At 45.3% G+C, this 57,671-nt stretch carries 48 protein-coding genes, 1 tRNA gene and 1 riboswitch (1 of these 50 running past the window's edge); of the genes, 9 read left to right on the top strand and 40 right to left on the bottom strand.

Going from position 1 to position 57,671, the window contains the following annotated elements:
* Both ACLROL_RS00245 and feoB read left to right on the top strand, forming a co-directional pair.
* Positions 1–203, top strand: the 3' portion of a protein-coding gene (locus ACLROL_RS00245; protein WP_087198860.1) for a FeoA family protein. 43 nt of this gene lie to the left of the window's left edge; only the last 203 of its 246 coding nucleotides appear in the window; its start codon lies beyond the left edge, outside the window; it ends in the stop codon at positions 201–203.
* Entirely contained in the window at positions 182–2,239 is a 2,058-nt protein-coding gene (gene feoB, locus ACLROL_RS00240; protein ID WP_221919506.1) for a ferrous iron transport protein B, read from the top strand. Before ACLROL_RS00245 ends, feoB begins: the two co-directional genes overlap by 22 nt.
* Positions 2,240–2,334: 95 nt before the next feature.
* Here the strand turns inward: feoB and ACLROL_RS00235 are convergent, their stop codons facing one another.
* The 19 genes from ACLROL_RS00235 to ACLROL_RS00145 all read right to left on the bottom strand — a co-directional run bounded on the left by ACLROL_RS00235 (position 2,335) and on the right by ACLROL_RS00145 (position 23,940).
* On the bottom strand, positions 2,335–3,723 hold the full coding sequence (locus ACLROL_RS00235) for an aldehyde dehydrogenase (protein WP_413067114.1): 1,389 nt from the start codon (positions 3,721–3,723) through the stop codon (positions 2,335–2,337).
* Positions 3,720–4,562, bottom strand: coding sequence for a PHP domain-containing protein (locus tag ACLROL_RS00230; protein ID WP_087198858.1), 843 nt, complete (start codon positions 4,560–4,562; stop codon positions 3,720–3,722). The genes ACLROL_RS00235 and ACLROL_RS00230 overlap by 4 nt, the downstream gene beginning before the upstream one ends.
* 83 nt (positions 4,563–4,645) lie before the next feature.
* Positions 4,646–5,377, bottom strand: coding sequence for a hypothetical protein (locus tag ACLROL_RS00225; RefSeq protein ID WP_087198857.1), 732 nt, complete (start codon positions 5,375–5,377; stop codon positions 4,646–4,648).
* Between the two features lie 140 nt (positions 5,378–5,517).
* On the bottom strand, positions 5,518–5,907 hold the full coding sequence (locus tag ACLROL_RS00220; RefSeq protein ID WP_087210898.1) for a DUF6465 family protein: 390 nt from the start codon (positions 5,905–5,907) through the stop codon (positions 5,518–5,520).
* Between the two features lie 119 nt (positions 5,908–6,026).
* Complete coding sequence (locus ACLROL_RS00215) at positions 6,027–7,067, bottom strand: aldose epimerase family protein (protein ID WP_087199214.1); 1,041 nt, start codon at positions 7,065–7,067, stop codon at positions 6,027–6,029.
* 140 nt (positions 7,068–7,207) lie between these two features.
* Positions 7,208–8,707 (bottom strand): L-arabinose isomerase, encoded by a 1,500-nt coding sequence (gene araA / locus ACLROL_RS00210; protein WP_087198855.1) that lies wholly within the window; start codon positions 8,705–8,707, stop codon positions 7,208–7,210.
* Positions 8,708–8,738: 31 nt separating this feature from the next.
* Positions 8,739–9,428: an L-ribulose-5-phosphate 4-epimerase gene (gene araD / locus ACLROL_RS00205; protein WP_087198854.1), complete on the bottom strand. Its 690-nt coding sequence runs from the start codon at positions 9,426–9,428 to the stop codon at positions 8,739–8,741.
* Between the two features lie 18 nt (positions 9,429–9,446).
* Positions 9,447–10,523, bottom strand: a complete 1,077-nt coding sequence (locus tag ACLROL_RS00200) for a GntR family transcriptional regulator (protein WP_087198853.1) — start codon at positions 10,521–10,523, stop codon at positions 9,447–9,449.
* Positions 10,524–10,768: 245 nt separating this feature from the next.
* Positions 10,769–12,376, bottom strand: coding sequence for a xylulokinase (locus ACLROL_RS00195; protein WP_413067113.1), 1,608 nt, complete (start codon positions 12,374–12,376; stop codon positions 10,769–10,771).
* A 139-nt stretch (positions 12,377–12,515) separates the two neighbouring features.
* Positions 12,516–14,087, bottom strand: coding sequence for a Na+/H+ antiporter NhaC family protein (locus ACLROL_RS00190; protein WP_413067148.1), 1,572 nt, complete (start codon positions 14,085–14,087; stop codon positions 12,516–12,518).
* A gap of 207 nt (positions 14,088–14,294) precedes the next feature.
* Positions 14,295–14,463: riboswitch (Lysine riboswitch) on the bottom strand.
* An 82-nt stretch (positions 14,464–14,545) separates the two neighbouring features.
* On the bottom strand, positions 14,546–15,031 hold the full coding sequence (locus ACLROL_RS00185) for an NUDIX hydrolase (protein ID WP_087198849.1): 486 nt from the start codon (positions 15,029–15,031) through the stop codon (positions 14,546–14,548).
* Between the two features lie 95 nt (positions 15,032–15,126).
* Complete coding sequence (ytvI, locus tag ACLROL_RS00180) at positions 15,127–16,263, bottom strand: sporulation integral membrane protein YtvI (RefSeq protein ID WP_287449791.1); 1,137 nt, start codon at positions 16,261–16,263, stop codon at positions 15,127–15,129.
* A 4-nt stretch (positions 16,264–16,267) separates the two neighbouring features.
* Positions 16,268–16,873: a ribosome biogenesis GTP-binding protein YihA/YsxC gene (gene yihA / locus ACLROL_RS00175; protein WP_087210886.1), complete on the bottom strand. Its 606-nt coding sequence runs from the start codon at positions 16,871–16,873 to the stop codon at positions 16,268–16,270.
* A gap of 14 nt (positions 16,874–16,887) precedes the next feature.
* Positions 16,888–19,209, bottom strand: coding sequence for an endopeptidase La (gene lon, locus ACLROL_RS00170; protein WP_413067112.1), 2,322 nt, complete (start codon positions 19,207–19,209; stop codon positions 16,888–16,890).
* An 82-nt stretch (positions 19,210–19,291) separates the two neighbouring features.
* Positions 19,292–20,542, bottom strand: coding sequence for an ATP-dependent Clp protease ATP-binding subunit ClpX (clpX, locus tag ACLROL_RS00165; RefSeq protein ID WP_087198845.1), 1,251 nt, complete (start codon positions 20,540–20,542; stop codon positions 19,292–19,294).
* 96 nt (positions 20,543–20,638) lie between these two features.
* On the bottom strand, positions 20,639–21,220 hold the full coding sequence (gene clpP, locus ACLROL_RS00160; RefSeq protein ID WP_087198844.1) for an ATP-dependent Clp endopeptidase proteolytic subunit ClpP: 582 nt from the start codon (positions 21,218–21,220) through the stop codon (positions 20,639–20,641).
* A gap of 26 nt (positions 21,221–21,246) precedes the next feature.
* Positions 21,247–22,533, bottom strand: a complete 1,287-nt coding sequence (tig, locus tag ACLROL_RS00155; protein ID WP_087198843.1) for a trigger factor — start codon at positions 22,531–22,533, stop codon at positions 21,247–21,249.
* A gap of 149 nt (positions 22,534–22,682) precedes the next feature.
* Complete coding sequence (locus ACLROL_RS00150; RefSeq protein WP_413067111.1) at positions 22,683–23,348, bottom strand: hypothetical protein; 666 nt, start codon at positions 23,346–23,348, stop codon at positions 22,683–22,685.
* A 34-nt stretch (positions 23,349–23,382) separates the two neighbouring features.
* Positions 23,383–23,940, bottom strand: a complete 558-nt coding sequence (locus ACLROL_RS00145) for a DJ-1 family glyoxalase III (protein WP_087198841.1) — start codon at positions 23,938–23,940, stop codon at positions 23,383–23,385.
* A gap of 148 nt (positions 23,941–24,088) precedes the next feature.
* Between ACLROL_RS00145 and ACLROL_RS00140 the strand changes: the two genes are divergently transcribed.
* Both ACLROL_RS00140 and ACLROL_RS00135 read left to right on the top strand, forming a co-directional pair.
* On the top strand, positions 24,089–24,544 hold the full coding sequence (locus tag ACLROL_RS00140; RefSeq protein ID WP_087198840.1) for a CYTH domain-containing protein: 456 nt from the start codon (positions 24,089–24,091) through the stop codon (positions 24,542–24,544).
* 103 nt (positions 24,545–24,647) lie between these two features.
* On the top strand, positions 24,648–25,025 hold the full coding sequence (locus tag ACLROL_RS00135; RefSeq protein ID WP_087198839.1) for a helix-turn-helix domain-containing protein: 378 nt from the start codon (positions 24,648–24,650) through the stop codon (positions 25,023–25,025).
* Between the two features lie 58 nt (positions 25,026–25,083).
* Here the strand turns inward: ACLROL_RS00135 and ACLROL_RS00130 are convergent, their stop codons facing one another.
* The 11 genes from ACLROL_RS00130 to ACLROL_RS00080 form a co-directional block, all read right to left on the bottom strand.
* Positions 25,084–26,292: an aspartate kinase gene (locus tag ACLROL_RS00130; protein WP_413067110.1), complete on the bottom strand. Its 1,209-nt coding sequence runs from the start codon at positions 26,290–26,292 to the stop codon at positions 25,084–25,086.
* A 9-nt stretch (positions 26,293–26,301) separates the two neighbouring features.
* Positions 26,302–27,528, bottom strand: a complete 1,227-nt coding sequence (locus tag ACLROL_RS00125; RefSeq protein ID WP_413067109.1) for a cofactor-independent phosphoglycerate mutase — start codon at positions 27,526–27,528, stop codon at positions 26,302–26,304.
* A 39-nt stretch (positions 27,529–27,567) separates the two neighbouring features.
* A complete protein-coding gene (locus ACLROL_RS00120; RefSeq protein ID WP_087198836.1) occupies positions 27,568–28,785 on the bottom strand; it encodes a homoserine dehydrogenase in 1,218 nt (405 codons plus the stop codon).
* Positions 28,786–28,789: 4 nt separating this feature from the next.
* On the bottom strand, positions 28,790–29,230 hold the full coding sequence (locus ACLROL_RS00115; protein WP_288722416.1) for an ACT domain-containing protein: 441 nt from the start codon (positions 29,228–29,230) through the stop codon (positions 28,790–28,792).
* Positions 29,223–30,333 (bottom strand): peptide chain release factor 2 gene (gene prfB / locus ACLROL_RS00110; RefSeq protein WP_144018215.1). Its coding sequence is split into 2 segments (ribosomal slippage): positions 29,223–30,257 and positions 30,259–30,333, totalling 1,110 coding nucleotides; the frame shifts between segments, so codons are not numbered across the junction. The genes ACLROL_RS00115 and prfB overlap by 8 nt, the downstream gene beginning before the upstream one ends.
* Positions 30,334–30,384: 51 nt before the next feature.
* The gene (gene secA / locus ACLROL_RS00105) at positions 30,385–32,955 is read right to left on the bottom strand and encodes a preprotein translocase subunit SecA (protein ID WP_087198834.1); all 2,571 of its coding nucleotides are present in this window, start codon (positions 32,953–32,955) and stop codon (positions 30,385–30,387) included.
* A gap of 129 nt (positions 32,956–33,084) precedes the next feature.
* Positions 33,085–33,870, bottom strand: a complete 786-nt coding sequence (hisA, locus tag ACLROL_RS00100; RefSeq protein ID WP_413067108.1) for a phosphoribosylformimino-5-aminoimidazole carboxamide ribotide isomerase — start codon at positions 33,868–33,870, stop codon at positions 33,085–33,087.
* A gap of 126 nt (positions 33,871–33,996) precedes the next feature.
* Positions 33,997–34,293 carry a hypothetical protein gene (locus tag ACLROL_RS00095; RefSeq protein WP_413067107.1) on the bottom strand — a complete coding sequence of 99 codons (297 nt, stop codon included), beginning with the start codon at positions 34,291–34,293 and terminating at the stop codon, positions 33,997–33,999.
* A gap of 70 nt (positions 34,294–34,363) precedes the next feature.
* Positions 34,364–35,122, bottom strand: coding sequence for a 4-hydroxy-tetrahydrodipicolinate reductase (gene dapB / locus ACLROL_RS00090; RefSeq protein WP_413067106.1), 759 nt, complete (start codon positions 35,120–35,122; stop codon positions 34,364–34,366).
* A gap of 93 nt (positions 35,123–35,215) precedes the next feature.
* Entirely contained in the window at positions 35,216–36,103 is an 888-nt protein-coding gene (gene dapA / locus ACLROL_RS00085; RefSeq protein ID WP_087198830.1) for a 4-hydroxy-tetrahydrodipicolinate synthase, read from the bottom strand.
* Positions 36,104–36,237: 134 nt separating this feature from the next.
* Positions 36,238–36,873, bottom strand: a complete 636-nt coding sequence (locus ACLROL_RS00080; RefSeq protein WP_087198829.1) for a single-stranded DNA-binding protein — start codon at positions 36,871–36,873, stop codon at positions 36,238–36,240.
* A gap of 211 nt (positions 36,874–37,084) precedes the next feature.
* On the opposite strand from ACLROL_RS00080, the gene typA reads away from it, so the two are divergent.
* From typA to hpf, 3 genes are all read left to right on the top strand, one after another.
* Positions 37,085–38,914, top strand: coding sequence for a translational GTPase TypA (typA, locus tag ACLROL_RS00075; RefSeq protein ID WP_087198828.1), 1,830 nt, complete (start codon positions 37,085–37,087; stop codon positions 38,912–38,914).
* A 13-nt stretch (positions 38,915–38,927) separates the two neighbouring features.
* Positions 38,928–39,827 (top strand): phosphatase PAP2 family protein, encoded by a 900-nt coding sequence (locus ACLROL_RS00070; protein WP_413067105.1) that lies wholly within the window; start codon positions 38,928–38,930, stop codon positions 39,825–39,827.
* A 151-nt stretch (positions 39,828–39,978) separates the two neighbouring features.
* Complete coding sequence (gene hpf / locus ACLROL_RS00065) at positions 39,979–40,518, top strand: ribosome hibernation-promoting factor, HPF/YfiA family (protein ID WP_087198826.1); 540 nt, start codon at positions 39,979–39,981, stop codon at positions 40,516–40,518.
* A 62-nt stretch (positions 40,519–40,580) separates the two neighbouring features.
* Here hpf and ACLROL_RS00060 read toward each other — a convergent pair whose 3' ends face one another.
* Entirely contained in the window at positions 40,581–41,237 is a 657-nt protein-coding gene (locus ACLROL_RS00060; RefSeq protein WP_087198825.1) for a YigZ family protein, read from the bottom strand.
* Positions 41,238–41,412: 175 nt separating this feature from the next.
* Between ACLROL_RS00060 and ACLROL_RS00055 the strand changes: the two genes are divergently transcribed.
* Positions 41,413–44,067, top strand: a complete 2,655-nt coding sequence (locus ACLROL_RS00055) for a transglycosylase domain-containing protein (protein WP_413067104.1) — start codon at positions 41,413–41,415, stop codon at positions 44,065–44,067.
* A gap of 70 nt (positions 44,068–44,137) precedes the next feature.
* On the opposite strand, the gene ACLROL_RS00050 is transcribed toward ACLROL_RS00055, so the two are convergent.
* The 4 genes from ACLROL_RS00050 to ftsH form a co-directional block, all read right to left on the bottom strand.
* Positions 44,138–45,070, bottom strand: coding sequence for an ROK family glucokinase (locus ACLROL_RS00050; protein ID WP_221919517.1), 933 nt, complete (start codon positions 45,068–45,070; stop codon positions 44,138–44,140).
* Positions 45,071–45,088: 18 nt separating this feature from the next.
* Complete coding sequence (hprK, locus tag ACLROL_RS00045; protein ID WP_087198822.1) at positions 45,089–46,006, bottom strand: HPr(Ser) kinase/phosphatase; 918 nt, start codon at positions 46,004–46,006, stop codon at positions 45,089–45,091.
* Positions 46,007–46,067: 61 nt separating this feature from the next.
* The gene (gene uvrC / locus ACLROL_RS00040; RefSeq protein WP_413067103.1) at positions 46,068–47,912 is read right to left on the bottom strand and encodes an excinuclease ABC subunit UvrC; all 1,845 of its coding nucleotides are present in this window, start codon (positions 47,910–47,912) and stop codon (positions 46,068–46,070) included.
* Positions 47,913–47,984: 72 nt separating this feature from the next.
* A complete protein-coding gene (gene ftsH, locus ACLROL_RS00035; RefSeq protein WP_288722427.1) occupies positions 47,985–50,021 on the bottom strand; it encodes an ATP-dependent zinc metalloprotease FtsH in 2,037 nt (678 codons plus the stop codon).
* Positions 50,022–50,255: 234 nt separating this feature from the next.
* On the opposite strand from ftsH, the gene ACLROL_RS00030 reads away from it, so the two are divergent.
* Complete coding sequence (locus ACLROL_RS00030; RefSeq protein ID WP_087198819.1) at positions 50,256–51,734, top strand: DUF1846 domain-containing protein; 1,479 nt, start codon at positions 50,256–50,258, stop codon at positions 51,732–51,734.
* A gap of 83 nt (positions 51,735–51,817) precedes the next feature.
* Here ACLROL_RS00030 and ACLROL_RS00025 read toward each other — a convergent pair whose 3' ends face one another.
* The 5 genes from ACLROL_RS00025 to ACLROL_RS00005 form a co-directional block, all read right to left on the bottom strand.
* The gene (locus tag ACLROL_RS00025) at positions 51,818–53,641 is read right to left on the bottom strand and encodes an ABC transporter ATP-binding protein (protein WP_413067102.1); all 1,824 of its coding nucleotides are present in this window, start codon (positions 53,639–53,641) and stop codon (positions 51,818–51,820) included.
* A complete protein-coding gene (locus ACLROL_RS00020) occupies positions 53,634–55,889 on the bottom strand; it encodes an ABC transporter ATP-binding protein (protein WP_087210850.1) in 2,256 nt (751 codons plus the stop codon). The genes ACLROL_RS00025 and ACLROL_RS00020 overlap by 8 nt, the downstream gene beginning before the upstream one ends.
* A 28-nt stretch (positions 55,890–55,917) precedes the next feature.
* The gene (locus tag ACLROL_RS00015; protein ID WP_087198816.1) at positions 55,918–56,412 is read right to left on the bottom strand and encodes a MarR family winged helix-turn-helix transcriptional regulator; all 495 of its coding nucleotides are present in this window, start codon (positions 56,410–56,412) and stop codon (positions 55,918–55,920) included.
* 214 nt (positions 56,413–56,626) lie between these two features.
* Positions 56,627–57,175 (bottom strand): hypothetical protein, encoded by a 549-nt coding sequence (locus tag ACLROL_RS00010; RefSeq protein ID WP_087198815.1) that lies wholly within the window; start codon positions 57,173–57,175, stop codon positions 56,627–56,629.
* Positions 57,176–57,334: 159 nt separating this feature from the next.
* Positions 57,335–57,405: transfer RNA gene (locus tag ACLROL_RS00005), tRNA-Trp, on the bottom strand.
* Positions 57,406–57,671 lie beyond the last annotated feature (266 nt).

The raw sequence follows: 57,671 nt of genomic DNA, 5'->3' as shown, positions 1-57,671 counted from the left end.
AATCCATTCGTCTCGAGCTTGCCCTTGAGCGCCGCCTGGAAGCACTTGGACTTACAGAAGGCGCGCCGGTTACGATATTGAACAATGACAAGAAGGGAGCTATGACGGTGCGTTTCCGCGGCACACGTTTTGCTCTCGGCAGAAGGATCGCCGAACATATCGATGTGGAGGAAAATGTATCATGCCAAACTCCAAAACAGTAAACGTTGGTTTTATCGGAAATCCAAACTGCGGAAAGACAACCCTCTTCAACGCCTACACCGGGGCAAATCTCAAAGTTGCAAACTGGCCTGGCGTGACAGTGGAAAAAAAAGAGGGAATGACAGAATACGAAGGACAGAAAATCAAGCTTACAGACCTTCCTGGAATTTACAGCTTAACTTCCTACACGATGGAAGAGACAGTTTCCCGGGAATGCATCATGAGCAGCGATATCGATGTCATCATCGATGTGGCGGACGCTTCCTCCCTGGAGCGCAACCTGTATCTGACTTTGCAGCTCATCGAGCTTGGAAAGCCGGTCATCCTTGCACTCAACATGATGGATATCGTGGAAGAACGCGGCATGGAGATCGATCTGCACCGCCTCCCGGAAATGCTTGGCATACCATGTATCCCGGTTTCCGCGAGAAAAAAGACCGGTCTTTCTATCCTGCTTCATGCCGTCCTGCACCACGAAGGGCTGACCGGTCAGGATCCGCTGATCCATCATCACGCGGAGAAAGAACAGCAGTCCTCACACAGGCACAATCATCACAATGAATACGCCATGGTTTACGATGACATGATAGAGGACAAGATTGATATCCTCATCGACCGGCTCACTGCCGAAAATCCGGATCTGCCAAACAAAAGATGGCACGCCATCAAGCTTCTCGAACACGACGAGACCGTCATGAAACAACATCCTGTAGACTTGAGCGGGATCGCAGACCGAAGCTATGAGAAAGATATCATCAATCAGAAGTATGACTTTATAGAAGAAATCATCCAGGAAGTGCTTGTGAACAAAGACGCAAAGGCAGCTTCCACAGACAGGATTGACCGTTACATGACGGATAAATATCTTGGACTTCCGATCTTTCTTGCAATCATGGCCTTTGTTTTCTTTGTTACCTTCACAGTAGGAGACTGGATGAAAGGATATTTTGAACTTGGGCTTGTATGGTTCTCAGACCTTGTCTCCGGAGCGCTTTCTTCCGCCGGTACAAACCCGCTCCTGCAGTCTCTTGTGGTGGATGGGATCATTTCCGGAGTAGGCGGGATCCTGACCTTCCTCCCCAACATCTTCATCCTGTTCCTGGCGCTGGCTTTTCTGGAAGACAGTGGATATATGTCACGTGTCGCATATGTCATGGACGATCTGATGGGACACCTGGGTCTTTCCGGACGCGCTTTCATTCCGCTGCTTCTGGGATTCGGCTGCTCTGTCCCTGCAGTCATGGCTTCCCGCGCACTGGAACATCCAAAAGACCGTCTTAAGACGATCCTTGTAACACCGTTTATGTCATGCAGCGCAAGACTTCCTATTTATGTATTGTTTTCATCCATGTTTTTTGGAAAATATAAGATGCTCGTCTGCTACTCACTGTATCTTCTGGGCATCGTTGTGGCTATCGCAGTCTCTTTTATCGTATCGAAACTTGATGGAAGCAAAGCAGAACAGACGCTCCTCATCGAGCTCCCGGAATATAAATCGCCGAACGCGCACACCATTTTCATCTATGTGTGGGAAAAGGTCAAAGATTATCTTTCCAAAGCCGGCACCGTCATCTTCATCGCATCCATTGTCATGTGGGGCATCATGAATCTCGGTCCTCACGGTGTGGTGTCCGATATTTCTGAAAGTTTCGGCTCCATCATCGGCAAGGCGATCGAGCCGGTTTTTGCCCCTGTGGGTCTCGGATACTGGCAGATTATTGTAGCTTTAATCTCAGGTATCGCCGCAAAAGAAGTGGTTGTCTCAAGCTGCAGCGTACTGTTTGGAATCGCCAATATTACTACTGCTGCCGGAATGAGTTCCATGGTAGAGGTGCTCGGATCCATGGGCTTTACAGCCATCAATGCCTATGCACTTATGGTATTTTGTCTTCTGTATGTGCCATGTATGGCGACAATGGCCACCATCCACCGGGAAGTGGGGAAGATGCGTATTACCATCGCTTTTGCAGCTTTCCAGCTTGTGACTGCCTGGGTATTTGCCTTCCTTGTCTACCATATCGGACTTTTGCTCTTCTGACACATATTTTCAAAAAAACAAATTCCACACATTAGCGGGGAGCCCCAACTTTGTAAGGGACTCCCCGCTTTTTCTTACTTTTTTCGGTTATTTCTTCACAGAAATTTTTTTATGATCTTCAGATGCTTTTTAAATGGCGGATACCGGAATGGAAGATCTACCCGAAGAGACTTCTTTAAAATACTCTTCTCATGCGTAAAGGTATCAAAACTTGCCTTTCCATGATATTTCCCCATGCCGGACTGTCCGACACCTCCAAATGGAAGATAAGGGGTCGCCAGATGTACGACCGTATCATTGATGCAGCCTCCTCCGTAAGAAAGCCGTCTCACAATGTACGACTCTTTCTTTTTGTCCTTGGTAAACAGATAAAGCGCCAGCGGTTTCGGCTGTGCATCGATAACCGCAGCTGCTTCTTTCAGATCATAGTATGTCATTACCGGCAGCACGGGACCGAATATCTCTTCTTTCATGACTGCATCATCCCATGTGACACCGTCCATGATAGTAGGTTCAATCTTGAGAGCGGATCTGTCGGATTTTCCTCCGTATACGACTTTATCCGGATTGATGAGGCCGCATACTCTTCGAAAATGTCTCTGATTGATGATTGTTGGATATTCCGGGTTGGAAATCGGATCCATCCCGTACATTTTCTGTATCTGCCTTTTCATATAATGCAAAAGTTTTCTTTTCACACTGTGCTGCACGAGCAGATAATCCGGTGCCACGCATGTCTGTCCGGAATTCAGAAATTTTCCCCAGACGATCCTCTTGGCAGCCATCTTCAGGTCTGCCGTCTCATCCACAATACACGGGCTCTTTCCCCCAAGCTCCAGACTTACCGGAGTTAAATACCTCGCTGCTTTCTCCATCACGGATTTCCCCACTCTGGGACTTCCGGTAAAGAATATATAGTCAAACTTCTCATTCAGGAGCGCTTCATTTTCCTTCCGCCCTCCTGTGATCACAGTCACATAGCAGGACGGGAACACTTCTTTTATCATCCTCTTTATGATCTCCGATGTGTGCGCCGAATATGCCGACGGCTTTAATACCGCGCAGTTCCCGGCGGCAATCGCCCCGATCAGAGGCGCCACGGTAAGCTGAAACGGATAGTTCCACGGCGCCATAATCAAGACAACACCGTATGGTTCCCTGTAGATAAAAGAGGCGGAAGGGAACTGACTGACAGGAGTCTTTACATACTTTGGTTTCGCCCAGGATGCAAGATGCCGCATTGTGTGCCGGATCTCTTCCTTGACCATGCCTATCTCGGTCATATAACCCTCTGTCTCAGATTTTCCAAGATCCTGATTCAGAGCACAAATAATATCGGATTCATTTTCATCCATCCATCTCAAAAGCTTTCTCAGATAAAAGAGACGGAACGCTGTCTTTTTTGTCTTTCCTGTCTTAAAAAACTCTTTCTGTTTTTTGATTAATCCCTGGTATCCCATTTCTGCTCCTTTCAGTCTGATCATCTTTGCATTTTTTCTTTTTTCGCTTCTCTGAGATACGGAATCTCTATCGGATCGATCGGGTCGATCGGACTTTCCACTTTCATCTTTTTGTGACGGCTTCTTCTTTTCAGAAGCTCGCCGCCCTTATTATAAAACCAGAAACTGTATACGAGCAGCTTATTTACTTTTCCGATCTTGTCTTTTACCGTCTTTTCGTAAAATCTGCCTCCGGCTTCCATGATCTTTCCTTTCCTGATCAGATCGATCAGTTCCGTCTCACAAGTGGCATATCCATCGATCAGCGTGTACGCCGTACTCACGCACTCTATCTTATGGGCATCACTTCCTCCGGTCCCCGGTTTTCCGTATTTTTTTGCGAACTTTACCGCCCCGGTATTGGATTCCATCGACTCGCACGCATTGAACACTTCCACAAAATCAAACCTCTTGATCAACTCCGGAGATTTGTAAAACCGTTTTGTGTTCGTAAAACTTAAATACTTCTCCCCGCATGGATGAGCAGGTCCAAGAATTCCTCCGTTTTTGTGTACGAGATCGATAAGCATCGCCAGAGGCATTCCCCGCATTTCCAAAAGCCTCATTTTCCTTCCCTCCGGCATAATGACAAGAAAATGTCCCGCGTCGCGCGTATCATACTCTATGCCTTTAAACACAGCAAATTTTTCGTATTTCTTTCCTTTGATCTCTTGTTTCCAGTAACGGTAGCCATTGTACGTATCGTGGTCTGTGATTACCATCCCGTCAAAACCGTTGTCCATCAGTTTCTCGATATATTCTTCCAGCCCCACCTTGCTGTCGATCGAACCTTCTTTTACATGACAATGCATATCAATCTTCATATACAAGCCCCCTTTACTATAGGCTTATTATACCCTTTTGCCAGAAAACTAGCAATGCGATTCTCTTTTTTCTCAATTTTCATCTACTCTTGCGTTTCTGTCTCTTCATCAATATCCAAAACGCTTCTTGCACTCTCGATCTCAGACTCCACAGATTTTTTCTTCCGGATCTCTCCTGCCCTTTTTCTTTCAATTCTGGCAATCTTTCTGTATTCCACGATGTACTGAACTGTAATCCCAACTATCGCCAAAACAAGACAGGACAAATATAAAACTATCCTGTTTGATGGATCGATGAAAGCCGTGAGGGCCGCTCCCCCCATCACACTGCCAGCGATTCCTGTAACCGGTATAATAAGTGGATTTAAAAACACCGCAGTCAGGATCCCAAAGACGATGCCGACTGCTCCCCCGATGGCCCATACGATCCAGGATGGATCAGGGACGAGCAGAACGACGCTTCCTGCTGCCGTACACACTGCAAAGAAAAATGCTCCAAATCTCAGGAATACTGCCTCGAGAACGCACAGCACGATTCCCACAGCAGCGCTCACTCCCAGAAGGCTCATACCATCAAGCCCAAGGAACCAGCCAGCTGTAAATCCTCCTGCTATCCCTACAACCAGTCCCTGGATTCCAAACAAAACTCTCCTGCACTTTGCCCCTGCAAACAACATTAGGAGCGCCACTGCACCCAGTACAGCTCCAACCGGTATGCCCCTTTCTGATATCCAGCCAATAAGAGAAAAATCTTGTATCTCTGTCTCAAAAATCCGTTGTCCGATATTCTCCACAGTCTGTGTTATATAATCCATGCGCATCTCTCCTTTGTGCTTTTCTGCTTTAATCCTGTAAAATCATTGTAATACAAATCTCTGATATCCGCAATGCCAAAAAAAGCACTGTATCCCCGCACATGGGCCATACAGCGCTTTTTCCATATTTTTTTCCGATATTAAAATGCAACCTTTCCGGAATCGGTTCCGTTTACCACATAGTAAACTGCCGCTTCTTCCGGTTTTACATAAAGATTGATCTCTTTGATATCTCCGACCTTTTTCCCGGATGCCTTTGTCCAGTCTTTCTTCACTGCTGCGATCATTTCCTTTTGTTCTACTTCTTTTCCGAAATACTGAACATATGTTTTTACTTTAATTTCTTTTTTGGCCGGTTTTCTGCCCGGTTTCTTTGCCGTCTTTTCTTCTTTTTTTTCTTCTGCAGCAGCTTCTACTTCTTCTTTCTTTTCTTCCACTGCTGCCTTTACTTCTTGTGCAGCTTCGTGCATTTCTGCTTTTGCTGCTTCTGCTTTTGCAGTTACCTTAGCCAATGCTCTTTTCCTTGCCATGATAGATAATCCTCCTGATACTGAATGTTTGTCTCTAAAATTTACACATTCCCATGTCTTACCAAACTAGCTGCACAATATTATATCACATTTTTCTTAAAATGCAAGAAAACGCATCATCATCTTTCCGACGTGAATCTGTATGAAGTTGTCGTCTCGTAGACTTCTCCGGTCTTGCAGATCGGCGCCTCAAAATTTTCATGATGGATGGCATCCGGATAGTACTGTGTTTCAAAGCAGACTGCCGCATGCTTTCCGTACGGCTTTTTCCCTTTTCCGCAAGATTCCTCCAAAGCATTGCTTGTATACATCTGCATTCCCGGAAGATCCGTAAAAACTTCCATCGTGATTCCTGTTACCGGAGATGTCGCTTCCGCCACTTTTTTATATTTTCCCCGGTTGTTCAGACACCAGTTGTGGTCATAACCTCCTCCAAAGCTAAGCTGCTCATCCTGCTCATCAATACCGCAGCCAATCGCTTTCTTTTCCCTGAAATCCATCGGTGTTCCATCCACAGAAATTTTTTCCCCTGTCGGAATCAGGGACGCACTGATTTTCGTGACAAAATCAGCATCAATCCACACTTCATGGTTCGTTACATCTTCCATTCCTTCGCCATTCAAGTTGAAATAGCTGTGATTTGTCATGTTGATGATCGTATCTTCAGACGTCACGCCACGGTAGGAGATTTTCACTTCGTTGTCCTCCGTGAGCGTATATGTAACTTCCATCCGAAGATCTCCAGGAAATCCCTGGTCTTTGTCAGGACTAAAAAGCGCAAACGTAACCGAATGAGAATTTTCTTTTTTCACTTCCCACAGTCTCTTATTATAAAAATCCGGTCCGCTGTGCAGATTGTTTCCATTCTCATTTTCTGCAAGCTCATATCTCTTTCCGTTCAGTTCAAAAGCCGCATCTGCGATCCGGTTGGCATTTCTTCCTACAATAGCCCCTAAAAATGACGTCCCCGCCTCATATCCCTGGGCGTCATCGTATCCGAGAACGACATCTTTTTCTTCTCCGTTCTTGTCTTTTACGATAACATTCACAAGGGCAGCCCCAAGATCTGTCACGGAAATCCTCATTCCATTTTCATTTTCCAGCGTGTAAAGTACAGCTTTTTTTCCGGAAGCTGTGTTTCCAAATTCTGTTTTTTTCATGTCTGCAACCTTCTGCCTTGCCGGCAGTCCTTTCTTCCACTGTTCTCTTTTCATTTTACATCAAAATCCTTTTTATGAAAAGGAGAAAGTCCTGCACCGCAGCGATGCTGCATTGCAGGACTTTCTGTTGATTTTCCGATCTATTTGCGATATGCAACGCTGTTCCAGCGAAGTTCGTTCTTCAGATTGCGGATCGTTGTATCTTTGTCGATATATACCGCTTCGATTCCCATCATAGCAGCCCAGTCTCCCATCTGTTCTGATGTCAGGTCATATGAAAATGCCGTGTGATGAGCACCTCCGCTTAAGATCCATGCTTCTGCCCCTGTCTCAAGATTCGGTTCCGGTGTCCAGAATGCAGTTGCTACAGGAAGTTTCGGCATCGGTTTTTCAGTCTTCTTGCAGTTCACATCGTTGATGATGAGGCGGAATCTGTCTCCCAGGTCGATCAGGGATGTCGCGATGGCCGGTCCTTCTTTTGATGTAAATACAAGTCTTGCCGGGTCTTCTCTGTCTCCCATAGACAGCGGATTTACTTTGATGCCGATCGGTCCTTCCGAAATGGACGGACAAACTTCCAGCATATGTGCCTGCAGGATTCCTTCTTTTCCAGGGACAAGATTATATGTATAATCTTCCATGAAAGATGTTCCTTTGGCGTCCTTCATTCCTTCTGTCATGATCTTCATGATACGGACCATAGCTGCTGTCTTCCAGTCTCCTTCTCCTCCGAATCCGTATCCTTTTTCCATCAGTCTCTGGATTGCCAGTCCCGGGAGCTGCTTCAGACTGCCAAGATCTCCGAAATGTGTGACGATAGCCTGATAGTTCTTTTCTTCCAGGAAACGTTCAAATCCGATTTCAATCTGTGCCTGCACTGCCACGTGCTTTTTAAATTCTTCCGGATCTCTTCCTTCCAGGAGGATATCATATTTGTCATAATATTCTTCCACAAGGGCATTTACGTCCCCCTCATTTACATCCTGAACTGCTTCTGCGATCTCATTGACCGGATATGCATCCACTTCCCATCCGAATTTGATCTGTGCTTCCACTTTATCGCCATCTGTTACAGCCACATTTCGCATATTGTCTGCGACTCTCATGACACGAACATGGCTGCTTTCAATGACACCGATAGCTGTCCGCATCCAGGATGCAATCTTCTCCTGTACTTTCACATCAGACCAGTGTCCAACAATGACTTTTCTCTCGATATCCATACGTGTAAAGATATGTCCAAATTCACGTCCGCCATGTGCAGACTGATTTTCATTCATGAAATCCATATCGATCGTATCATACGGGATCTCCTTGTTGAACTGTGTATGCAGATGAAGCAGCGGTTTTCTGTATTCCTGAAGTCCTAAGATCCAGGATTTTGCAGGGGAAAATGTGTGCATCCATGTGATAACGCCCGCACATGTTTCATCTGTGTTTGCTTCGTTGAAAGTCTTTCTGATGAGTTCATTTGTAATCAGCGTCGGTTTCCAGATGATCTCAAACGGAAGTACTCCGGATGCATTTAGTGCTTCCACAATCTTCTGAGAATGTTCTGCCACATGTGCAAGGCATTCATCTCCATACAGATCCTGTGATCCTGTACAGAACCAAAACTTGTAATCTTTTCTCTTTAACATATCGTTTCTCCTCCTTTATGATATATCATTTTTATTTTTGTCCGTAATATGCGCCTGCTCCGTGCTTTCTGTAATAATGTTTGTCCTGAAGCTCCTGCGGTGCCGGCTGAACTTCCGGATTGATCATCTCACATCTTGCCGCCATCTTCGCCACCTCTTCCAGGACAACTGCGTTGTGCACCGCCTCATGTGCATCTTTTCCCCATGTGAATGGGCCATGATTTTTGCACAGCACTGCCGGCATTGCCATGTACTCTTTGTCTTTAAAATGTTCTGCGATCAACACTCCTGTATTTTTTTCATACGCCTCTTCGATCTCTTCTTTCGTGAGATTTCTCACACACGGAATTTCACCGTACATATAGTCCGCATGGGTCGTTCCATAACACGGGATCCCTCTGCCAGCCTGAGCCCAGCTTGTCGCCCACGGCGAATGTGTATGTACGATCCCACCCATGTCCGGAAAATTTCTGTAAAGTTCCAGATGGGTCGGTGTATCGGATGATGGGCGCATTGTACCTTCCACCTGATTTCCGTCCAGATCCAGCACTACCATGTCTTCCCATGTCAGTTTGTCGTAATCCACACCGCTTGGCTTGATCACGAACAGTCCGCTCTCTCTGTCGATCCCGCTTACATTCCCCCACGTAAATGTCACAAGACCATACTTTGGCAAAAGCATATTTGCTTCATATACTTCCCTTTTTAACTGTTCCAGCATTCTTTCGTCTCCTCCTTTTCAGATATTTGTGATGACCTTTACCGAATTTCTCATGATCAGTTTCGGCTTTAGTTCCACTGATTCCACGCCTTCATTGCCGCGGATCCTTTCAAGTATCTTTTCTCCTGCCACTTTTCCAAGCTCACGGATCGGATTTTCCGCTGAGGTAAACGGAATCTCACAGAATCGTGCGAGATCGGAGTTATCAATCCCGGCAATAGACAAGTCTTCAGGTATCCGGATTCCCTGTTCCATACAGATTCCCACGAGTTTATTCGCCACCTCGTCGTTATAGCAGACACAGGCAGTACAGTTTCGGATCCTTCGCAAAATCCTTCCACAGTCTTCTCGCATACCTTCCAACTCATCGGAATCGATCCATATAATCTGTTTCCCTTTGACTTTGATATCTGCCTCCATAAGAGCTTCGACATATCCGGCATACCGCGCATGTCCCTGACCATCGTCCGCCTTGAAAATGCCCGCAATTTTCATATGTCCGCAATCCAGGAGGTGCTGTGTGACCATCTTTCCGGCCATCTTGTCATTGAGGCTCACATGAGGGATCCGAAGTTCCTTGTAGAAGCTATTGATAAAGATAACCGGAATTCCCATCTGTTCCAGCTCCTGGTACAATGCAAGATTCGGATTCGGAATTCCGCTCTTTGTCGTCTCTGCTATCAGCCCGTCGATGGATTTATCCTTGATGAAGCTTTTGAGGATCATCCTTTCTTTTTCAATCGCATTGTTCGTGGCGGCAATCTGAAGCGTATAGCCTGCATCGGAAATGACTTTTTCCATCTCTTTTACGATCAATGGAAAGATATAGATGTCCAGATAAGTACACATGACCGCGATGCGCATCGTCTCCTGCTTCTGTTTTCTCCGGATCTCGATATACGTTCCGCTTCCCCTTATACTTCTCGTGATCTTCTCTTCTTCCAGAACAGCAAGCGCTCTCCTTACTGTCTGCCGGCTAACGGAAAATTGTTTCTGCAGCACACTCTCTGATGGGAGTTTGTCCCCTTGTTTCAGCCGTCCCGCGTGCATCTCTCCTTTGATCCATGCCACGACCTCTTCATATTTCTTCTGCATCCACTTCTCAGCCTCTCTTTCCTTATATTTAAACTATATCCCATAACACCTGTTAATACAAGTTGGAGTCTTATCCAAATTTGTCTTTGACCTTTTGTCTGTATTTCTGAAGTTGTATTGTTTTTTATCGTCTCACTTCATACATATTTTCTGCATTCATTTTTACCAAAAGAAAAAAAGTGCATTTTCATATAACGAAAACACACTTTTTTCTTTCATTTCATTTTTATCTCTGTTTTTTCCAGCTATTTCAGATGATCCACCGCTGCCCGCTCAATAGCGAACCCTTCTTTGTAACGTTCGATAAATGCATCGAATCCGTCCACGTCTTCTTTGTCCGGCTGCATTTCTTCTCCTGTCTCGCCTGCAAAAACTTTCTCGTTCAGATAATGATCCAGGCTTTCTCCTTCTGCTTTCTGTATCATATAAGAGGCAAGAAGGGCGATACCCCATGCTCCTCCTTCACCCGCTGTCTCCATGACAGAAACAGGGACATCGATGGCACCCGCCATAATCTTCTGACCTACGCCTTTCGTCTTGAAAAGTCCCCCATGTCCATAGATCTTATCAAGCTTTACACCTTCTTTTTTCAGAAGGATGTCCATACCTACTTTCAAGGCTCCAAGGGCAGTATACAAGTGTACTCTCATAAAATTTGCCAGGTTAAAATGGCTGTCCGGTGTTCTCACAAAAAGAGGTCTTCCTTCTTCAAACCCTGTGATATGTTCGCCCGAGAAGTAGTTATACGCAAGAAGTCCTCCGCAATCCTTCTCTCCCTCAAGGGCTTTTCTGTAAAGAGTTCCATAAAGTTCGTTCATATCGGCCTTGATTCCGAATGCATCCATAAACTCACGGAACACATTTACCCATGCATTCAGATCGGATGTGCAGTTGTTGCAGTGTACCATGGCCACAAGATCTCCTGACGGAGTTGTCACAAGATCAATCTCAGGATACACGGAAGACAGTTCTTTTTCCAGCACCACCATAGCAAAAACGCTTGTCCCGGCAGACACATTTCCTGTCCTTCGGGCTACACTGTTTGTTGCAGCCATACCTGTACCGGCGTCACCTTCCGGCGGGCACATCGGAATCCCGGCCTCAAGAGTTCCTGTCGGATCAAGCAGTCTTGCTCCTTCTTCCGTGAGGATACCTGCCTCTTCCCCTGCCGTCTTCACATCCGGAAGCAGCTCTGCAAGATGCATGTCGTATCCTTTTTGTTTTGCAGCTTCATCAAACTGTTCGATCATCGTTTTATTGAACCGGCCGGTTTCGATATCAATCGGAAACATTCCGGATGCTTCCCCTACTCCGAGCACTTTCTGCCCTGTCAGTTTCCAGTGAATGTATCCTGCCAGTGTGGTAAAGAACGTCACATTTTTTACGTGTTCTTCGCCATTTAGCATTGCCTGGTACAGGTGCGCGATGCTCCATCTCTGCGGGATATGATAACTGAAAAGCGCTGTCAGCTTTTCTGATGCCTCTTCCGTTATCGTATTTCTCCATGTACGGAACGGCACAAGGAGATTATCGTCCTTATCAAATGCCATATAACCGTGCATCATGCCGCTGAATCCGATTGCCCCAAGTCTGTGCACATCCACATCGTACTTTTCTTTGACATCCTGAACCATATCCCGATAGCTTGCCTGCACACCATTCCAGATATCGTCCAAAGAATATGTCCAGACACCGTTCTCATATCTGTTTTCCCACTCATGGCTTCCGGATGCGATCGGAGCATTGCAGTCATCGATCAAAACGGCCTTGATTCTTGTAGAACCAAGCTCGATCCCAAGAACTGCCTTTCCCGATTCAATGATGTTTTTTATCCTGCTGATATCCACGCTCATTTTCCTTCCTCCTTCTAGTCTGCACTTTTGTGTTATTATACCATTTCCTGTTCTCTCTCAGCAAGAATTCCTGTGCAATATGACCGTTTTCGTACAAATGCTGGAAAATGAGGACAGATATCACTCCAAGTTGTATTTTCTATTCTTCTACTTTCCCATATTTTTTCCGTATTACCAACAATACGAGCATCATCAGGATGATCCCTGCCGGCAGTGCGATCCATGCTGTCTGCACAAATCCGGCAATGATATAAGTCACAAAGCTGACAGATGCGACCGTTACAGCATATGGGATCTGGGTGGAAACATGATTTACATGGTTGCACTGTGCCCCTGCCGAAGACATGATTGTTGTGTCCGAAATCGGAGAACAGTGATCTCCGCACACAGCTCCTGCCATACATGCTGATATAGAAATGATCATCAACGTTGGATTGGAATTTTCAAACACCGCTACAACAATCGGGATCAGGATGCCAAATGTCCCCCAGCTTGTCCCTGTTGCAAATGCCAGGAAGCACCCGATCAGGAAAATAATGGCCGGCAGAAAATTCATGAATCCTCCCGCCGACGACTTGACAAGTTCAGACACAAATACATCCGCCCCCAGAGTATCTGTCATAGCCTTTAGAGACCATGCAAATGTGAGTATCAAAATGGCTGGAACCATGGCTCTGAATCCGTCCGGGATACAGTCCATACATTCCCGGAAACGAAGCACCCGGCGGACTGAATAAAGGGCAATCGTAATGATCAGTCCAAAGAAGCTTCCAATAGCAAGTCCTTCCGAAGCAACGCACTGTGAAAATGCCGTCACAAAATCTGTCCCGCTGAAAAATCCGCCTGTGTATATCATTCCGATGACACAGCAAACTACAAGGGCCAGAACCGGGAACACAAGATCTATCACTTTCCCTTTTACATTTTCCTTCTTCTCGGATTCAGCATCCGCATAAGGACGATCCGGAGTCGTGTAGATATCACCTTTAACCGCATTCAGCTCATGCATACGCATCGGTCCGTACTCTATTTTCATGACTGTGATCGCTACCATCATTACAATTGTAAGGAGGGCATAAAAATTGTACGGGATCGCCTGAATAAAGATAGCAAAGCCATCTTTTCCTTCGACGTAGCTGGATACTGCAGCTGCCCAGGAAGAGATCGGGGCGATAATGCAGACCGGAGCCGCTGTAGAATCGATCAGATAGGCAAGCTTAGCTCTGGAAATATTATGTCGGTCTGTGACCGGACGCATCACGCTCCCAACTGTCAGACAGTTAAAATAGTCGTCGATAAAGATCAGGACTCCCAAAATAATTGTGACGAGCTGCGCGCCCACTCTCCCTTTGATCTTTCCTCCTGCCCATTCGCCAAATGCGGCGGATCCTCCGGCTTTGTTCATCATGCTGACGATGACGCCGAGGATCACAAGGAATACCAGAATTCCCACGTTGGCCGAATCCGTTAATACTTTGACGATCCCCCCATCCAGCACATGTTTGACTGTTCCTTCAAAACTGAAGTCCGCAGCAAAAATACCGCCCACTAGGATCCCAATAAAAAGGGAACTGTACACCTCTTTCGTGATCAGGGCTAGTCCGATCGCTACCACCGGCGGAATAAGTGACCAAAACGTCGCATACATATCCGGCTTTACAGTTTCTCCATCGCCTGCAAAAACTGTCACGGAAAAAGCCGCTGTCATCATAAAAAGCAAAAACAGGCTGCCTAAAACTCTTCTTTTAGTTTTTCTCATCTTCTTTTCTCCTCCCATTCTCTTTTGAAGTCTGTTTTTGAAAACAAAGTGGATTTTCCCACTTTAACTCCCCACCTCCCTGCTGCACTTTCTGTATGACATCATTCAAAAAGCCGTGAGCATGCAGAAAGACACACTCACGGCTTCATTACGATCCAAGCCTATGATAGCACTCCACATCCGTGACAGTCCGCCGCATATTCTGCGAGCGGCCCAGACAGCTTTCTCACGGCCTCGAAATCTGTCTTCGGCAGTTTCCCCTTTCTGTTTTGCAGATGGTCCGTCTGAAGCAAAACATACTGATGAAAACCGCGCCTCTATCATTTCTCATTTTTCTTTTCTTAATTACAGAATCATTATTGTCCTCTCCTGATAAGACAGGTGGAAGTTTTTTTAGCATATCACACTTTTCAGCGGGCTACAAGCACTTTTTTCCCGTCAAGCACAGCTTCTTTCAAACTGTCATTCTCATACGCGAGCTTCAGGGAAAAGAAAGGTGCGTCTTTCGCGATAAGATTGAAAAAGATCTTATCTCCTTCCCAGAGATTCAGATTCAAAACCTCTTCTTTCCGAATCCACTCCAGAGTGCCTTCTCCACATTCTTTCAATTCCCCTTCAAATTTATCTGCCGTGTACAGGCAGATATACTCCGGATCCTGCTTGTCACAGATGAATGTCAAAATTCCACGGAATTTCCATGAAGTTATCAAAAGTCCGGTCTCTTCTTTGGCTTCCCGGATAAGACATTCCTCCGGGCTTTCACCGTACTCAAATTTTCCGCCGATACCAATCCATTTATCTTGATTGACGTCATTTTTTTTCTTTACCCGGTGCAGCATCAGATAAGAATCGTCCTTTTCAATATATCCAAGCGTGGTCATCTGTACTTTAGGCATATTTACTCTCCTAACTATTTGATATCAAAGCTTTCTTAAGATATATTATTATTTTTATAGAAATATATTTTTATAAATAGAAACTTTTTTATTTCTTATTCCTGCAGCTTTGCAATCCCCTTTGCCAAAACCTTTACATCATCAAGAATGTAGTCGAAAGCTCCTGCTTTGTAAAGATTGATAAGGATCATACCGATCGGAACAGCCAGTATCATTCCAAGCAGCCCTCCCAGCTTATATCCAAAGTACAGGAGAAAGAGCGTGACAAGCGGGTTGAGTCCAACACTGTCCCCAACCAGTTTCGGCTGTATGATCTGCCTGACAAGCTGTGTCACGCCATAAAGGATAAAAAGTCCGATGGCTTCCCTGTAGTCACTTGTAAATATCTGATAAAGCGCCCACGGGATCAGAGCTGTCCCTGTACCAAAAAAAGGAAGAAAGTCCAGAAAGGCGATCAGCACTGCCAAGAGAAGAGCATACTCCACTTTCAGGATAAAAAATCCGGCCAGCAATATCAGTCCTACAACTGCCATGATCTTAAACTGGGCCTTAAAATATCCTCCCACAGCGTACTTTAAATTGTAAATTACCATAGACATTCTTTCCTGTACAGCCTTTGGAGCGATTTTTTTGCTCCACTGGATAACCTCCTCACGCTGGGCGATAAAGAAATAGGCAGCTACAAGCGTCACGATAACTGCAACCAGAATACTGGGAATCCTCTTTACCACATTCCCTGTCACTTGCATAGCCGGATTTCCTATACTTCCGATCAGCTTGCCGATCTCCTCGTCCATGTTTGACACAAGGGAGTTCCAGCCCGTCTGCACACCTTCCGGCAGCATACGGTAGATTCCCTGGAATTTATCTCCAATCTCCCTAAGTCCAATTTCCAAATCCTGGTAAAGATCCGGTGCATTGCTGATTACCATCTGAATTTCCCGGACAAGCTTGCTCACGCCCCAATATCCAAGTCCTGCCACTGCTCCGATTGCAAAGATCATGATAAGAGCCGATCCAAGCTTTTTCTTGATCTTCAGCCTTCTCTCGAGCCATCCGGCAAGCGGATATGCCAGAAAGGCAATAAACCATCCAATCACAAATGGCATAAAATATGTCAGTGCCTTGATGCCGATCACAAGGAATAAAACTGTTCCAAGCAAACTGAAAAACAAGCTGGCAGCAACTTTCCAATAAGGTCTTTCTCCATCTTTCTTTTTCTCCGGTTCCATACGGTTATTCCTCCCCGTCCTCTTTTCCAAACACTTCTCTGTCAACAAACTGCCAGATTTCATCTCTTCCCTGTTTTGTCTGTGCAGAGAACGGTATAATGGTAGTGCCGTTTACAAGCCCCAGGCCTTGTCTGAGAACCTTAAGCTGCTTTTGTATCTGGCTTTTCTTTATTTTGTCCAGTTTTGTGGCAATGATAACCGGCTGATATCCCTGATTCAAAATCCACTCATACATCATCTTGTCATTGGCTGACGGATCATGCCGGATGTCGATCAGGAGGAAGACTGCTCTCAATTGTTTCGATTCATGCAAGTAACGTTCAATCATCTTGCCCCACGCGATCTTCTCCTTTTCGGATACTTTGGCATATCCATATCCTGGCAGGTCTACAAGGTAAAGCTCCTGATTGATGTTGTAAAAGTTGATCGTCTGGGTTTTTCCTGGTGTTGCTGAAATCCTGGCCAGAGATTTTCTGTTCATGAGCGCATTGATGAGAGAAGACTTCCCTACGTTTGATTTCCCTGCAAATGCAATCTCCGGTTTTTCGTTTTCTGGGAGTCTGCTTGTGATTCCGCATACCGTCTCAAGCTCAACATTCTTTATGACCATTTTTTTCCTCCTTACTATTTCTGAACAAGACTGTACCGCAGCACTTCTTCCATCCGGAAGACATACTTAATGTCCAGTCCTTTCGTAATTTCCTGGGAAATCTCTTCCACATCCTTCTCGTTTTCTGCTGGGACAATCACTCGTTTCATTCCTGCATTTTTTGCCGCCAGGAGCTTTTCTTTCAGCCCGCCGATCGGAAGTACTCTGCCACGAAGCGTGATCTCGCCTGTCATCGCCACATCTGCCCTTACTTTGATATCTGCAACTGCGGAAAGAATCGCGGTCGCCATCGTGATCCCTGCCGATGGTCCGTCTTTTGGAACAGCTCCTTCCGGAATATGCACATGAATATCATGTTCCTCAAAAAAGTCTTCCGGGATACCATATTCTCCACTGACTGAACGAATATAACTGATCCCTGTCTGGGCTGATTCTTTCATCACATCCCCCATCTGTCCTGTCAGCATCAGTTTTCCTTTTCCTGGGAGAACATTGACTTCTATCTGAAGGGTATCGCCGCCAACACTTGTCCATGCAAGTCCCCGCACAATTCCCACTTCATCTTTCTCATTGGCCATCTGGTACCTGTATTTTTCTTTTCCGAGATATTTAGAAAGATTCCGCTCTGTAACTCGAATGCTCTTTTTCTTTGTCTCCAATATTTCCCTTGCCGCTTTCCTGCACACATCACTCAATGTTCTCTCCAGATTTCGGACACCTGCCTCTTTCGTATAATATCGTATCATTCTGCGAAGCGCGCCATCTGAGACAGACAGAAGCCCTCCGGAAAGTCCATGGCCTTCAATCTGTTTTTCAAGCAGATGTTCTTTTGCAATATGAAATTTTTCATTTTCCGTATAGCTGGATACCTGGATCACTTCCATTCTGTCAAGAAGCGGTCTCGGAATCGTCTGGAGTGTGTTGGCCGTTGTCACGAATACGACTTCCGAAAGATCTAAAGGTACTTCGAGGTAGTGATCACGGAATTTTTTATTCTGTTCTCCATCCAACACTTCCAAAAGTGCGGAAAAAGTATCTCCTCTGTAATCTGTGCTGACTTTGTCTATCTCATCCAGGAGAAGCACTGGATTTTTCACTCCTGCTTTTCGGATTCCATCGGCAATTCTGCCCGGCATCGCCCCAACATACGTTTTGCGGTGTCCTCGTATTTCTGCTTCATCACGGATTCCCCCAAGCGAAATGCGTACATACGGCCTTTTCAGCGCCTCGGCAAGAGATTGGGCGATAGACGTCTTTCCTGTACCAGGAGGACCTGCCAGACAAAGAATCGGCGTTCCACTCTGCTTTGTAAGACTGTGAACAGCCAAGTAATCCAGCACCCGCTCCTTTACCTCCCACAATCCATAATGTTCTGCCTCCATAACTTCTTTCGCGTGGTCGATATCTGTGTATTCCGGGGCCTTTTTGTCCCACGGCATCTCCAGCATCGTCTCAATATATGTACGGATAACCCCCGATTCGGACGGATTATTTCCGATATTACGGAAACGCCTGATCTCTTTTTCTATCTTCTCTTTTATTTCTTTCGGGGCTTCCAGGCTTTCTGCCTGTCTCTCAAATTCTTCCGCATCAGAAAGAGGCCCGTCCTCTCCCAGCTCTTCCCGGATATACTTCATCTGTTCCCGCAAGATATATTCTCTCTGGTTCTTATCGATGCGCTCCTTTACATTGCGGTCAATCTCATCCCGAATATCAACTTCCTTCGCTTTCTCTTCAAGCTTGGACGCCACGAGGTAATACCTCTCCAATGGCTCTTTACCATCGAGAATCTCCTGCAGTTCATCAGGAGAAAAATGTACGTTTGCCGCAATCTCATCCACCATCTGATAGACATCCTCTGTCTTTTCGATCTCCATCATAATGCCAAGAGGAATCTGTCTTGTCTTTTCTCTGTACTCTTCCAGGCAATGGATAAGGACCTCTTTCATCCCTTCTTCTGTGATATCATCCGGCAATTCCGGCTTTTCCTCTTCCGGAAAAGAGATTTCCGCTTCCCAAAATTCCCCCAAATCATGCATCGCGCTCAAAATTCCTCTTTTTTTGCCGTACACCATGACGCGCAGTGAGCTGCCTGATTTGTGTTCGATCTGTTTTACTTCGGCGAGAACCCCTGCCCTGTACATATCCTTGATAACCGGCTCCTCCATCTCTTCATCCTTTTGACGGACGAGAAAGATCTGCTGGTCATTCAGCATCGCATTTTTTATTCCCTGAGCGGATTTTTCTCTGCCGATATCAAACTGTGCTACCATACCAGGAACGACCGTCAGCCCTCTCAATGGTATCATTGGTATTTGTCTCTTGTATTCTGTCATATTTTCCTCCATATAAAGCGAGCAAGTGCAGGTAAACACTTACCTGCACTCCTTCGCGTAGTCTGCTGTCTGTACAGACTTGTTATGCACTTTCAGATTCTGTCTCTATATGCTCCGTCTTTGGAAGCCCCGTTCCATCCACAACTTCTTTTGTGATGATGCAGGTTTTCAGGCTCTCATCTGACGGTGCCCTATACATGATGTCCATCATAATATTTTCCATGATAGCACGCAGCCCTCTTGCCCCTGTCTTCCGTGCAATTGAGCGGTCTGCGATCGCCTCGAGGGCAGCCGTATCAAATTTCAGATCTACGCCATCAAGCTCGAGAAGTTTCTGATACTGCTTCACAATGGCACTCTTTGGCTCTGTCAATATCTTGATCAGGGCGTCACGATCCAGGGATTCGAGAGCCACAACGACAGGTACACGGCCCACGAACTCCGGAATCAACCCGTATTTTACAAGATCTTGAGGAAGAACCTGATTCAAAAGCCGATCAAGATTGTCTTCGTGTTTGGAAGCAATGTCTGCGTTGAATCCAATAGATTTCTGATCGATCCGCTTTTCGATGATCTTATCAATCCCTTCGAAAGCACCTCCGCATATGAACAGGATATTGGACGTATCGATCTGATACAGTTCCTGATGCGGATGTTTTCTGCCTCCCTGAGGAGGAACAGAAGCAATCGTCCCCTCCACAATCTTCAGGAGAGCCTGCTGCACACCTTCTCCAGATACATCCCTTGTTATGGATGGGTTTTCAGACTTTCTCGTGATCTTGTCAATCTCATCTATATAAATAATACCATACTCTGCCTTTTCAATATCTCCTTCCGCCGCCTGAATGATCTTGAGAAGAATGTTTTCTACATCTTCCCCGACATACCCGGCCTCTGTAAGTGTTGTGGCGTCCGCGATGGCAAACGGTACATTCAGTACTTTTGCAAGCGTCTGCGCAAGCAATGTCTTTCCGCTTCCGGTTGGTCCGAGCATCAGAATATTGCTTTTCTGCAGTTCCACGCCAAGGTCTTTCTCCGCTTTTATCCGTTTGTAATGGTTATAAACAGCTACGGAAAGTACTTTCTTGGCTTCTTCCTGTCCGATCACATAATCATCCAGGAAACTTTTTATTTCCTCCGGCTTTAGCAGATTGATATCTGCAAGCCCGCTGTTTTCATTTTCATACTCGAATTCTTCTTCTATAATCTCAGCGCAGATCTCGATACACTCATCACAAATATAAGCTCCATTCGGGCCTGCGATCAATTTTCTGACCTGGGACTGCGTCTTGTTACAGAAGGAACATCTCACTACATCTTCTTTTAAAGCCATTCTCGCACCTCATCTATTATACTTCCCGGTTTTCTGAACTTCTTAATCAGAAACACGGAAAGGGGATGCCCCATCCGGGGACAGCCCCTGTTTCTTTTACCGGCTCGTGATGACCTCATCAATTAAACCGTATTCCTTTGCTGCCTCTGCAGACATAAAGTTATCTCTGTCTGTATCTTTTTCGATGGTCTCCAATGTCTGCCCTGTATTTGCTGCCAGAATCTCATTGAGTTTCCGGCGGGTTTTCAGAATATGTTCCGCTGCAATCTGGATCTCTGTCGCCTGTCCCTGTGCACCGCCGAGCGGCTGATGGATCATGATCTCCGCATTCGGAAGCGCCAGTCTTTTTCCTTTTGTCCCGCCGGACAGCAGGAAAGAGCCCATACTTGCAGCCATGCCAATACAGATCGTGGACACATCACATTTAATGTACTGCATCGTATCATATATAGCAAGGCCTGCTGTCACAGAACCTCCTGGACTGTTGATGTACAGATTGATGTCTTTGCCTGGATCTTCCGCCTCCAGAAACAGAAGCTGAGCTACGATCACACTCGCAGAAGCATCGTTCACTTCTCCGTCCAGGAAAATGATCCTGTCTTTCAAAAGTCTTGAATAAATATCATAGGACCGTTCTCCGCGGCTTGTCTGTTCAATGACATAAGGTACTAAACTCATGTAATATGCCTCCTTATATTTGCCTCTTATTCTTCTACCGCATTATCTGTAAGGAATGTAACAGCTTCCTGAACAGCCATGTCCAGCTTCATCTGTTCTTTTTCCTTTTCTCCCATAAATTCTTTCAGCTTGTCAGCTTCCATCTTGTAAGCATCTGCCATCTTCTGGATTTCTTCGTCAAGCTTTTCATCGCTGATCACGATGTTTTCCGCCTTCACGATTGCTTCCAGAACAAGTCTTGTCTGGATTCTCTTTAATGCCTGCGGCTTTAATTCTTCCTGCATCTTTTCTGCTGTCATTCCTGTGAACTGGAAGTACTGTTCTACAGAAAGTCCCTGCTGGCTCAGTCTCTGCGCGAAGTCATTTGCCATCTGTCTTACTTCTGTATCGATCATTGCATCCGGAATGTCCATCTGTGCATTTGCAACAGCTTCTTCTACCGCTTTGTCTTCCTGCTTTCTCTTTCCTTCAGCGATCTTCTGTTCTTTGATCTTTGCTTTTATGTCTGCCTTGAGTGCATCCAGTGTATCGAACTCAGAAATCTCTGATGCGAACTCGTCATCCAGTTCCGGAAGCTCTTTTGTCTTGATCTCGTGTACTGTACATTTGAACACAGCTTCTTTTCCTGCAAGCTCTGCTGCATGGTATTCTTCCGGGAATTTAACCTGTACTTCTTTTTCTTCCTCCAGGTTTGCTCCGATGAGCTGTTCTTCGAATCCAGGGATAAATGCTCCGGATCCGATCGTCAGCGGGTAGTTTTCTCCTTTTCCGCCTTCGAACGCCTCTCCGTCAACAAATCCTTCGAAATCAAAAACGATTTCGTCTTTGTCCTGAACCGGACGGTCTGTCACAGATACTGTTCTTGCATTCTTTTCCTGTTCTTCAGCAAGTTTTGCATCGATCTCTTTCTGTGTCACACGGTTAGAGATCTTTTCCACTTTTAATCCTTTGTATTCGCCTAATGTTACTTCCGGTTTCAGAGCAACTTCAGCTGTGAAAATGAACGGTTTGCCCTTTTCGATCTGCACGATATCGATCTTCGGCTGAGACACGATATCCAGCCCTTCCTCATCGTACACTTTTCCGTATGCATCCGGGATCAGCTTATTTGCTGCATCATCATAGAATACTTCCGGTCCATACATCTTTTCGATCATCTGGCGCGGCACTTTCCCTTTTCGGAATCCCGGGATACTGATGTTCTTTTTCTGTTTCAGATATGCTCCCTGGAGTGCTTTTTCCAGTTCTTCAGCGGAAACTTCAATGGTAAGTTTCGCCATATTGTGTTCCAGTTTCTCTACTTGTAAACTCATTTACATTTCCTCCTAATTCTTGTCGTATATGCGAAAAGTCGGCAGACTTATCTACATTACACTCATTTTATGAGTATATCATATAACTCTCAAGATTTCCAGCCCTTACATCACGTTTTTCCTATTTTCCGGCACAGAATTCCCTCTTTCTACTGGTTTAATTCATCAATGCCAAGAAGCCGCTCTGTCAGTTTCGTGAAATCCTTTTCATCCACAGAGTAAACATTGCTGCTGTCTCCGGTCACTCTGAGAATAACTGTCTCTTTTCCCAAATATTTCATGTTCAGATAACACTCCTCCAGAAGAGAATAAGCCTGATAGAGATAGTCGTTCTGCATCTGTGACTGGATTTCTTCCTCTGTCCCCTCGTATCCGCCGTTTTGCGCACTTTTCTCGATGTCCTCGGACAGTTCCTTCAATTTTTCCACATAGGTTGGGAAGATATCAACCGGTTGGATTTCCACGGACACATCGTATTCTTTGTCTCCCGTTTTCTCCGATTTCTTCACATCATATTTCATAACGGAAAAAATCTCCTTTACCAACACCACATATTCATACACCGTGTAATCGCTTACCTCTTCATATCCCTCTGTCAGATAAGACAAGACAAAGTTTTCCACATTGCTTTCGTAATCCTGTTTGATCTCATACTCCGATACTCCCATGATTCTTGCCGCGTCAGCGAATTCTCCCTGGAACCGCTCGTCCAGAACTGCTCGGACATATCCCGCAGCGTCGAAATCTCTGCCACATGCTGACAAAAACAGAAAAAACGCGAGGATAACTGAGAAAATTCTTGTTTTTTTTGTCATGGACACCTCCTGATGTCTTTTCTTTTTCATCCTTCTATGTCGTATACAGGATGGCTTGTCTGATCTCATCCGCCTTTTCTTTTCCGCTTAGAATTTCTACAAGTCTTAATGAAAAATCGAGTGCTCCACCGACTCCGCTCCCTGTGATAATCTTTCCGTCACAGACAACAGGTGCATTTTGACAGATAGCTCCTTTCTCCTTGAGAAGCTCTCTCCTGCACGTGTGGCATGTAGCCTTTTTCCCGTCCAGAAACCCAAGTTCTGCCAAGATACCCGGCGCCGCACAAATCGCTGCCACATATTTTTTCTCTTCATTGAATCTTCTCAGTATTTTACAAAGTCCACTATGCCTGCGGAGATGATCCGTTCCCGGCAGTCCGCCAGGCAAGACGAGAAGATCCTGATCTTCAAAGTCCATATCCTCAAACACCTGATCCGTCTTCATTTCTATCCCGTGAGAAGAAAGAATCCACGGTCTTCCCATCACGGAAACGGTCGTCACATCCACTCCGCCTCTTCTTAACATATCAACAGCCATAAGGCCTTCTACTTCTTCCGTTCCGTCTGCAAAAAATACACATGCTTTTTTCAATCTGTGATCCTCCTTTCCTGAACTGACTTGATTCTAGCAGACTCCTTACAAAATTGCAATATTTGCAGGATTTTTGCTTGTCGTGCCCTACTCCTTACCTTATAATCTACACTGTAGGAGCCAATTTGCTATTATAAGGAGGATATTTATGGAAATCGAACGCAAATATACTATCCAGGACCTTTCTTTACTTCCATTCGATCTGGAAAAATGTCCGTACCACGAAATGGAACAAGGGTATCTCTCCACCAGCCCGGTTGTCAGGATTCGCCGCTCGGATAACGACTTTATCCTGACTTATAAATCAAGCGGTATGATGGTGCGGGAGGAGTACAATCTTCCCCTTACGCAGTCATCCTATGAACATCTCAAAACCAAGATTGACGGCCGTCTCATCTCGAAACGCAGGTATCTGATTCCTTTGGAGGATGGGCTTACCGCAGAGCTTGATGTCTTTCAGGGTGATCTTGCACCTCTCATCATTGTAGAAGTAGAGTTTCCAACAAAAGAGATGGCGGATGTTTTTACCCCACCGTCCTGGTTTGGGGAAGACGTTACCTTTTCTCCTTTATATCACAACAGTACATTGAGCCAGCTTCCGTAGAGGCAACATTCTGTTTCTTTTGTTTATTTTGCTATGATTCGTCACATATCCGACAATTTTTCACAGAAATTGTTATACTATTTCTAAAAATTGGAGGTATGCTATGGCGAATTTACAGCTTGCAAAGAATCTTAAGACACTTCGTGAAAAACACAATTTAACACAGGTCGATGTAAGCCGTATGCTGAATATCTCCAGGCAGGCATACTCTAATTACGAGCGCGCTGTACGCGAGCCAGACTTGACAACACTCATCTATTTTTCTGAATTTTATAAAATCACATTGGATGAGCTTATCCTTGGAAATCCTGGCAGCAGTCAGATCCGCGAGACTTTTCTCCCTTACGCGGAAGTGAAAGATCCTGTAACCAATCATTCTGTTTTTGTAAGCCAGGAGGAGCTTGAACTGATCATGGGCTACCGAAAGCGCAGTGTCGACGACCAAAGAATCATAAAACGGTTTCTTGATCTGGAACCGTAAATAAAAAAGAATCCTGGTTTTCCAGGATTCTTTTTATTGCGGTAAATTCCCCCGTCTTTTAATCGTTCAGTCCAAATCCGTCATGGATTGCAACCATCGCTTTATCTGTATCTTTTTCATCGATCAGAACTGTGATACGGATTTCAGATGTAGAAATCATGTTGATATTTATATTCGAGTTAAACAAAGACTCAAACATCTTTGCCGCAACCCCTGGATTACTCAGCATTCCAGCCGCTACGATAGAGACTTTTGACACGTTTGTGTTGTATGTGACCTCTTTGATCGTGAGGGCTTCTTTTTTCTCTTCCAGAATCTGCAGCGTCTCTTTCAGATCATCTTCCGATACGGTAAAGGAAATATCTTTTGTCCCGTCACGCCCTACCGACTGAAGGATAATGTCCACGTTGATGTTTCTTTTGGCCAGGGTATTAAAGATCTTAAATGCGATCCCCGGTTTATCTGCCACTCCCATGGCAGAGATTCTAGCTGTATTTCTGTCGGCTGCCACACCGGTAATTAACATTTTTTCCATTTTTACTACCTCCTTGACTACGGTACCTTCCTCTGATGTAAGGCTGGAACGTACTACCAGCTCCACCCCATATTTTTTCGCCATTTCCACTGATCGGTTATGAAGCACCTTCGCCCCGGAAGTGGCAAGCTCCAGCATTTCATCATACATAATCTCATCGATTTTTCGGGCATTTTTTACAATCCGGGGATCTGCTGTGTAGACCCCGTCCACATCCGTATAAATCTCACACTTATCAGCATGAAGCGCAGCCGCAAGGGCAACTGCTGTCGTATCAGACCCTCCCCTTCCGAGCGTCGCATAGTCATCGTATTTATTGACTGCCTGGAATCCCGTCACAATGACAATCTTTCTCTCTTCCAGTTCATGGAATATTCTGTCTGTATCAATCCGTTTAAACCTCGCATTGCCGTAACGAGCTGTCGAATGCATTCTGACCTGGAATGCATTGAGAGAGATGGCCGGGATGTCCATCTCATGCATCGCCATTGCCATCAATGATACTGATACCTGTTCCCCCGTCGTAAGGAGCATATCCAGTTCCCTTTTCGGTGCGTTTGGGTTGATGGATCTTGCCAGCTCCAAAAGTTCATCTGTTGTATCTCCCATAGCTGAAAGTACGACTACGATATCATTTCCCTTTTTGTAATCTTCAATGCAGCGCCTTGCCACATTGAAGATCCGTTCTCTGTTTGCCACAGAGCTTCCTCCGAATTTCTTTACTATCAGCATAATTTCCTCCTAGTCTTCAAATAAATGTCCGATCAGGCGATAGCCTTCTCTCAGCCAAGTGCCGGAACACCGCCCAGTCCTCTCACAGTATCTTTCCGCACCTTTCTGATTTTTCTTTGTACTGTCGTACAAAAGGTAAGGCACCGGATCGGACGTATGGGTCCGAACTGCGATCGGAGTCGGATGATCCGGAAGAATCAGCATCCGGTACGGTTCCCCTGATACATCCATTCTTTCCTTGACGACCTTCACAACTTTCCTGTCCAAATTCTCAATCGCCAGGATCTTGTCTCCGGCATTTCCCTGATGTCCCATCTCATCCGGTGCTTCCACATGGATATATGCAAAATCATATCCGTCTTTCAACAAGGCTTCGACCGCTTTCTCCGCCTTTCCTTCATAGTTTGTATGAAGCCCTCCATTTGCTCCTTCCACGTGAACATTTTTCATCTTCGTACCTACCGCAATCCCCTTCAGCAGATCCACGGCAGAAATCATCACGCCTTTTTTCCCTGTTTTCGTTTCAAATTCCGGAAGTTCAGGGCGTGTGCCTGCTCCCCAGAACCAAATGGAATTGGCAGGGCGAAGGCCCTGACTTCTTCTCTTTTTGTTGAGCGGATGTTGTTCCAGGATATCATAGCTTTTCCTCATCATCTCAGTTAAGATCTCTTCCTTAGGAAGAAATTCTCCAATCTTCTTTGTAAGGATGTCATGGGGAGGAATCAGTTCCAAAATTTTCCCATTCTTCCATATAAAAAGATGCCGGTAACTCGTTCCTCTGTAAAATTCAAACGCATTTCCCACATCTATCGCCTCGCCCAGAAGCTCTTTTTTCAGATCTTCCAGGAGGATTCCTGCGTCTTCAGTGCTGATCTCATCTGAACTGTGGTCCAGAATCCTTCGCTCCTCATACGGAATTCCTTCTTCTTCCGAAAGAGTTACCAGATTGCAGCGGAACGAAACGTCCTCCGCTCCCATATCTACCCCGATACTGAACGCTTCCAGCGGAGATCTGCCTGTATAGTATTTTTTCGGGTCATACCCAAGAACAGACAAATTGGCAGTATCGCTTCCCGGCGCCATCCCTTCCGGCACCATGGACACGAGACCGATTTCCGCCTGTTTCGCCAGTTCATCCATAACCGGAGTGTGTGAAGCCTCCAGCGTCGTTTTTCCATCGAGTTGAGCAAGAGGATTTCCTGCCATGCCGTCCCCCAAGATAACGATATATTTCATCCGCATCATTCCTTTCAATCAACTTACATCTGCTCTATTTTATTCATCCATACGGAGCATATGAATAATGTTGTCAAATTTCGACGATGCTGTCTTCATCTTTCCTTCTGTGAGAACGTCTGTTGTAAAGCCAAACTCTCCATCCAAACCTTCCACAGTCACATAATCTACATGTCCAAAACTCTCTTCCACGGACGCCTGCATGTCTTCTCTGCATCCGGACATGCGCACAAAATATCGCCTTTTTACCTCCATCCGATCTGCCAGCGTAAGCTTCTGTCCGGTCCAATACCTCGAAAGATTTTTATGTCTGTTTTTTGCTGCATCCACGATATCAGCGACAACCGCACTGGCTGTCGGCATCTTCCCGGCACCGCTTCCATAGAACATCGCGTCTCCAAGAGCATTTCCATGTACAAAGATGGCATTGAATACTCCGTTGACACTTGCAAGAGGGTGCTCCAGCGGAAGAAGGAACGGCGCCACAATGGCTTCAACCTTTTCCCCGTCTCTTTTCATCATAGCCAGAAGTTTAATGACCATTCCCATTTCTCGTGCATACTTCATATCTTCTTTCGTGATATTCGTGATGCCTTCTGTATAGATGTCCTCAAAGTCAACCTGCTGCCCTGATACAATGGAAGTCAAAATTGCAATCTTTCTGCAGGCATCGTACCCTTCCACATCCGCCTCCGGATTGCGCTCTGCAAAACCGTTGGCCTGCGCTTCCTTCAGCACAGCATCGTAATCCGCACCTTCATAAAACATCTTTGTCATCATATAGTTCGTCGTACCGTTCAATATGCCGGTAATTTCCTCGATCTCATCCCCAGTGAGCGACGTGTTGAGCGGCCGGATAATCGGTATTCCTCCGCCAACGCTGGCCTCAAAGAGATAATTTACATTCTTTTTCTGAGCAAGCTCAAGGAGTTCAGAGCCATGTGCCGCCACAAGCGCTTTGTTGGATGTAACTACGTTCTTACCGGCTTCCAGGCATCTTTTTACGAACGTGTAGGCTGGTTCGATCCCTCCCATGACTTCTACCACGACGTCCACTTCTTCGTCTCCCACGATCTTTTCAAAATCATGGATAATAATATCCTGCACAGGATCCCCCGGAAAATCCCGAAGATCCAGCACATATTTGAGCCGCACTTCCGTGCCTGCACACTTATCGATCCGGCTCTGATTCAGCCGAAAGACTTCCACAACTCCCGACCCAACTGTTCCGTAGCCAAGTACTGCAACATTTACCATCTGTTTATTCCCTCCCTACAATCTTCAGATAATGTACTCCCTCATGTTCCTCTATCTTTGCAACCATCTCCGACAGATTTCCTGTCGCCTGGAGTACTTCCACGCTCATTGTGAGCGTAGCCACTCCGTTCAGCGGAATACTCTGATGAATCGTCAGGATATTGGTCTTATATTCTGCCGCCTCGTGCAGTATCTCTGATAAAAGCCCCGGCACATCATCCATTTGCAAGACAAGCGTGATCGTCTGCCCTTTTTCATTTTCATGAAACGGGAAAATGTCGTCTTTATATTTATAAAAAGAACTTCTGCTGATTCCAACTTTTTCTGCCGCTTCCCCGATAGTCATCCCCCTCTGTGTCGCCAAAAGATGTTTTACTTCCACAACTTTTAAAAGCACGTCCGGAACCGCTTTTCTATTCAGCACATAATATTTTGTCTTATCCATTTAGTCTCTCCTGTTTCAGATAGGCATTGATGAAGCCGTCGATTTCGCCGTCCATCACTGCCCCTACATTGCTGACCTCCTCGTTCGTCCTGTGATCCTTTACAAGACTGTACGGATGCATAACATAGGATCTGATCTGATTTCCAAATCCGATATCCTTTACCTCTCCCCGTATTCCCGACATCTTTTCTTCCTGTTCCTGCTGTTTTAACAAGTAAAGCTTTGACTTCAGCATCTGCATCGCTTTGTCTTTATTGTGATGCTGAGACCGCTCATTCTGACACTGCACGACGATTCCTGTTGGAAGATGCGTGATCCGGACAGCGGAAGACGTCTTATTAATATGCTGTCCTCCCGCACCGCTTGACCGGTATGTGTCGATCTTCAGCTCGTCCTCACTGATCTCGATATCGATGTCCGTATCGATGTCCGGAATCACGTCGCAGGATGCGAAAGAAGTCTGTCGTTTTCCGGCGGAATTAAATGGGGAAACCCGCACAAGGCGGTGTACCCCTTTTTCTGACTTCAGATATCCATACGCGTTTTCTCCGTGGACTTCAAAAGTCACATTCTTGATGCCGGCAATATCTCCGTCGAGATAATCCAGTACTTCCAGCGTAAATCCATGACGTTCAATAAATCTGGAATACATCCGGTAGAGCATCTGATTCCAGTCGCACGCCTCTGTTCCGCCAGCCCCCGCATGGAGGGTCACAATAGCATCGCAGCGGTCGTATTCCCCTGAAAGCAATGTTCCTATCCTGACATCCTCAATCTTATTTTCCAGTTTCTTTAGATTCCTTCTTATCTCCGGAATCAGACTTTCGTCATTTTCCTCGGAAGCCATATCCAGAAGGATCTCTGTCTCCTCATAGCGATCTTCGAGTTCCTTCGCAGTCTCAAGCGTATTCTTCAGACCTTTCAGTTCCTGCATTACTTTTTTGGAATATTCCGGATCTTCCCAGAAATCCGGTTCTTCCATCTTTCTTTCCAGCTCTTCTACCCGTTGTTCTTTGGCTGGCAGGTCAAAGTGAATCCCTTACTTCCCTGAGAGGTTCACTGAATGCCTGCAGATCTAATCTGAGCTGTTCCAGTTCTACCATTCTTTCACCTCTTTCAATATTTTGCTGCCGCTGCTGTCTTACCAGCTTCTTCTATTTCTTTCTTCCGCAGCACTGTTTGTATTTCAGTCCGCTTCCGCACGGACATGGATCGTTCGGATATACCTTTTTCTCGGTACGAGTCTTCGGCGCCCGTACAGAAGTGTCGTCTTTGTTTGTCCCAGTTACCTGTACAACCTGTTCTCTTTCCACTTTCTGTTCAATCTTGATGTGGAACAAGATACGAATCGTATCTGTCTCAATCGCTTTTGTCATCTCGCCGAACATATTATATCCGAGCATTTTATATTCTACCAACGGATCTCTTTGACCATATGCCTGAAGACCGATTCCCTGACGAAGCTGATCCATATCGTCGATGTGATCCATCCACTTGGCATCGATAGCGCGGAGAAGTACCACTCGTTCTACTTCCCGAAGATGTTCCGCTTCCGGGAATTCCGCTTCTTTTTCCTCATATGCTTTTACGGCCCGCTCTTTCAGCATATGTTTCAGTTCTTTCTGCTCCATGTTTTTGACTGTCTCTTCCGTGACAGCCGGAAGTGCCGGGATCGTCTCGTGAAGTTCCACGTCAAGTCCTGCAAGATCCCATTCATCATATGCCTGTTCAGAGGATGCGTGTCTGTCCACTGCGTCTTCCACATATTCTGTGATCATATGATATACAGAATCCCTCATACTCTCTCCATCCAGCACTTTTCTTCTCTCTTCGTAGATGATTTCTCTCTGTTCATTCATAACCTGATCGTATTCGAGAAGATTTTTACGGATTCCGTAGTTGTTAAACTCAATCTTTTTCTGCGCTTTCTCAATGGCATTGGAGAGCATCTTGTGTTCGATCTGTTCCCCGTCTGCCACACCGAGCGTATTGAATACGGACATCAGTTTTTCAGATCCGAACAGCCGCATAAGATCGTCTTCCAGAGAAATATAGAAACGGGATTCTCCCGGATCTCCCTGACGTCCGGAACGCCCGCGGAGCTGATTATCGATACGTCTTGACTCATGCCGCTCTGTTCCGATGATCTTTAACCCGCCTGCATTTTTTGCATCTTCATCAAGTTTGATATCTGTACCACGTCCAGCCATGTTAGTAGCGATCGTTACCGCCCCGTGCTGTCCCGCCTGTGCAACGATTTCCGCCTCCAGCTCATGGAACTTGGCGTTGAGAACATTATGCTTGATTCCCCTCCTTGTGAGCATCTTGCTCAAAAGTTCGGATGTCTCAATGGTAATCGTGCCGACAAGAACCGGCTGTCCTTTTGCGTGGGCCTCTTCAATGGCATCGCAAACGGCATTGAATTTCTCTTTTTTCGTTTTATAAACCGCATCATCCATATCCTCACGGATGACTGGTTTGTTGGTAGGGATTTCCACAACGTCCATTCCGTAAATGTCACGGAATTCTTTTTCTTCTGTGAGAGCTGTACCTGTCATCCCACATTTTTTCTCAAATTTATTAAAGAAGTTCTGGAATGTGATGGTCGCAAGTGTCTTGCTCTCTCTGTTTACTTTCACATGTTCCTTTGCTTCGATAGCCTGATGCAGTCCGTCGGAATAACGGCGTCCCGGCATGATACGTCCTGTAAACTCGTCCACGATCAAAACTTCGTTATCTTTTACTACATAATCCTTATCTCGGAACATCAGGTTGTGAGCTCTGAGGGCAAGGATGATATTATGCTGGATCTCTAGATTTTCCGGATCTGCAAGATTGTCGATATGGAAGAAGTTCTCTACTTTCTTCACACCGTCTTCTGTGAGGTTGATGGCTTTCTCTTTTTCATTGACAATAAAATCTCCGGTCTCTGTGATTTCCTCTCCCAAAATGGCATTCATCTTGGAAAATTCTCCGCTGGCTTCGCCTTTTTCCAGCTGTTTTGCAAGAATGTCGCAGGCCTCATAAAGGCGTGTGGACTTGCTGCTCTGGCCTGAAATAATTAGAGGTGTTCTGGCTTCATCGATCAGAACAGAGTCCACCTCATCGATGATGGCATATTTCAGCCCTCTCTGTACAAGCTGTTCTTTGTAGATGACCATATTGTCTCTCAGATAGTCAAATCCAAGTTCATTGTTTGTGACATAAGTGATATCACAGTTGTACGCTGCTCTTCTCTCGTCATTGTCCATGCTGTTTAATACAACCCCTACTTTAAGTCCGAGAAATTCATGTACTTTTCCCATCCACTCGGCATCACGTTTTGCCAGATAGTCATTGACCGTGACGATATTCACACCTTCGCCTGTCAGGGCATTGAGGTAAGCCGGAAGTGTGGAGACAAGCGTCTTACCTTCACCTGTTTTCATTTCTGCAATACGTCCCTGATGAAGGATGATCCCTCCGATCAGCTGTACGCGGTAATGTTTCATTCCGATAGAACGGAACGCAGCTTCTCTTACCGTCGCAAACGCTTCCGGGAGAAGGCTGTCAAGCGACTCTCCATTTGCATACCGCTCCTTATATTCCTTTGTCTTTCCTCTGAGTTCTTCGTCGGAAAGCTTCTGCATCTCTGGCTCCAAAGCTTCGATATGATCTACGATTGGATAAATTCTTTTCAGCTCATGCTGGCTGTGAGTACCAAACATTTTTTGTAAAAATCCCATATTTTTACTGCTCCTTATTGATTCTTAAAATTAACCTATTCTCCATTCTATCACTATATCCTGGCTTGTTCAACAAATTTATAAAGTGTTCACAAACTCTTTCCAACATGTTCATACCTTTGGCCTTAGTCATCTCCCATATTTTTCAACAAGATTTTTGTAGGAAAGTGAACCTCCAAAAAGATCCAGTGCACTCCCGACCGTAAAATCAATCTTATTTCTGCCTGCCCCCATAAGAATCTGAAGATCCTCCTCGGAGGAAATGCCCCCTGCATATGTGACCGGCATTTTTCCTTTTTCCGCCCACATTCCAAGAATACGGACAAGCTCTTCGTCTACCCCTGATGCCTTCCCTTCCACATCCACTCCATGAACTAGGAACTCATCGCAGTATCCTGACAAACTTTGCAGGAGCTCGCCGTTTACTTCCGTCTCGGTAAATTTCTGCCATCGATCTGTTACCACAAGATATTTCCCATCCTTTTTCCGACAGCTTACATCCAGCACAATCCGCCCTTTCCCAACGACAGCTTTCAGCTCTTCCAGGCGGCCCCAGAGTATCTTTCCCTCTCTGAAGACCCAGGATGTCACGATCACATGGCTGGCTCCCGCATCCAGATATTCCTCAGCGTTTTCTGCTGTGATCCCGCCTCCAACCTGAAGTCCGCCAGGAAATTCCCTCAATGCTTCCACCGCCTGTCTTTTCGTCTCCGCATAGGAGATGGAGGAAGGCGGATTCAGAAGGATCACATGCCCTCCGTACATCCCGTCTTTTCTGTATTTACCGGCATACCATGCCGCATCTTTTTCTGAGATATAGTTTGTGCTGGCCTCGCCTCTCTGGTCGGAAAGAGTTCCTCCTACAATCTGTTTCACTGCACCATTATGGATATCGATACACGGACGAAACTTCATCCGTTCCACCTCGCTTTCCTACACTACCACGTCAATTTATTGTACTACCATACCACAGAAACACAATCCCGTCAACTGCAGAAACCCGTTTGCCCACCTCAAAAAAATAAGAGAGCTTTCGCCCTCTTACTTTCTGTTTGCATCCTGATCACGCACAGCATTATTGTTGTCTGTATCGTCTCCGTCCAGCATGTCTTCCACACCGTCCTTGACATCACGCGCTCCGTCTTCCACGTCGTCTTTGAGATTTTCTGCCCCATCTTCCAGGGTGTCTGCTCCATCCTTCAGGTCTTTGTCCAGGGTATCCCCTGTATTTGTTCCTCCTGTTGCATCATTGACTCTGTTTTTTCCTGCACATGCTGTCATACTTCCAAGCATACCGACACATAATACAACAAGGACTGCTTTTTTCCATTGTTTCATAATCTGTCATCCTTTCTGTAAATATTCTGGACAATCTTTACTATTTACAGAAAGCTGAAATTTATACGTTCTAAAACTGTATCACATCGCTCATATCGTATTTGCCCGCTTCTTTTCCCGCCAGAAACTTTGCCGCTTCCAGAGCTCCTTTTCCGAACACTGCTTTTGAATATGCAGTATGGCAAAATTCGATCACTTCGTCTTCCCCTGCAAAAAGTACTTCGTGCTCTCCAACGATCGTACCGCCGCGCACTGCTGATATGCCGATTTCTTTTTTATCTCTTGCCACGCGTTCGCTGCTTCTGTCGTATTTATATTCATAGACGCCGCCTGCTGCTTCATTCAAAGAATCTGCAAGAGCAAGTGCAGTCCCGCTTGGCGCGTCGACTTTTTTGTTGTGGTGTTTTTCCACTATTTCCATATCATATCCTGCCGGGGCAAGTACTTTTGCCGCCTCTTTCAAAAGCTTCATCAACAAATTGATGCCAAGTGACATATTGGCCGACTTGAGCACCGCTGTCTTCTTTGCCGTCTCTTCCACAAGGGCAATCTGCTCTTCCGAAAGCCCTGTCGTACAGAGTACTACCGGAAGCTTCCGATCAGCACACATGTTCAGAAGGCCATCCACTGCCTTCGCATTAGAAAAATCAATGACTACGTCCGCCTCTTCTTCACATTCTTCCAGGCTTTTGTATACCGGATACGGATTTTCAATCCCTGTATATGTGTCAATTCCGGCGACGATTACAGCCCCTTCATCTTCCGACACAAGTCTTGTGATGACCTGTCCCATCTTTCCGTTACATCCATGCATAATGATTTTTACCATCTTTTGTTCTCTCCTTTACCCGTTTTGATTGATACTGCAAAGAGGGCGCCGTAAAGACAGCTCCCTCTTTTTCAACACCGGCCCTGGCTTTTTCTATGCCAGCTTCAGGCCGAACTTTTTCATTTCTTCTGCCAGCGCTTTTTTGTGATCTTCTTCCATAGGAGTAAGAGGCATTTTCAGTTCTCCCACTTCTTTCCCCATCAAATTCATCGCCGTCTTGATCGGAATCGGATTGACTTCGCAGAAAAGCTTGTCGATCAGCGGGATGGCATCCAACTGCATCTGACAGCTGCCTTTAATATCCCCCTCAAAGAACTTTGCACACATATTATGGGTGTACTCCGGTGCAATATTAGCAAGCACAGAGATGACACCTTTCCCGCCAAGTGATAAAAGCGGAACAATCTGATCGTCGTTTCCGGAATAGAGATCCAGTTTTCCATCCGTCAGATTCATGATTTTGGCAATCTGTGAGATATTGCCGGAAGCTTCCTTGATCCCTACGATATTTTCCACTTTGGCCAGTTCTGCTGCCGTCTCCGGTGTGATATTGAGTCCTGTACGGCTTGCCACACTATACAGAATGATCGGCGCTTTTGCCTCCGCAGCTACCGCTTTGTAGTGTGCAATCAGCCCTTTCTGTGTTGCTTTATTATAGTAAGGTGTCACAAGCAAAAGGCCGTCTGCCCCGTACTCTGCTGCCTCTCTTGACATTTCGATCGTCGTAAATGTGGCATTGGATCCTGTTCCGGCAATGATCGGAATCCGCTTCTTTGCCTGCTGGATCGTAAACCGGATACACTCCATGTGTTCTTCCTCCGTGAGTGTGGAAGACTCTCCGGTCGTTCCGCAGATGATGATAGCATCTGTCTTATTGGCAATATGATATTCAATCAACTCATCCAGTTTATCATAATGAATCGACCCGTCCGGTAAAAATGGGGTCACAATAGCTACTCCTGAACCTGTAAAAATAGACATGCTGGCTACCTCCAAATATTTCTTTGCTTTTTCACACTGTATAACATTAAATCGTTATTATAAAAGTGTAACACTATTCGGTATCTGTGTCAATCACAGTTCTGATGTCTATTTTCTCTTTTTCGATCCTGCTGCTAGTCATTTTGACATTCCAGCTTACTTACAGACACTTCATAAGCCGTACGCCTCTCTGTCTCTGTCTCTGAGAGTTTCTTTATATACTCTCTGCTCTGCACTCTCCCCAGAATGTGTACATGTTCGCCTACCGCAAACGAAGATGCAAATCTCGCGTTTCTTCCCCAGCAGATACATGGGATGTAATCGGATTTTCCGTATGGACGATTGACCGCCAGCAAAAGGTCCGCGATTTCTCTCCCAAGAGGTGTCTTCCGGTAGACCGGCTCCTTACAGATATACCCATCAAGGAAAATGCTGTTTGTCTTAACACCGTCCATCTCCTCGTCATCCTCAACAAATGAGACTTCCCTCGCAAATACGGAAAGTACAAGGCGATTTTTCTGTTCTTCGTGACGATTATAGGAGCGGAATTGTCCCTGAACGATAATGTACTCTCCCACATAATCCTGTGTCACATCGATGAGCCTTTCCGAAATCATGACCGGGATGCGGTCCTGCGAATTGCTCAGCCGCTTTACGAGCACCTCCATTGTGTAAAAGCCTTCTCCAAACACTTCGTGGCTGAATTCAAATGTCGTTGCCACCTCTCCCATGATCGTTACCTGGTTGTTTTCAATGATCTTATCTGACATGAAATGTAATTCTCCCTTCCTCTGATACGTAGTTTTTTATCTTTAATACTTTATGCCCCTCTATGAAAGGATATTCCTGCTTCCACATATTTTCCAGCTTTTTCGCTCGACAGAATACGATATTCTTTCGAGAAGTGCTTGTAAATTCCGCAAAATATGGTAGACTATACTAGTTGCTTCATTATATAAGTAGAAAGAAGGAATTTACTATATGAAAATAAAACGCGAAGATATCCGCAATATTGCCATCATTGCCCATGTCGATCACGGAAAGACTACCCTCGTGGATGAACTCCTGAAACAAAGCGGAGTGTTCCGCGAAAATCAGGAAGTAGAAGAGCGTGTGATGGACTCTAACGACATCGAACGGGAACGTGGAATCACGATCCTTTCCAAAAACACAGCTGTTTACTACAAAAACACAAAAATCAACATCATCGATACCCCAGGACATGCAGATTTTGGAGGCGAAGTGGAGCGTGTCCTGAAAATGGTAAACGGGGTCATCCTCGTCGTAGATGCTTTCGAAGGCCCGATGCCGCAGACAAAGTTTGTCCTTAAGAAAGCGCTTGAGCTCAAACTCCCTGTTATCGTCTGCATCAATAAGATCGACCGTCCGGAAGCCCGCCCGGATGATGTGATAGACGAAACCCTGGAGCTTTTTATGGACCTGGATGCAAGCGACGAACAGCTTGACTGTCCGTTCGTATACGCTTCCGCCAAAGCAGGATATGCGATCCTTGAGCTTGATGACAGTCCGCAGAATATGACGCCTCTTTTTGAGACGATCCTGGAATACATTCCTGCTCCGGAAGGTGATCCGGATGCCCCTACCCAGGTGCTGATCAGTACGATCGATTACAACGAATATGTAGGTCGGATCGGCGTAGGAAAGGTAGACAATGGAACGCTCTGCGTCAACCAGGAAGCCATTGTTGTAAACCATCACGAACCTGACAAACAGCGGAAAGTCAAGATCAGCAAACTGTATGAGTTTGACGGTCTGAACAAAGTGGAGGTAAAAGAAGCTGGCGTTGGCTCTATCGTCGCCATCTCCGGAATTTCAGATATCGCCATCGGGGATACGATCTGCTCCTCCGATGCTCCGAATCCAATCCCGTTCCAGAAGATTTCCGAGCCGACCATCTCCATGCAGTTCAAGGTAAACGACAGCCCGTTTGCCGGACAGGAAGGAAAATTCGTGACGTCCCGCCATCTCCGAGACCGTCTTTTCCGAGAACTCAACACGGACGTCAGCCTCCGGGTGGAAGACACGGATGACATGGACAGCTTCAAAGTGTCCGGACGAGGAGAACTCCATTTGTCCGTCCTCGTTGAAAATATGCGCCGGGAAGGCTATGAATTTGCAGTCAGCAAGGCTGAAGTCCTTTACAAGCATGATGAAAACGGAAAACTCCTTGAACCAATGGAGCTTGTCTATATCGATGTGCCGGATGAATTTACCGGTGTTGTCATCGATAAACTGAGCCAGCGAAAAGGTGAGCTCCAAAATATGGGAATGTCGAACGGGGCGTACACAAGACTGGAATTTTCTATCCCATCCAGAGGACTCATCGGATACCGCGGTGATTTCCTAACCGACACAAAAGGGAACGGGATCATGAACACTTCCTTTGACGGATATGCCCCATATAAGGGCGATATCCAGTATCGCAAAAATGGATCTCTCATCGCTTTTGAGACTGGCGAAGCCTTGACATACGGTTTGTTCAGCGCCCAGGAACGCGGTACACTTTTCATCGGGCCTGGCGAACGCGTGTATTCCGGAATGGTCGTTGGACAAAATGCGAAAACTGACGATATCGAACTGAACGTCTGCAAGGCCAAACATCTGACAAATACCCGTGCTTCCGGCTCAGACGAAGCTCTGCGTCTCTCGCCTCCAAGAATCTTAAGTCTGGAGGAGGCTCTGGACTTCATCGACACAGATGAGCTTCTGGAAGTAACGCCGAAAAGCCTTCGTATCCGTAAGAAAATCCTGGATGCACGTCTCCGCAAACGGGAAAATAATAAAAAATAAAGAGGTGTCCTAAATGGAATTTTTATATTTTCTGGAAGGCATCCGCACTCCAATAGGTAACGAATTTTTCCAGTTCGTTACCTATTTTGGACAAGAGATGCTGCTTGTTGCTGTGATCTGCATTTTTTACTGGTGTCTGGACAAATCGTTTGCCTACCAGCTGGCACTCACATATTTCTCTGCGGGACTTTGCGTCCAGGCATTGAAAATTACCTTTCGTATCCCGCGCCCGTGGATCCTTGATCCGGAGTTTGCCCCGGTCAAAAGTGCAGTCCCTGCTGCCACAGGCTACTCTTTTCCAAGCGGCCATACCCAGGGCGGTACTTGCCTTTTTGCTCCGCTCGCCCTTCGCGCAAAAAAACCAGTGCTCAAGCTTTTATTTACCGCCACATTTTTGCTCATCGGTTTTTCCAGAATGTATCTGGGGGTACACACACCAAAAGACGTCCTTGTATCCATGGGAGTTTCCCTGTTTTTTTCCGTCCTGATCTGGAAATATAAAGACCAGATCCTGGAGCACCCGCGAAAAGTTCGCACTCTTTCGCTTATTCTTGGTGTCATCTCCATTTTAGTCATCCTCTATACAATAATCCAGCTTTTTGTTTTTTCCCTGCCGGAAAAATATGCTTCGGACTGTCTCAAAGCGGGCGGCGCCGGACTTGGATTTGCTGTTGGCTTCTTTCTGGAAAAAACGTATATCCGTTTCTCCCCTGAAACTCCGCGGTGGACTCTTCAGATTCCAAAGCTCCTCCTGGGGCTGTTCAGTGCACTCCTCCTAAAAAACGGGCTGTCGCTCCTTGCAGGATTAGGTATGATATTTAAATCTGCAGAGTATTTTCTGCTTGTACTCTGGATTATTGCGGGCTATCCTTTCCTTTTTCAAACGTTTTTAAAAAGAAAAGAGCGTCTGTAAGTTTGACATATTTTTTATTTATTTTTGTTTGACTTCTCCTTTTATCAGTTAACTTATTTGTGTTCACACTTTTTTTCGATATTTATCATTGCATGTCCACGTCTGTCGTAGTATAATAAGGACAGGAATAACTGGTAAAGGAGTTGGGCTTATGAAATTTAATATCAGAGGAAAAAACATTGATGTTACACCTGCATTGAAGGATACCATCGAGCATAAACTAGGAAAACTGGAAAGATATTTTACTCCTGATACTGAGGTCAATGTTACCTTGAGCGTAGAAAAGGAGGAACAGAAGATCGAAGTTACTATCCCGGTAAAAGGAAATATCATCCGCTCAGAGGAATCCAGCAGCGATATGTATGTATCCATTGATCTTGTAGAAGAAATTATCGAGCGCCAGCTGAGAAAATACAAAAACAAACTGGTTGCCAAACACCAGGCAGGTGTAGATTTCAGTAAATCTTTCTTTGAAGATACAGAACATGGCAGCGTAGAGGACGATTCTATCCATATCATCCGCACAAAACGTTTCGGTATCAAACCAATGTTCCCTGAAGATGCATGCATCCAGATGGAGCTTCTCGGACACAACTTCTTTGTATTTACGAATGCAGAAACTGATCAGGTAAATGTCGTATACAAGAGAAAAAATAATACCTACGGTTTGATCGAACCGGAATATCAATAAATTTCAAATCCCCCAGCCTTTGTAGACTGGGGGATATTTTTGTGTCTGAAAATCTCTTCTTTTTACGATTCGAATAGCAAGAGCCTGTCTTCTGCCTCTGCAAAATAGCAGGACTCTCCCCACTCCATTACCACTTTTCCATTTGTCTGTTCTGTCAGTTCTGCCTCGAGATGTCCTTTTTCATCCTCTGGGACAAGACAAATCATAGATACAGCATCCGTGTACGTTGTGTCCAATATCTGAATCCCTGCCTGTGCCAGGAGATACTGAATCTTCCCAAGTCCAGTATAATCTGTCCTGATTTCCAGTTTAGAAGCATATTTTCTGGTAATAATACTACTGTTGGCAAGTCCTTCTCTGGCTGCCTGCGTATAGGCCCTTACCAACCCTCCTGTTCCCAGAAGGGTTCCTCCAAAATATCTGGTAACCACTATAACGGTATTGAAAAGTCCAGCTCCGCACAGAACATCAAGAATCGGTTTCCCTGCCGTCCCTTGTGGTTCTCCATCATCGCTGAATCGTTTCAGCACCGGTTCCTCTTTCAGTACATAGGCAAAACAGTGATGCCTTGCATTGTAGTGCTTCTTCCGTACTGATTCTATAAATGCCAGCGCCTCATCCTCTGTCTCAATATGCTGTACGGCTCCAATAAATCTTGATTTTTTTTCAACAATTTCTCCCTCTTTTCCGTCCAGTACAGTTTTATATTCCATCAACATACTTATTCTTCCTTGCCTCCTGAAAAATATTCCCTTCTCTACTATAACAGTAATTTAAATATTTTCAAAACATTTTCTTAAGTTTTTACGACAGGAAGCTGAAGATTGGATTTTTTTCTTTATTTCAATATTGAAGTTTGTTATAATATACTGGTATAAAAGGAGGCATATGCTCATGAACTATGGTAGAAAAAAAGCTGCTCAAAAACGAAAGGACATTACCTCAAAATCTACAAAGAAAAAAAAGCGAGTTGGCGTTCGCATCTTTAAAAGCGTACTCCTTCTGCTCCTTGTGCTTTTTATAGCAGGATGTGTCGGCGGAGGCATCTTCGTCAAAAAAGTGATTGACGATGCACCGGACATCACTCCGGAAGATGTAAAGCCGACGGGATATACCTCTTTCATTTATGCATCAGACGGAAAGACAGAAACAGAGCGGCTCACGTCCGCCGGATCAAATCGTGTCTATAAGACCATCGACCAGATTCCGAAGGATCTTCAGCACGCATTTGTCGCCATTGAGGACGAGCGTTTTTATGAACATAACGGAATCGACCCAAAAGGGATTATCCGAGCTGGCTTTATCGGCATTACAACAGGAGATTTTTCCCAAGGTGCATCTACTCTTACGCAGCAGCTTATAAAAAACAATATTTTCGACTTCATGTCCGAGGACTCCTTTATGGACAAAGTGGAGAGAAAAATTCAGGAACAGTATCTGGCTCTGAAACTTGAAAAACAGATGTCCAAAAATGAAATCATGGAAAACTATCTCAACACAATCAACCTCGGTCAAAACACACTTGGTGTTCAAGCTGCATCCAGACGCTACTTCAACAAAGACGTGTCACAGCTTACTCTTTCTGAATGTTCTGTTATCGCGGCAGTCACACAGCGTCCAAGTTATTATAACCCTATTACCAATCCAGACCACAATTCTGAAAGACGTAAACTGGTTCTGAAAAACATGTTGGAACAAGGTTATATTTCTCAGTCTGAATATGACGAGGCGCTGAAAGATGACGTGTACTCCAGAATTCAGAATGTCAATACGACAATCACTGACTCAAACCCTCAGAGCTATTTCGTCGATGCTGTGATCCAGCAAATTCTGGATGATCTGGAAAATCCGGAAGTCGGACCTGGATACAGCGAAACGCAGGCTTACAACACCCTGTACAAAGGCGGTCTGAGTATTTATTCCACACAGGATCTGGAAATCCAGGGGATCTGCGACCAGGTTATCAACGATGATTCCAATTATCCATGGAAAATCGAATACGGCCTTTCCTATCTCCTTACTGTAACACACACAGACGGTACTCAGGATAACTACAGTTCCGGCCATATCAAAAAATTCCGCCAGGAACATGATAATGTAAAATACGGCCTTACTTTCTCTTCTGAAGAAGCTGCAAGGCAGACAATCAAAGAATTCAAGGCATCCATCGCCAAAGAAGGAGACACCTTCGATGAGAAGATCACACTCTCCCCTCAGCCGCAGGCATCTGTTACTGTCATTGATCAAAAAACAGGAGAGATCAAGGCAATGGTCGGCGGGCGTGGAGCGAAGTCTTCCAGTATGAGTCTGAATCGGGCTTACACAGGTTCCAAGCGCCAGCCTGGATCCTGTTTCAAGATTCTGTCTACCTATGCACCTGCTCTCGATGCCTCAGGCAAGACACTGGCAACTGTCATCCGGGACGAGCCTTATAACTATGCTGACGGAACTCCTGTATCCAACTGGTGGGGCGATTACTACCGCGGCGACATGACCATGCGTGTGGCAATCGAAGATTCTGCCAATATCTGTGCAGTTAAAATGCTTACAGAGATTACTCCTCAGCTTGGCTTTGACTATTTGCAGAAATTTGGCCTTTCCACTATAGTGGAGAGCCGCACAGAAGACAACGGAAAAGTATACACGGATATCCAGCAGTCTACTGCTCTGGGCGGAATTACCGACGGTGTCTACAATTATGAAATGTGTGCTGCCTATGCTGCTATCGCAAACGGCGGCGTATACAGAGAGCCGATCATGTACACAAAAATTCTTGATCATGATGGCAATGTCCTGATCGACCGTACAGAAAAACAGAAGACATCTACAGTCATCAAAGAATCCACTGCTTATCTTCTCACAAGCGCGATGGAAGATGTCATTAAAAAAGGAACAGGTACGCCTGCAGAACTTTCCAACATGGCTGCTGCCGGAAAGACAGGTACAACCACCAACAATGTGGATCTCTGGATGGCGGGCTACACTCCATACTACACATGTACGATCTGGACGGGTTACGATGACAATAAACCGCTGGGAGACAGTGAGTGGGACTATCATCTGAAGATGTGGAAACAGATCATGGATCAAATCAATGATACAAAGGGACTCTCCTACACAGAATTCGAAATTCCGGATTCCATCGTCCAGAAAACGATCTGTTCACAGACAGGAAAACTTGCCGTTTCCGGTTCCTGTCCGGCTATTACTGAATACTTTGATAAAGGAACTGCACCTACGGAAAGTTGTTCCGGACATGTCACTGAAAACGAAGTGGAAAACGAGGATGAGGAAAACACCGACGGCGAAACAGGAGAAAACACGGATTCCGAAAACAGCGGCAATTCCGGTTCTTCCACGGATACCCCTTCTACAGGGGATTCTGAAAATTCCGGAGGCTCTGATTCCAACGGTGGGAACACCGGAAGCACTACACCGCCGTCCGGAGATGGAAACAGCGGCAGTTCCGGAGGAAATAACGGTGGTGGTTCCGGCAACACCGGAGGCACTACACCGCCATCCGGAGGTGGAACTACACCGACACCTTAAAAATCAAAAGAAGCACTTCCCTTTTCGAGAAGTGCTTCTTTTGATTTCTATTTCTTAATTATCCTGTTATCTAGCCAAGCACCAGTTTGGCGGCTCCACAAATACCTGCATCGTTCCCAAGCTCTGCCAGGGCAAACTCTGTGTTTGCATTGGCAAAGAATGCTCTCTCCTTATACGGCTTCTCAACAAACGGAAGCAGTACTTTTCCGGCTTTGGATACTCCTCCGCCGATCACAAAGACTGCAGGATCTGTCGCTACAGCCAGATTTGCGAGGGCATATCCGAGATATCTTCCGAACTCTGCAGCAATATCTTTTGCAACCGCGTCGCCCTCTTTTACTGCGTCAAATACTGTCTTTGCATTGACCGGACCATTTCTGAGAATAGTTTTTTCCGATGTCTCTGCCAGTTTTTTCTTCGCCAGACGTGTGATTCCTGTCGCAGAGGCGTACTGTTCAAGACATCCGAAGCTTCCGCATCCGCACTGTTCCTTCTCATCATAATTCACACAGAGATGGCCAATCTCGCCTCCTGCCCCGTGTTCCCCTGTGAGGATCTTTCCGTTGATGATGATACCGCCCCCGACGCCGGTTCCAAGTGTGACCATGATCATGTTTTTATGGCCACGCCCTCCGCCAAGCCACATCTCGCCAAGTGCTGCTACATTGGCATCATTTCCTGTCGCTGTATAGATACCGGTAAGCTGTTCCATCTCTTCTTTGACATTTTTATAACCCCATCCGAGGTTGGCTGTTCCATTTACGATGCCTTCTTCCGTGATCGGAGCCGGAACTCCCATCCCGATACCTACGATTTCTTCCTTTTGCATCTTCTTCTCTTCCATTTTTTTCTTGAGTGAAGCTGCAATGTCTGGAAGAATATTCACGCCTTCTTTTTCGGTTCTCGTCTTGATCTCCCATTTATCTATGACTCTTCCATCCTCACAGAACAGACCGATCTTTACACTTGTTCCTCCAATATCTACACCAAAACAATATTTCATTTTTCTTCTTCCTTCCTTTTATTTTGACAGGCTTTCCTGTACTCTTCTGTATAATTCTTCTGCTGCATTGTAACCCATCTGTTTCTGTCTGTGGTTTACGGAAGCAGATTCCACGATAATGGCCAGATTTCTTCCCGGCCGGATCGGTATGGAATGACAAACAACTTTATTTCCAAGGAACTCCGTATACTCTTCTTTCAGTCCAAGGCGGTCATATTCTTTATTCTTGTCCCATTCTTCCATATTGATCACAAGGTCAATAGACTGTGTTTCTTTGACGCTCTGCACACCAAACAGTGTCTTCACATCCACAATACCGATGCCTCTCAGCTCAATAAAGTGTCTTGTGATATCCGGAGCTGTCCCCACAAGAGTGTCATCGCTTACTTTCCGGATCTCAACCACATCGTCCGTTACAAGACGGTGTCCTCTTTTGATCAGCTCCAGTGCGGCTTCACTTTTCCCTATACCGCTTTCTCCCATGATCAACACTCCAACACCGTATACGTCCACGAGCACCCCGTGGATGGAAATGCATGGCGCAAGCTGCACATTGAGCCAGCGGATGATCTCTGCGGAAAAGTCCGATGTTTCTTTCTCTGTCTGAAAGATCGGAACATTCAGCTCATTCGCCTTCTTCAAGAATATTTCATCCGGTTCCAGATTCCTGCAGAAAATAATGCAAGGTATTCCATAAGAGAGAAGCTGTGCATACACTTCCTCTTTTCTTTCTTCCGAAAGAGTCTCCAAATATGTGTACTCTACGTATCCGACAATCTGAACACGCTCCGAATCAAAATGGTCGAAGAACCCTGCAAGCTGCAAAGCCGGCCTGTTGATATCCGGCACCTGAATTTCCGCTGATGCCAGATCCAGCTCCGGTGTCAGATTCTTTAACTCCATTTTCTCGATTACTTTTTCCAGTTTTACCCCCATATTTGTTTCTCCTTTTCAAAGTTTACTGCTGATCCAACAATCATAAAAACAGTATACCATATCAGTGAAAAAAATTGTACACGTCTCTGGCAGATTTTTCATTCATCGATGGAAGTTTCTTCAGCTCTTCCAAATCTGCATTTTTGATTGCCTCCAGATTCTGAAAATGTTTCATAAGATCTTTTCTTCGTTTTGGCCCCACACCCGGAATGTCATCCAAAATAGAATGTACCTGTCCCTGCGTCCTAAGCTTTCTGTGAAATTCGATAGCAAATCGGTGCGCTTCATCCTGGACCCTTGTGATCAGCTTAAATGCCTCGGATGCTGTATCGATAGGGAGTTCCTGGTCATGATAAAAAAGCCCTCTCGTCCTGTGTCTGTCATCCTTTACCATCCCACAGACCGGGATATTGATCCGAAGTTCGTTTAACACTTCCTCCGCAATGTGAACTTGTCCTTTTCCTCCATCCATGAGGATCAGGTCCGGAAAAAGTGTAAAACTGTCAAAGTCTTTGCCCTGCTCTTTCTCTTTCAGCCCATGGCTGAATCTTCTCGTCAGCACTTCCCGCATGCTGGCGTAATCGTCCGCTCCCTGCACGCCTTTGATCTTAAATTTTCGGTAATCGCTTCTTTTTGGCTTTCCGTCTTCGTAGACGACCATAGATCCCACAGAGTTGAATCCATTTGTGTTTGAAATGTCAAATGCTTCCATCCTGCGCACACCGCTGATACCGATGATCTTTTCCAGTTCTCGCACAGCTCCGGTTGTTCTTGCCGCTTCACGTATCAATCGTTCCTTGTCCTTTGCCAGAACCATCCCGGCATTTCTTTCGGCCAGCTCCACGAGTTTTTCCTTATCCCCTTTTTTCGGAACAGTAAACGTCACTTTATGCCCCCTTCGTCCGGTCAGCCATTCTTCCAGAAGAGACTGTTCTTCCAGTTCATACTGAATCATCAGCTCCCTTGGAATATACGGTGTACCAGCATAAAACTGTTTGATAAAACTTCCCATGATAGAAGCTTTCGACTCATCCGGATCCACCCGGAGATAAAAGTGGTCTCTTCCGATCAGCCTTCCTCCACGGATAAAGAATACCTGGACGATCGCGTCCTCTCCTTCCCGCGCCACAGCAAGCACATCTCTGTCTTCTCCGATTTTTCCGGCATCTGTGATCTTCTGTTTTTCTGAAATCTTATGGACACTCGCGATCAGCTCACGGTATTCGATGGCCTTTTCGAACTCCATCTTTTCCGATGCCTCCATCATCTTCTCCTCCAGTTCTTTCAGAATCCCGTCGTAGTGTCCGGAAAGAAACTTTACAACCTCGTCGATAGATCTTCGGTATTCTTCCTGAGATACATAGCCCTGGCACGGTGCTTTACACTGTTTGATGTGATAATTCAGACATGGCCGCTCCTTTCCGATATCCCGGGGCAGATTCCTGTTGCAGGTACGAAGAAAGTACAGTTTTCTTACCAGCTCAATAATGTCCTTTACCGCCTGGGAACTCGTGAAAGGCCCGAAATACCTTGCCTTGTCCTTCGCCTGTTTTCTTACCATCATGATCCTTGGAAAAGGTTCCTGAACTGTCACTTTGATAAAGGGATATGTCTTGTCGTCCATGAGCATCGTATTGTATTTAGGACGGTGTTCTTTGATCAGATTACACTCCAGTACAAGCGCTTCCAGCTCTGAATCCGTGACAATATATTCAAATCTGCGGATATGCGTGACCATCTGCTCGATCTTGATTCCTTTGTTCCTGCTTGTCTGAAAATACTGTCGTACTCTGTTCTTCAAACTGACGGCCTTTCCCACGTAGATGATCTCATCCTTTTCATCATGCATCAGATAAACTCCCGGCCTGGCCGGAAGCTTTTTTAATTCTTCTTCAATTACAAACATTTCTTGCCTCCTTGTATCGGGAATGGAAAAGAAGCACAGCGTACGGTTTTCCCATACGCTGTGCTGTATCGTCTATTGTTCCAAAGGCTTCTCTTCAGATAAATCCAAGTCTTCCGCCTTTTCTTCGATTGCATATTCTTCTGTCGGTTTCATGGCGATGCGCTCTTCCTTTCGCGATGGCTCAGCATCCTCCGTAATACCTTTCACTTCGTGCAGAATCTGCATGAATTCTTTTCCTGTGATGGTCTCTTTCTCAATCAGAAATGCAGCGATCTTATCAAGCGCTTCCCTGTTTTCCTTCAGAATACGCTTTGCTTCTTCATATGCAGCTTTCAGCATCTGCATTACTTCCGCATCGATTTCCGCTGCTGTCCCTTCTCCACAGTTCATGACAGCCCTGCCATCCAGATAACGGTTCTGGATAGATTCCAGTCCGATCAGACCGAATTTTTCCGACATACCGTACTGTGTGATCATTGATCTTGCAATTTTTGTTGCTTTCTCAATATCGTTTGATGCCCCTGTTGTGATCGTATCGAACACGATCTCTTCAGCGGCACGCCCTGCCAGAAGACCTACCAGCATAGCTTCCAGCTCTTTCTTTGTATTCAGGAATTTTTCCTCTTCCGGTGTCTGCATGACATATCCGAGAGCTCCCATCGTACGCGGCACAATCGTGATCTTCTGTACCGGTTCAGAATCTTTCTGCAGCGCGCTCACAAGAGCATGCCCTACCTCATGGTATGAGACAATCCTTCTTTCTTCCTGACTCATGATCCGGTCTTTCTTCTCTTTTCCAACAAGCACCACTTCCACCGCTTCAAACAAGTCTGACTGAGATACAGCCATCCTTCCATGTTTTACGGCATTGATGGCCGCCTCATTGATCATATTGGCCAGATCGGATCCGACAGCACCGCTTGTTGCCAGAGCAATTTCATCAAGATTGACTGTCTCGTCCATCCGAACGTCTTTTGCATGTACTTTTAAGATATCTACCCGTCCTTTTAAATCCGGACGCTCTACAATGATCCTCCGGTCAAAACGCCCTGGTCTGAGCAACGCTGGATCCAGGATCTCAGGACGGTTGGTTGCCGCCAAAAGAAGCAGTCCTTTATTTGTATCAAATCCATCCATCTCTGCCAGAAGCTGATTCAGTGTCTGTTCCCGTTCATCGTTTCCTCCAAGCTGCGAATCACGACTCTTACCGATAGCGTCAATCTCATCAATGAAGATAATGCACGGCGCCATTTGCTGCGCCTGCTTAAACAGATCACGCACACGTGATGCACCGACACCTACATACATTTCCACAAAAGCGGATCCGGACAGAGAAAAGAAAGGGACATTGGCTTCTCCAGCTACAGCTTTCGCGAGAAGTGTTTTTCCTGTTCCCGGAGGCCCTACAAGAAGCGCCCCTTTTGGGAGCTTGGCCCCGACACCTGTATATTTTCCCGGATTGTGAAGAAAATCCACAACTTCCTGGAGAGACTCTTTGGCTTCATCCTGACCTGCCACATCCCTAAATGACACTCCGGTCGTCTTTTCCACATACATCTTTGCATTGCTTTTTCCAATCCCCATCATTCCGCCGCTGCTTTTGGAAATCCGCCTCATAAAGAAACTAAGTCCTGCAAAAATAAGCACAAACGGAAGAACAAAACTAAACAGAAGATTCAAAAGCATCATCGATCTGGAATCCGGTATCTCCGTCTTTACGATGACTCCTGCATCCTCCAATTTCTTATACATATCCGGATCATCTACGATACCGGTGTAGTATTCCACCTGTGCAGAAGAGCTGAGCTGCGGAAGCCATCCCCATTCATCCTGACTCTGGCTGCCTTCTTCTCCGCTATCTTCTTTTTGCTTCTCTGCCTCTGTCTTCGGTGTGATACGAATTTTATCAGACTCAAATGTTACTTCCTTTACCTCTCCCGCCTTGACCATTTCCATAAATTTTGTATATGAAATCTCCTGAGAAGGGGTGTCCTGCATGAACTGATATAAAATCATAACGAAAACAGCGGCAACGATCGTCGTTATAATGATAATTCCATAATTCTGCCTGTTGTTTTTATCGTTTTTATTATTGTTCTGGTTATCCATTCTTATCCTCCTACATACTATCTTCTTTATTATAAGGAGCATTACCATACAAATCAATAAAAAGATTATGAAAATATTGTAAAAAACACGGTATTTGTAGTATACTAAACGAGTAGCCTAAAATCGACAACCGGGCAGATTTTCTGCCCGATTCTCTGTTTAGGGTGTGTATGTACTTTTTCCTGCACACTTTTACTAAAACATTCAAAATTTATACAAAGGATTGGTTGATTTATGAAAATAGGATTTGATAATGACAAATACCTTCACATGCAGTCCGAGCATATCCGTGAGCGAATTGGTCATTTCGACAACAAACTGTACCTTGAATTTGGCGGAAAGCTTTTTGACGACTACCATGCAGCCCGTGTACTGCCTGGATTTCAGCCGGACAGTAAACTCCGTCTCTTAAAGCAGCTCTCTGACACAGCTGAAATCGTCATCGTCATCAGCGCTGCGGATATTGAGAAAAACAAAATCAGAGGAGATCTCGGCATCACATACGATGTGGATGTACTCCGCCTGAAATCCGCTTTTGAAGAGAACGGCCTGTATGTGGGAAGTGTTGTCATCACACAATACAGCGGCCAAAACAGCGCTGATCTTTTTAAAAACCGTCTTGAAAATATGGGGATCCGTGTCTACACACACTACGTCATAGAGGGCTATCCTTCCAATATCCCACATATCGTGAGCGATGAAGGATATGGAAAGAATGATTACATCGAGACGACAAAGCCTCTTGTAGTAATCACTGCCCCTGGACCTGGAAGCGGAAAGATGGCCACATGCCTTTCCCAGCTTTATCATGAAAACAAGCGTGGAATCCGCGCCGGATATGCCAAATTTGAAACATTCCCGATCTGGAATATTCCGTTAAAGCACCCGGTCAATCTGGCATACGAAGCAGCGACTGCTGATCTGAACGATGTCAATATGATCGACCCGTTCCACCTGGAAGCGTATGGTAAGACAACCGTCAACTACAACCGCGATGTGGAGATCTTCCCTGTGTTGAATGCCATGTTTGAACAGATCTTCGGAAGCAGCCCATATAAATCTCCAACAGATATGGGAGTCAATATGGCTGGAAACTGTATCTGTGACGACGAAGTCTGTCAGGAAGCATCCCGCCAGGAAATCATCCGGCGCTATTACCAGGCAAAATGTGACTTCTTAAGGGGAAACATCCCGGATACTGAAGTCTTTAAACTTGAACTTCTCATGAAACAGGCAAAAGTGACAACCCATGACCGTGCAGTAGTCGATGTAGCTCTTGCACGCGCAGAAGAGACAGAAGGACCTGCTGCCGCGCTGGAACTTCCGGATGGAAGGATTGTAACCGGAAAGACATCCAATCTCTTAGGGCCGTCCGCAGCACTGATCTTAAACGCTCTGAAAGAGCTGGCTGGAATTGATCACGAGCTGCATGTGATTTCCCCTGCGGCCATCGAGCCGATCCAGACAGTCAAAACCAGATATCTGGGTGGGAAAAATCCGCGCCTTCACATCGATGAAGTACTGATCGCTCTCTCCATGTCCACTGCGACAAATCAGGTCGCACAGATTGCCATGGAGCAGATCCCGAAGCTGAAAGGGTGCCAGGCTCACACGTCCGTCATGCTTTCATCCGTGGACATCAAACTGTTCAAGAAACTTGGAATCCAGCTTACAAGCGAAGCAAAATATGAAAACAAACCTCTTTACTATTAATTTTAACTGGTAAAAAAGAACTGCCACATCCGAGATCTCAAGATCTTAGACGTGGCAGTTTTCTGTCAAGAAAAACTCTTTTTTCAGGAAGCCATTTCCCCACTTCCGTCATCAAACTGCGAATTGTACAAATCTGCATAAAATCCGCCCTTTTCCAACAGTTCTTCATGTTTTCCCTGTTCTACGATATCTCCGTCTTTGAGGACAAGAATCTGGTCCGCATCCCGTATCGTGGAAAGCCTGTGTGCAATTATAAAACTTGTTCTTCCCTTCATCAGGTTATCCATGGCTTTCTGGATCAACACTTCCGTCCTTGTATCAACAGAACTTGTTGCTTCATCCAGGATCAGAATCTTCGGATCCGCAAGAATGGCTCTGGCAATCGTAAGAAGCTGTTTTTGTCCCTGAGATACGTTGCTTGCTTCTTCATTCAGCTCCATATCATAGCCACTCGGGAGCGTCTGGATAAAATGATGGGCATGAGCTGCTTTTGCGGCCTCTATGATCTCCTCATCTGTAGCATCCAGCTTTCCGTAGCGGATATTATCTCGGATCGATCCGTTAAATAGCCATGTATCCTGGAGAACCATGCCGAACATATGTCTTAGTTCACTCCGATTAAAATCTTTTACATTGTGGCCATCCACAAGGATCTCTCCTTCATTCACATCATAAAACCGCATTAAAAGCTTGATCAATGTCGTCTTTCCTGCCCCTGTTGGGCCGACAATCGCTATCTTCTGCCCTTCTGTCACATTTGTGGAGAAGTCTTTAATAATGATATTGTCCGGATGATAGCCAAATTTTACATGGCGGAATTCTACATTCCCTTTCAATCCTTCCACGGATACCGGATGTTCTGCAAACTGCTCTTCTTCCTCTTCTTCCAGGAATTCAAAGACACGTTCGGAAGCTGCCGCCGTGGCCTGCAGCATATTTGCCACCTGAGCCACCTGCTGGATTGGCTGGGTAAAGCTGCGGACATACTGAATAAACGACTGGATATCCCCCACTTCGATGGTCTGCTTGATGGCAAGATAGCCGCCAAGTATCGTCACTCCCACATATCCAAGATTACCGACAAACTGCATGATCGGCATCATCATCCCTGAAAAAAACTGAGATTTCCATGCAGACTGATACAATGTATCGTTCATCTTATTGAATTCTTTCAGAACATCTTCTTCTTTATTGAATACTTTTACAATATTATGTCCGCTGTACACTTCTTCTACCTGGCCGTTTACATGTCCCAGATATTCCTGCTGATTGCGGAAATACCTCTGAGAGTGCTTTACTATAATAGAAATCAGGAATACCGACAACGGCAGAATCAAAAGCGCCACAAGCGTCATGAGAGGACTGATACTCAGCATCATGATGAGCACTCCGATAAGCATCGTGACAGAGGTAATCATCTGGGTCACACTTTGATTCAGACTCTGACTTAGCGTATCCACATCGTTCGTTATCCTGGAAAGCACTTCCCCATGTGTCCTCGTGTCAAAATAATTCATCGGCATACGGTTGATCTTTTCTGAGATTTCTTTGCGCATACGGTAAGTCAGTTTCTGCGTGACTCCTGTCATAATAAATCCCTGTACAAGGGAGAACAGGGCGCTGATTACATAAAGTCCCATTAAAGTAAGAAGAATCACCCCAATCTTACCGAAATCAATTCCCTCTCCTCCAGATACCTTTCCTACAAGTCCGGTAAAGATTTCCGTTGTCGCTTTTCCAAGGATCTTCGGCCCTACGATATTAAATACTGTACTGCCGACAGCAAAAATCATGACAAATACTACAGCAATCTTGTACCTTCCGATATACTTCAAGAGTTTTTTCATTGTCCCTTTAAAGTCTTTGGCCTTTTCTCCAGCCCCCATAGGTCTTCCGTGTCTACTCATGTGCATCTTCCTCCTTTCCGCCTGTCTTCATCGCCTTTTCCAGTTCTGCCTGTGAAAGCTGTGAAGATGCAATCTGATAATATGCGTCACATGTCCGAAGCAATTCTTCATGTGTGCCAATTCCTGCTATCTCCCCTTCATCCAGAACAATGATCTGTTCTGCGTGTAGGATCGTGCTGATACGCTGAGCTACAATGATGACTGTACTGTCCTTTGTCTTTTCTTTTAATGCCTTTCGAAGGACGGTATCCGTTTTATAGTCAAGGGCAGAAAAGCTATCGTCAAAAATGAAAATATCCGGATGTTTTGCAATTGCCCTTGCGATAGAAAGTCTCTGCTTCTGTCCTCCGGAGACATTTCCTCCACCCTGTGAAATCGGACTGTCATACTGTTTTGGTTTTTCTTCAATAAACGCTTCCGCCTGAGCAATCTGCGCTGCCTCCTGGATTCTCTCCTTTGACATATCCGGATTGCTGTAACCGATATTCGATGCGATGGTACCAGAAAAGAGAACGCCCTTTTGCGGTACAAAGCCAAGCTTATCTCTCAATTCATGCTGCGATACCTGTCTGATATCCATTCCGTCAATCCTGATCTGTCCTTCCGTCACATCGTAAAATCTTGGTATCAGATTGACAAGTGTCGACTTACCGCTTCCTGTACTTCCAATGATAGCAGTAGTTTTTCCCGGTTCGGCCGTAAAATGGATATCGTGCAGCACATCCTTTCCGGCTCCCGGATAACGGAAACTGACATGGTCAAATTCGACAACCCCTTTTCCTGTCCTGTCAAAGTGCTCCGGTTTTTTCGGATCATGAATTGCAGTATCACTCGTGATAACTTCATCCACACGGTCTGCTGCAACCGCTGCCCTTGGCAGCATGATAGAAATCATACAGATCATAAGAAATGCCATGATAATCTGTATTGTATACTGGATAAAAGCCATCATATCCCCTACCTGCATTTCCCCTGTATCAATACCATGGGCTCCAGTCCACACGATCAAGACACTCACACCATTCATGACAAGCATCATGGCAGGCATCATAAACGTCATCGCTCTGTTTACAAAAAGATTTGTTTTCGTAAGATCTCTATTTGCCACATCAAACCGCTTTTCCTCATATTGCTCCGTACTGAAAGCCCGGATAACAGAAAGTCCTGTAAGAATTTCTCTCGTAACAAGGTTCAGGCGGTCCACCAACTTTTGCAGTATCCTGAATTTCGGCATCGCGCATGCGAACAGAATCATGACAATGACAAAAATAAGCACAACTGCCAGCCCGATAATCCATGTCATGGAAACATTTGTATGAACGACTTTATAGATACCTCCGATTGCTATAATCGGTGCATATAATACCATCCTAAGCATCATGACCATAACCATCTGGATCTGCTGGATATCATTCGTACTTCTTGTAATCAGTGATGCCGTCGAAAATTTGTCAAACTCCCCACTTGAAAATCCAACTACTTTTGTAAAGACATCACGTCTCAGATCCCGTCCGACAGCCGCTGCGGTCCTGGAGGCCAGAAGTCCCACTGTCACGCTGGCAAGCAGTCCAAGAAAAGCAAGCGCCAGCATCTTCCCCCCTGTTACAAGGATATAGTTTGTCTGAATCCGGTTCATATCCATTCCCAAATTCTGATAAGCGCTCTTCACATATAATACAGCTGCCTGGTCAAGCATTGTATCCGGAACATTATCCATCTGTTTCTCCATTTCGGAAACCATGGCTTCTCTTTGCTCCTGCGGCATAACCGCCAGAATGTCGAACATATCTGCATCTTCCGGAAGCATTCCCTGCGGAAGCTGCGCTGTGATCTGCTCTTTCATAACCTCTATCTCTTTGCTGTCCTGGTCGAACCCTTCCGCCAGAAGCATCGGTCTTCCCATGATATCAGTCAGATTTTCGATTTTCTCCTCCGAATTCTTTACGGAATCTTTTAACACAAAGAAGTCTTTTTCCGTCTTTAAATCCGATTCCGTCCCTTCTCGGTATGCGTCTGTTACCTTCTCTGTATCTTCCTGAGGAATCAACAGCAGCAGTTTCTCCAGGTCTTCTTTTGCAATCTGCTCAGGGACAGATGTGTCAATCCCGTTTTGCTGAATACCGATATTTACAATGTCAGATGTATATGACGGGAGCGATAAATCACAAAATGCCTGTATAAACAATACACACACAATGACCAGAGCTATCCCGGCATGCTTTTTCAGATATTTGAATAGTTTTCCCATAATGTCTCCTTTCTTCCTGTCTTTTCTACTATCTGCTCCAATCTGAAATACATTCCTTCTTCATTTGGGCTTCGTAGTCCTGCAGCCCTTCCTTTGATATCAAATTTTCGCGAATCTGCATCAATAGTCTGCGAAACAGCATCTTCTCCTCCGGAAGAATCCCCTCGAACATCTCTCGATCCATCTCCCTCATCATCTCTTTTATCTGGTCGATGTATGCTTTTCCTTCTTCTGTGAGATAGATCCTGGATATTCTCTGATCATTTTCGTCCTGCATTCGTATGACAAAATTTTTCTTCTCCAACTTTCTAAGAAGCACTGTCATGGAAGGGGGCTTGACGCCAAGTTTTTCTGCAATCTCCTTCTGAGACAGCGTGCCGTATTTTGACAAAATGAACAGACATCCTGCCTGCCCTGGCTTCATATCTACATTTTCCAGCCACTGTATCGCCTTTTGCCTTTGTGCGTTCAAAATTTGCCAAAGCAAAAACTGTATCGGAACATCCTTTGTATTGCAATCCATTTCGCATCTCCTTTCATTAGTTAGTTAACTAATCAATAGTCTATTATTATGCACAAAGAATGTCAATACATATTTCTTTATTTCACATTTTTCTCACATATTTTACAAATTTTTAATTATTCAACTAACTAATTTCTCTTCATTCCAATGGCGTCTTCAAAATAAAATGCGGACAGAGCTCTTTCTCTTTGACCTCTGTCCGCTGCTTTGCTTTCTATCTCTTTGTCTTATCAATCCATCTAACCTTCACTCTGCATGTATCGTCAATCACACATTGCCGAAGTCCCAGGTCTATATGCTTTTTCTTCAGTATCCTGCTTATTTCTTCAAAAATCTCAATAACCTGATTTTCGTAACGCATATTCTCTTTATTTTCTTTATAGTATTTTCTCTCTTTGATGATCATTCCAGGCATCCACGTTTTCTTTATATTGTGTGCCTCAATTCTCTTCCAGTTCAGGAAAACGAATTCATTACTATACCCGGGAATACACTCCAGATGATTGTCGAGCTCTTCAGGAATATCACTCCATACTTTCTCTGTGCGATCCAAAAGGTCAAATATCTCCTTCGTCTCTTCCCTGTTCAGCTTAAAAATCTTTAACAAGCTGATTTCATCAAACAATTTGTATCTGGCAAATCTCAGATTTCCATTCCCTCTCAGCTCCAGCAAAAATCCTCCGTTATCCCCTTCTTTCCCAAAATCAGGACTGATCCTGTACGAAAAAACGATCATATCTTTGTTTAAATCTCTGAATTCCATAGCTACCCCTTATTCGTTCTTTTCGTCAATATAAAAATTTGCACTCAGCAGAAACGATTATAACATAACTTTTCACACTCTTCCAGAGATTGATCAAATATCACGAAACATTCATTTGAACTCAAAATAAAAAAGCTCAGTAAAACTGAGCTTTTTTAACAGGGGATGAGAGAATCGAACTCCCGCTAAGAGTTTTGGAGACTCCTGTCATACCATTTGACCAATCCCCTTTGTCTGCAAATTGACTGCTTTTAAAGTATATCATACCCTTATTCTCACTGTCAAGCAGCAATTGTTTTCTCTGCCATCCCCTACTGTGCTGGATTACAATACATGTGTTACAATTTTAGCGACCATACAAAAAACAGGAAAAGATGTTTTCCCTTTTATACCTATACAAAAAAAGAACAGAATTTCTTCTGTCCTCTAAATATAAAATATTTTCAATATACCTTCAAAACCACATATAAGCTACAGATCTCTCTTCATCCTTCTT

The organism is Sellimonas sp., assembly GCF_047234585.1.
Taxonomy (GTDB): Bacteria; Bacillota; Clostridia; order Lachnospirales; family Lachnospiraceae; genus Sellimonas; species Sellimonas caecigallum.
The sequence above is the reverse complement of the archived record's forward strand: the minus strand, read 5'-3'. Positions and strand labels throughout refer to the sequence as shown.

Coding starts and splice junctions, on each gene's coding strand:
- ACLROL_RS00115 (WP_288722416.1), bottom strand. CDS start 29,230: ATGGATAAGACAAAATATTATGTGCTGAATAGAAAAGCGGTTCCGGAC.
- araD (WP_087198854.1), bottom strand. CDS start 9,428: ATGCTGGAACAGTTAAAAAGGGAAGTATATGAAGCAAATATGCTTTTG.
- dapA (WP_087198830.1), bottom strand. CDS start 36,103: ATGTCTATTTTTACAGGTTCAGGAGTAGCTATTGTGACCCCATTTTTA.
- clpP (WP_087198844.1), bottom strand. CDS start 21,220: ATGAGTTTAGTACCTTATGTCATTGAACAGACAAGCCGCGGAGAACGG.
- ACLROL_RS00220 (WP_087210898.1), bottom strand. CDS start 5,907: ATGGCAAGGAAAAGAGCATTGGCTAAGGTAACTGCAAAAGCAGAAGCA.
- hisA (WP_413067108.1), bottom strand. CDS start 33,870: ATGAAGTTTCGTCCGTGTATCGATATCCATAATGGTGCAGTGAAACAG.
- ACLROL_RS00080 (WP_087198829.1), bottom strand. CDS start 36,873: ATGTCAGATAAGATCATTGAAAACAACCAGGTAACGATCATGGGAGAG.
- ACLROL_RS00060 (WP_087198825.1), bottom strand. CDS start 41,237: ATGTTGATGGAATATAAAACTGTACTGGACGGAAAAGAGGGAGAAATT.
- ftsH (WP_288722427.1), bottom strand. CDS start 50,021: ATGGATAACCAGAACAATAATAAAAACGATAAAAACAACAGGCAGAAT.
- ACLROL_RS00125 (WP_413067109.1), bottom strand. CDS start 27,528: ATGAAATATATCGTTATCTTGGGGGACGGCATGGCAGGAAATCCTCTT.
- ACLROL_RS00215 (WP_087199214.1), bottom strand. CDS start 7,067: ATGAAAAAAACAGAATTTGGAAACACAGCTTCCGGAAAAAAAGCTGTA.
- ACLROL_RS00010 (WP_087198815.1), bottom strand. CDS start 57,175: ATGGAATTCAGAGATTTAAACAAAGATATGATCGTTTTTTCGTACAGG.
- ACLROL_RS00025 (WP_413067102.1), bottom strand. CDS start 53,641: ATGAGTAGACACGGAAGACCTATGGGGGCTGGAGAAAAGGCCAAAGAC.
- ACLROL_RS00185 (WP_087198849.1), bottom strand. CDS start 15,031: ATGCCTAAAGTACAGATGACCACGCTTGGATATATTGAAAAGGACGAT.
- ACLROL_RS00030 (WP_087198819.1), top strand. CDS start 50,256: ATGAAAATAGGATTTGATAATGACAAATACCTTCACATGCAGTCCGAG.
- secA (WP_087198834.1), bottom strand. CDS start 32,955: ATGGGATTTTTACAAAAAATGTTTGGTACTCACAGCCAGCATGAGCTG.
- ACLROL_RS00230 (WP_087198858.1), bottom strand. CDS start 4,562: ATGAAGATTGATATGCATTGTCATGTAAAAGAAGGTTCGATCGACAGC.
- ACLROL_RS00150 (WP_413067111.1), bottom strand. CDS start 23,348: ATGACAAAAAAAACAAGAATTTTCTCAGTTATCCTCGCGTTTTTTCTG.
- typA (WP_087198828.1), top strand. CDS start 37,085: ATGAAAATAAAACGCGAAGATATCCGCAATATTGCCATCATTGCCCAT.
- ACLROL_RS00190 (WP_413067148.1), bottom strand. CDS start 14,087: ATGATGACAGCGGCTTTTTCCGTGACAGTTTTTGCAGGCGATGGAGAA.
- araA (WP_087198855.1), bottom strand. CDS start 8,707: ATGTTAAAGAGAAAAGATTACAAGTTTTGGTTCTGTACAGGATCACAG.
- ACLROL_RS00200 (WP_087198853.1), bottom strand. CDS start 10,523: ATGCAGAAGAAATATGAAGAGGTCGTGGCATGGATCAAAGGAGAGATG.
- hpf (WP_087198826.1), top strand. CDS start 39,979: ATGAAATTTAATATCAGAGGAAAAAACATTGATGTTACACCTGCATTG.
- lon (WP_413067112.1), bottom strand. CDS start 19,209: ATGACAGAATACAAGAGACAAATACCAATGATACCATTGAGAGGGCTG.
- ACLROL_RS00120 (WP_087198836.1), bottom strand. CDS start 28,785: ATGGTAAATGTTGCAGTACTTGGCTACGGAACAGTTGGGTCGGGAGTT.
- ACLROL_RS00225 (WP_087198857.1), bottom strand. CDS start 5,377: ATGGATTATATAACACAGACTGTGGAGAATATCGGACAACGGATTTTT.
- ACLROL_RS00235 (WP_413067114.1), bottom strand. CDS start 3,723: ATGATCAGACTGAAAGGAGCAGAAATGGGATACCAGGGATTAATCAAA.
- ACLROL_RS00140 (WP_087198840.1), top strand. CDS start 24,089: ATGGAAATCGAACGCAAATATACTATCCAGGACCTTTCTTTACTTCCA.
- ytvI (WP_287449791.1), bottom strand. CDS start 16,263: ATGGAACCGGAGAAAAAGAAAGATGGAGAAAGACCTTATTGGAAAGTT.
- clpX (WP_087198845.1), bottom strand. CDS start 20,542: ATGGCTTTAAAAGAAGATGTAGTGAGATGTTCCTTCTGTAACAAGACG.
- ACLROL_RS00130 (WP_413067110.1), bottom strand. CDS start 26,292: ATGCTGATAGTAAAGAAATTCGGAGGAAGCTCTGTGGCAAACAGAGAA.
- tig (WP_087198843.1), bottom strand. CDS start 22,533: ATGAGTTTACAAGTAGAGAAACTGGAACACAATATGGCGAAACTTACC.
- ACLROL_RS00020 (WP_087210850.1), bottom strand. CDS start 55,889: ATGGGAAAACTATTCAAATATCTGAAAAAGCATGCCGGGATAGCTCTG.
- ACLROL_RS00070 (WP_413067105.1), top strand. CDS start 38,928: ATGGAATTTTTATATTTTCTGGAAGGCATCCGCACTCCAATAGGTAAC.
- yihA (WP_087210886.1), bottom strand. CDS start 16,873: ATGGTCATAAAGAATGTTGAGCTTGAGACGGTATGCGGAATCACAAGC.
- dapB (WP_413067106.1), bottom strand. CDS start 35,122: ATGGTAAAAATCATTATGCATGGATGTAACGGAAAGATGGGACAGGTC.
- ACLROL_RS00095 (WP_413067107.1), bottom strand. CDS start 34,293: ATGAAACAATGGAAAAAAGCAGTCCTTGTTGTATTATGTGTCGGTATG.
- hprK (WP_087198822.1), bottom strand. CDS start 46,006: ATGGGGGTAAAACTGGAAAAAGTAATCGAGAAAATGGAGTTAAAGAAT.
- ACLROL_RS00135 (WP_087198839.1), top strand. CDS start 24,648: ATGGCGAATTTACAGCTTGCAAAGAATCTTAAGACACTTCGTGAAAAA.
- ACLROL_RS00195 (WP_413067113.1), bottom strand. CDS start 12,376: ATGAGCGTGGATATCAGCAGGATAAAAAACATCATTGAATCGGGAAAG.
- ACLROL_RS00055 (WP_413067104.1), top strand. CDS start 41,413: ATGAACTATGGTAGAAAAAAAGCTGCTCAAAAACGAAAGGACATTACC.
- ACLROL_RS00015 (WP_087198816.1), bottom strand. CDS start 56,412: ATGGATTGCAATACAAAGGATGTTCCGATACAGTTTTTGCTTTGGCAA.
- ACLROL_RS00050 (WP_221919517.1), bottom strand. CDS start 45,070: ATGAAATATTGTTTTGGTGTAGATATTGGAGGAACAAGTGTAAAGATC.
- feoB (WP_221919506.1), top strand. CDS start 182: ATGCCAAACTCCAAAACAGTAAACGTTGGTTTTATCGGAAATCCAAAC.
- uvrC (WP_413067103.1), bottom strand. CDS start 47,912: ATGTTTGTAATTGAAGAAGAATTAAAAAAGCTTCCGGCCAGGCCGGGA.